At 62.4% G+C, this 57,671-nt stretch carries 54 protein-coding genes and 1 tRNA gene (1 of these 55 running past the window's edge); 34 read left to right on the top strand and 21 right to left on the bottom strand.

From position 1 onward, the window contains the following. On the top strand, window positions 1-102 hold the final stretch of the coding sequence (locus CSW57_RS00280; RefSeq protein WP_223248952.1) for an ABC transporter ATP-binding protein. 747 nt of this gene lie to the left of the window's left edge; only the last 102 of its 849 coding nucleotides appear in the window; its start codon lies beyond the left edge, outside the window; it ends in the stop codon at window positions 100-102. A gap of 186 nt (window positions 103-288) precedes the next feature. On the opposite strand, the gene CSW57_RS00275 is transcribed toward CSW57_RS00280, so the two are convergent. Beyond that, entirely contained in the window at window positions 289-1,638 is a 1,350-nt protein-coding gene (locus CSW57_RS00275; protein WP_099381011.1) for an ABC transporter substrate-binding protein, read from the bottom strand. A 243-nt stretch (window positions 1,639-1,881) separates the two neighbouring features. Next, window positions 1,882-2,511 carry an ANTAR domain-containing response regulator gene (locus tag CSW57_RS00270; RefSeq protein ID WP_099381010.1) on the bottom strand — a complete coding sequence of 210 codons (630 nt, stop codon included), beginning with the start codon at window positions 2,509-2,511 and terminating at the stop codon, window positions 1,882-1,884. Between the two features lie 118 nt (window positions 2,512-2,629). Here CSW57_RS00270 and CSW57_RS00265 point away from each other — a divergent pair. Both CSW57_RS00265 and CSW57_RS24355 read left to right on the top strand, forming a co-directional pair. Then, window positions 2,630-2,706, top strand: a tRNA-Leu gene (locus CSW57_RS00265). A gap of 158 nt (window positions 2,707-2,864) precedes the next feature. Then, window positions 2,865-3,029, top strand: coding sequence for a hypothetical protein (locus CSW57_RS24355; RefSeq protein ID WP_189339087.1), 165 nt, complete (start codon window positions 2,865-2,867; stop codon window positions 3,027-3,029). A gap of 141 nt (window positions 3,030-3,170) precedes the next feature. Here CSW57_RS24355 and CSW57_RS00260 read toward each other — a convergent pair whose 3' ends face one another. Then, the gene (locus CSW57_RS00260; protein ID WP_062799803.1) at window positions 3,171-3,518 is read right to left on the bottom strand and encodes an ArsR/SmtB family transcription factor; all 348 of its coding nucleotides are present in this window, start codon (window positions 3,516-3,518) and stop codon (window positions 3,171-3,173) included. 175 nt (window positions 3,519-3,693) lie between these two features. On the opposite strand from CSW57_RS00260, the gene CSW57_RS00255 reads away from it, so the two are divergent. Beyond that, window positions 3,694-4,647: an NmrA/HSCARG family protein gene (locus CSW57_RS00255; RefSeq protein ID WP_099381009.1), complete on the top strand. Its 954-nt coding sequence runs from the start codon at window positions 3,694-3,696 to the stop codon at window positions 4,645-4,647. Window positions 4,648-4,679: 32 nt separating this feature from the next. Here CSW57_RS00255 and CSW57_RS00250 read toward each other — a convergent pair whose 3' ends face one another. Next, window positions 4,680-5,309, bottom strand: a complete 630-nt coding sequence (locus CSW57_RS00250) for an LppP/LprE family lipoprotein (RefSeq protein WP_099380964.1) — start codon at window positions 5,307-5,309, stop codon at window positions 4,680-4,682. Window positions 5,310-5,745: 436 nt separating this feature from the next. Between CSW57_RS00250 and CSW57_RS00245 the strand changes: the two genes are divergently transcribed. The 3 genes from CSW57_RS00245 to CSW57_RS00235 are packed head-to-tail and all read left to right on the top strand — an operon-like array spanning window position 5,746 to window position 8,127. Then, window positions 5,746-6,558 carry an ABC transporter ATP-binding protein gene (locus tag CSW57_RS00245; protein ID WP_099381008.1) on the top strand — a complete coding sequence of 271 codons (813 nt, stop codon included), beginning with the start codon at window positions 5,746-5,748 and terminating at the stop codon, window positions 6,556-6,558. 3 nt (window positions 6,559-6,561) lie between these two features. Next, a complete protein-coding gene (locus tag CSW57_RS00240) occupies window positions 6,562-7,323 on the top strand; it encodes an ABC transporter permease (protein WP_099380963.1) in 762 nt (253 codons plus the stop codon). Between the two features lie 15 nt (window positions 7,324-7,338). After that, window positions 7,339-8,127 carry a helix-turn-helix domain-containing protein gene (locus CSW57_RS00235; protein WP_099380962.1) on the top strand — a complete coding sequence of 263 codons (789 nt, stop codon included), beginning with the start codon at window positions 7,339-7,341 and terminating at the stop codon, window positions 8,125-8,127. Between the two features lie 75 nt (window positions 8,128-8,202). On the opposite strand, the gene CSW57_RS00230 is transcribed toward CSW57_RS00235, so the two are convergent. Next, complete coding sequence (locus tag CSW57_RS00230) at window positions 8,203-9,078, bottom strand: helix-turn-helix domain-containing protein (protein WP_099380961.1); 876 nt, start codon at window positions 9,076-9,078, stop codon at window positions 8,203-8,205. A 135-nt stretch (window positions 9,079-9,213) separates the two neighbouring features. Between CSW57_RS00230 and CSW57_RS00225 the strand changes: the two genes are divergently transcribed. After that, entirely contained in the window at window positions 9,214-9,954 is a 741-nt protein-coding gene (locus CSW57_RS00225) for an SDR family oxidoreductase (RefSeq protein WP_099380960.1), read from the top strand. A 138-nt stretch (window positions 9,955-10,092) separates the two neighbouring features. On the opposite strand, the gene CSW57_RS00220 is transcribed toward CSW57_RS00225, so the two are convergent. The 6 genes from CSW57_RS00220 to CSW57_RS00195 all read right to left on the bottom strand — a co-directional run bounded on the left by CSW57_RS00220 (window position 10,093) and on the right by CSW57_RS00195 (window position 15,293). Beyond that, window positions 10,093-10,755 (bottom strand): helix-turn-helix domain-containing protein, encoded by a 663-nt coding sequence (locus CSW57_RS00220; RefSeq protein WP_099380959.1) that lies wholly within the window; start codon window positions 10,753-10,755, stop codon window positions 10,093-10,095. A 113-nt stretch (window positions 10,756-10,868) separates the two neighbouring features. Next, window positions 10,869-12,233 carry an ammonium transporter gene (locus CSW57_RS00215; protein WP_099380958.1) on the bottom strand — a complete coding sequence of 455 codons (1,365 nt, stop codon included), beginning with the start codon at window positions 12,231-12,233 and terminating at the stop codon, window positions 10,869-10,871. Between the two features lie 180 nt (window positions 12,234-12,413). Continuing rightward, complete coding sequence (locus CSW57_RS00210; RefSeq protein ID WP_099380957.1) at window positions 12,414-13,424, bottom strand: heme-dependent oxidative N-demethylase family protein; 1,011 nt, start codon at window positions 13,422-13,424, stop codon at window positions 12,414-12,416. Continuing rightward, on the bottom strand, window positions 13,424-14,395 hold the full coding sequence (locus tag CSW57_RS00205; protein WP_099380956.1) for a PDR/VanB family oxidoreductase: 972 nt from the start codon (window positions 14,393-14,395) through the stop codon (window positions 13,424-13,426). Before CSW57_RS00205 ends, CSW57_RS00210 begins: the two co-directional genes overlap by 1 nt. Further along, window positions 14,392-14,895 (bottom strand): dimethylamine monooxygenase subunit DmmA family protein, encoded by a 504-nt coding sequence (locus tag CSW57_RS00200; protein WP_143696435.1) that lies wholly within the window; start codon window positions 14,893-14,895, stop codon window positions 14,392-14,394. Before CSW57_RS00200 ends, CSW57_RS00205 begins: the two co-directional genes overlap by 4 nt. A gap of 14 nt (window positions 14,896-14,909) precedes the next feature. After that, on the bottom strand, window positions 14,910-15,293 hold the full coding sequence (locus CSW57_RS00195; protein ID WP_099380954.1) for a cupin domain-containing protein: 384 nt from the start codon (window positions 15,291-15,293) through the stop codon (window positions 14,910-14,912). A gap of 278 nt (window positions 15,294-15,571) precedes the next feature. On the opposite strand from CSW57_RS00195, the gene CSW57_RS00190 reads away from it, so the two are divergent. From CSW57_RS00190 to CSW57_RS00155, 8 genes are all read left to right on the top strand, one after another. Beyond that, the gene (locus tag CSW57_RS00190; RefSeq protein WP_099380953.1) at window positions 15,572-16,762 is read left to right on the top strand and encodes an NAD(P)/FAD-dependent oxidoreductase; all 1,191 of its coding nucleotides are present in this window, start codon (window positions 15,572-15,574) and stop codon (window positions 16,760-16,762) included. A 47-nt stretch (window positions 16,763-16,809) separates the two neighbouring features. Continuing rightward, complete coding sequence (gene glnT, locus CSW57_RS00185; protein WP_099381007.1) at window positions 16,810-18,183, top strand: type III glutamate--ammonia ligase; 1,374 nt, start codon at window positions 16,810-16,812, stop codon at window positions 18,181-18,183. A gap of 45 nt (window positions 18,184-18,228) precedes the next feature. Next, window positions 18,229-19,128, top strand: coding sequence for a class II glutamine amidotransferase (locus CSW57_RS00180; RefSeq protein WP_099380952.1), 900 nt, complete (start codon window positions 18,229-18,231; stop codon window positions 19,126-19,128). Next, complete coding sequence (locus CSW57_RS00175; protein ID WP_099380951.1) at window positions 19,113-19,847, top strand: protein glxC; 735 nt, start codon at window positions 19,113-19,115, stop codon at window positions 19,845-19,847. Before CSW57_RS00180 ends, CSW57_RS00175 begins: the two co-directional genes overlap by 16 nt. Before the next feature lie 27 nt (window positions 19,848-19,874). Then, a complete protein-coding gene (locus CSW57_RS00170; protein ID WP_099380950.1) occupies window positions 19,875-21,188 on the top strand; it encodes an FMN-binding glutamate synthase family protein in 1,314 nt (437 codons plus the stop codon). Further along, complete coding sequence (locus CSW57_RS00165; protein ID WP_370623864.1) at window positions 21,185-21,838, top strand: helix-turn-helix domain-containing protein; 654 nt, start codon at window positions 21,185-21,187, stop codon at window positions 21,836-21,838. The genes CSW57_RS00170 and CSW57_RS00165 overlap by 4 nt, the downstream gene beginning before the upstream one ends. 14 nt (window positions 21,839-21,852) lie before the next feature. Further along, window positions 21,853-23,115: an allantoate amidohydrolase gene (locus CSW57_RS00160; protein ID WP_099380949.1), complete on the top strand. Its 1,263-nt coding sequence runs from the start codon at window positions 21,853-21,855 to the stop codon at window positions 23,113-23,115. A 327-nt stretch (window positions 23,116-23,442) separates the two neighbouring features. Then, a complete protein-coding gene (locus CSW57_RS00155; protein WP_189339086.1) occupies window positions 23,443-24,846 on the top strand; it encodes a PucR family transcriptional regulator in 1,404 nt (467 codons plus the stop codon). On the opposite strand, the gene CSW57_RS00150 is transcribed toward CSW57_RS00155, so the two are convergent. Then, the gene (locus CSW57_RS00150) at window positions 24,829-25,932 is read right to left on the bottom strand and encodes a transporter substrate-binding protein (RefSeq protein WP_223248951.1); all 1,104 of its coding nucleotides are present in this window, start codon (window positions 25,930-25,932) and stop codon (window positions 24,829-24,831) included. The two genes, CSW57_RS00155 and CSW57_RS00150, sit on opposite strands and share 18 nt — an antisense overlap. Window positions 25,933-26,255: 323 nt before the next feature. Here CSW57_RS00150 and CSW57_RS00145 point away from each other — a divergent pair, with 323 nt between their 5' ends. From CSW57_RS00145 to CSW57_RS00135, 3 genes are all read left to right on the top strand, one after another. Beyond that, the gene (locus CSW57_RS00145; protein ID WP_099380947.1) at window positions 26,256-28,307 is read left to right on the top strand and encodes a hydantoinase/oxoprolinase family protein; all 2,052 of its coding nucleotides are present in this window, start codon (window positions 26,256-26,258) and stop codon (window positions 28,305-28,307) included. A 41-nt stretch (window positions 28,308-28,348) separates the two neighbouring features. Then, window positions 28,349-30,361 (top strand): hydantoinase B/oxoprolinase family protein, encoded by a 2,013-nt coding sequence (locus CSW57_RS00140; protein WP_099380946.1) that lies wholly within the window; start codon window positions 28,349-28,351, stop codon window positions 30,359-30,361. 106 nt (window positions 30,362-30,467) lie between these two features. Beyond that, on the top strand, window positions 30,468-32,099 hold the full coding sequence (locus CSW57_RS00135; RefSeq protein WP_099380945.1) for a purine-cytosine permease family protein: 1,632 nt from the start codon (window positions 30,468-30,470) through the stop codon (window positions 32,097-32,099). A gap of 462 nt (window positions 32,100-32,561) precedes the next feature. On the opposite strand, the gene CSW57_RS00130 is transcribed toward CSW57_RS00135, so the two are convergent. Continuing rightward, window positions 32,562-33,251 carry a TetR/AcrR family transcriptional regulator gene (locus CSW57_RS00130; protein ID WP_099380944.1) on the bottom strand — a complete coding sequence of 230 codons (690 nt, stop codon included), beginning with the start codon at window positions 33,249-33,251 and terminating at the stop codon, window positions 32,562-32,564. A 114-nt stretch (window positions 33,252-33,365) separates the two neighbouring features. Here CSW57_RS00130 and CSW57_RS00125 point away from each other — a divergent pair, with 114 nt between their 5' ends. The 12 genes from CSW57_RS00125 (at window position 33,366) to CSW57_RS00070 (ending at window position 45,624) form a co-directional block, all read left to right on the top strand. Then, on the top strand, window positions 33,366-33,560 hold the full coding sequence (locus tag CSW57_RS00125; protein WP_189339085.1) for a ferredoxin: 195 nt from the start codon (window positions 33,366-33,368) through the stop codon (window positions 33,558-33,560). Between the two features lies 1 nt (window position 33,561). Then, window positions 33,562-34,731 carry an NAD(P)/FAD-dependent oxidoreductase gene (locus CSW57_RS00120; protein ID WP_189339084.1) on the top strand — a complete coding sequence of 390 codons (1,170 nt, stop codon included), beginning with the start codon at window positions 33,562-33,564 and terminating at the stop codon, window positions 34,729-34,731. A gap of 10 nt (window positions 34,732-34,741) precedes the next feature. Continuing rightward, a complete protein-coding gene (locus CSW57_RS00115) occupies window positions 34,742-35,923 on the top strand; it encodes a cytochrome P450 (RefSeq protein ID WP_189339083.1) in 1,182 nt (393 codons plus the stop codon). 95 nt (window positions 35,924-36,018) lie between these two features. Further along, entirely contained in the window at window positions 36,019-36,876 is an 858-nt protein-coding gene (locus CSW57_RS00110) for a fumarylacetoacetate hydrolase family protein (RefSeq protein ID WP_099380941.1), read from the top strand. Continuing rightward, window positions 36,873-37,721 (top strand): SMP-30/gluconolactonase/LRE family protein, encoded by an 849-nt coding sequence (locus CSW57_RS00105; protein ID WP_099380940.1) that lies wholly within the window; start codon window positions 36,873-36,875, stop codon window positions 37,719-37,721. The genes CSW57_RS00110 and CSW57_RS00105 overlap by 4 nt, the downstream gene beginning before the upstream one ends. Window positions 37,722-37,737: 16 nt before the next feature. Beyond that, window positions 37,738-39,264 carry a bifunctional 3-(3-hydroxy-phenyl)propionate/3-hydroxycinnamic acid hydroxylase gene (locus CSW57_RS00100; RefSeq protein ID WP_099380939.1) on the top strand — a complete coding sequence of 509 codons (1,527 nt, stop codon included), beginning with the start codon at window positions 37,738-37,740 and terminating at the stop codon, window positions 39,262-39,264. Window positions 39,265-39,271: 7 nt separating this feature from the next. Then, window positions 39,272-40,201, top strand: coding sequence for a fumarylacetoacetate hydrolase family protein (locus tag CSW57_RS00095; protein WP_099381003.1), 930 nt, complete (start codon window positions 39,272-39,274; stop codon window positions 40,199-40,201). Window positions 40,202-40,227: 26 nt separating this feature from the next. Beyond that, window positions 40,228-41,697 carry a class I adenylate-forming enzyme family protein gene (locus tag CSW57_RS00090; RefSeq protein ID WP_223248950.1) on the top strand — a complete coding sequence of 490 codons (1,470 nt, stop codon included), beginning with the start codon at window positions 40,228-40,230 and terminating at the stop codon, window positions 41,695-41,697. Between the two features lie 83 nt (window positions 41,698-41,780). Continuing rightward, window positions 41,781-42,665 carry a VOC family protein gene (locus CSW57_RS00085; protein ID WP_099380937.1) on the top strand — a complete coding sequence of 295 codons (885 nt, stop codon included), beginning with the start codon at window positions 41,781-41,783 and terminating at the stop codon, window positions 42,663-42,665. 51 nt (window positions 42,666-42,716) lie between these two features. Then, on the top strand, window positions 42,717-43,952 hold the full coding sequence (fdhA, locus tag CSW57_RS00080) for a formaldehyde dehydrogenase, glutathione-independent (protein ID WP_099380936.1): 1,236 nt from the start codon (window positions 42,717-42,719) through the stop codon (window positions 43,950-43,952). Between the two features lie 162 nt (window positions 43,953-44,114). Further along, window positions 44,115-44,618: a hypothetical protein gene (locus CSW57_RS00075; protein WP_099380935.1), complete on the top strand. Its 504-nt coding sequence runs from the start codon at window positions 44,115-44,117 to the stop codon at window positions 44,616-44,618. A 340-nt stretch (window positions 44,619-44,958) separates the two neighbouring features. Next, the gene (locus CSW57_RS00070) at window positions 44,959-45,624 is read left to right on the top strand and encodes an MBL fold metallo-hydrolase (RefSeq protein WP_099380934.1); all 666 of its coding nucleotides are present in this window, start codon (window positions 44,959-44,961) and stop codon (window positions 45,622-45,624) included. An 871-nt stretch (window positions 45,625-46,495) separates the two neighbouring features. Here CSW57_RS00070 and CSW57_RS24350 read toward each other — a convergent pair. The 7 genes from CSW57_RS24350 to CSW57_RS00030 all read right to left on the bottom strand — a co-directional run bounded on the left by CSW57_RS24350 (window position 46,496) and on the right by CSW57_RS00030 (window position 51,440). Further along, window positions 46,496-46,669 carry a hypothetical protein gene (locus CSW57_RS24350; protein ID WP_189339082.1) on the bottom strand — a complete coding sequence of 58 codons (174 nt, stop codon included), beginning with the start codon at window positions 46,667-46,669 and terminating at the stop codon, window positions 46,496-46,498. Window positions 46,670-46,881: 212 nt separating this feature from the next. Next, complete coding sequence (locus tag CSW57_RS00065; protein ID WP_099380933.1) at window positions 46,882-47,238, bottom strand: histone-like nucleoid-structuring protein Lsr2; 357 nt, start codon at window positions 47,236-47,238, stop codon at window positions 46,882-46,884. Between the two features lie 330 nt (window positions 47,239-47,568). After that, the gene (locus CSW57_RS00060; RefSeq protein WP_099380932.1) at window positions 47,569-48,315 is read right to left on the bottom strand and encodes an RES domain-containing protein; all 747 of its coding nucleotides are present in this window, start codon (window positions 48,313-48,315) and stop codon (window positions 47,569-47,571) included. Further along, window positions 48,312-48,704 carry a hypothetical protein gene (locus CSW57_RS00055; RefSeq protein WP_099380931.1) on the bottom strand — a complete coding sequence of 131 codons (393 nt, stop codon included), beginning with the start codon at window positions 48,702-48,704 and terminating at the stop codon, window positions 48,312-48,314. Before CSW57_RS00055 ends, CSW57_RS00060 begins: the two co-directional genes overlap by 4 nt. A 147-nt stretch (window positions 48,705-48,851) precedes the next feature. Further along, window positions 48,852-49,895 (bottom strand): hypothetical protein, encoded by a 1,044-nt coding sequence (locus CSW57_RS24345; protein WP_189339081.1) that lies wholly within the window; start codon window positions 49,893-49,895, stop codon window positions 48,852-48,854. Window positions 49,896-49,899: 4 nt separating this feature from the next. Continuing rightward, complete coding sequence (locus tag CSW57_RS24340; RefSeq protein ID WP_189339080.1) at window positions 49,900-51,051, bottom strand: integrase; 1,152 nt, start codon at window positions 51,049-51,051, stop codon at window positions 49,900-49,902. Beyond that, window positions 51,048-51,440: a hypothetical protein gene (locus tag CSW57_RS00030; RefSeq protein ID WP_143696433.1), complete on the bottom strand. Its 393-nt coding sequence runs from the start codon at window positions 51,438-51,440 to the stop codon at window positions 51,048-51,050. Before CSW57_RS00030 ends, CSW57_RS24340 begins: the two co-directional genes overlap by 4 nt. Window positions 51,441-52,089: 649 nt before the next feature. Here CSW57_RS00030 and CSW57_RS00025 point away from each other — a divergent pair. Further along, window positions 52,090-53,259: a sugar ABC transporter substrate-binding protein gene (locus tag CSW57_RS00025; RefSeq protein ID WP_189339079.1), complete on the top strand. Its 1,170-nt coding sequence runs from the start codon at window positions 52,090-52,092 to the stop codon at window positions 53,257-53,259. A 240-nt stretch (window positions 53,260-53,499) separates the two neighbouring features. Here the strand turns inward: CSW57_RS00025 and CSW57_RS00020 are convergent, their stop codons facing one another. Beyond that, window positions 53,500-54,306, bottom strand: a complete 807-nt coding sequence (locus CSW57_RS00020; protein ID WP_223248961.1) for an LLM class flavin-dependent oxidoreductase — start codon at window positions 54,304-54,306, stop codon at window positions 53,500-53,502. Between the two features lie 933 nt (window positions 54,307-55,239). Here CSW57_RS00020 and CSW57_RS00015 point away from each other — a divergent pair. Then, window positions 55,240-56,712 (top strand): MmgE/PrpD family protein, encoded by a 1,473-nt coding sequence (locus tag CSW57_RS00015; RefSeq protein WP_099380924.1) that lies wholly within the window; start codon window positions 55,240-55,242, stop codon window positions 56,710-56,712. 130 nt (window positions 56,713-56,842) lie between these two features. Further along, complete coding sequence (locus CSW57_RS00010) at window positions 56,843-57,670, top strand: TauD/TfdA dioxygenase family protein (protein WP_189339076.1); 828 nt, start codon at window positions 56,843-56,845, stop codon at window positions 57,668-57,670. The last annotated feature ends 1 nt before the right edge of the window (window position 57,671 follow it).

Here is a 57,671-nt window from a genome sequence, read left to right as displayed (position 1 = left end):
GGACGCAACGCCTATACCGACACCGGCACCAACCTCGCCAACGATCCGAAGATCATCGAGCTGTATCTCGGGACGCTGGCAGGAAGCGCCGAAAAGAAGTAGCTCGACTCAGAGGCTTTCCGCAACGATCCGCCCCGGTTGATCCGGGGCGGATCGTTCTGGCTTTCGGCGAATTCTGTTGAGTGCAAGGCGATGCGGGCCGGGTCGGATCAATCAGCGCACGCAGAAAGGCCCGGGTCTTGCGACCCGGGCCTTTCCTAGTGTTGTGCGTTCACCTCTGCGAGGTGATCAGTTGCCCTTGACGACCTTGTAGTCGGCGACAGGCGCGATCAACTTGTTGTTGCCATCGAACTCGAGTACACCGTACGAACCGACGGACGGCTCACCGGCGGTGACGAAGGCCAATTCGCCTGTGACACCGTCATAGTCGAAATCGGTACCGGCCTTGGCCAGCGGGAGGCATTCCTGGTACGTCTTGCACTTGGTGCCACCCTCGGTCACGGCGTTGATGTTCGCTGCGATCGAACGGCCGTTGGTCGACTTCGCCACTTCGGCGGCGAGCGCGGAGATGACCACGGCGTCGTAACTCTCACCGGCGTAGTTGAAGTCGATCAGTGCCGGGTCGGCGGTCTTGAGACGGGCCTCGAACTGCGGGCCGACATTGGTCAACGGCGTGGTGCCCTTCATTCCCTCGAGAATGCCCGGACCGACCGACTCACCCAGGGCGTTGCCCATGTTGCCGTCGACACCGAAGACGAGCTTGTCCTTCGGTCCGATCTTCACCTCGTTCATGCGGGTGATGATCTTGGCGCTCTCCTCGAATCCGATGACGGCGATGCCGTCGGGATTGAAGTTCTTGACCTGATCGACCTCGGCGTTGAACGACTGCGCGTTCGGGTCGTAGATGATCGTCTTGATCTGGTCGGCCGGGATGCCCGCGGCCTCGAGATCGGAGACGGTGTTCTTGGCCAGACCGGTGCCGTACGGGTCGTTCATCGCCAGGATGGCAACACGCTGCACGCCGCCCTCGGCCATGACCTGTGCAAGCGCCTGGGCCTGCAGGGTGTCGGCAGGAGCCGTACGGAAGTACTGGCCCTTGTCTGCGTAGCACGTGAACTCGTCAGAGGTGTTGGCCGGCGAGAACATCACTGCCCCGGCATTGCTGATCTTGTCGATGACCTTCAGCGACACCGACGACGATGCAGCACCGACGATCACCTGGGTGCCGGCTGCGAGCTCGCGGTCCACCGTGGCGTTGGCGGTGTCGGTCGTGGTGTCTCCGGAGTCACCGTCGATCTGCTGAACCGGCTGGTCGAGCACGCCGCCTGCCGCATTCACATCCTGCACGGCGAGCTTGACGCCTGCGAACTCAGGCGGTCCGAGGAACGCCAGGCTTCCCGTGGCGGGGAGCAGCGTGCCGATCTTCAGGGGGGCCGTGCTGACCGGTCCTGGCGTCGCCTTGTCGGCGTTCTCACCACAGTCGGTGTTGGTTGTTGCCTCCGTGGACGAAGACGCGGATGCACCGGTAGCGCCTCCGGTCGTCGCCGTGTCGTCAGAATCGTCTGAACTACAGCCGGCAATTGCCATGACGGAAACCGCCGCGGCAATCGTTCCCCTCAAGAGATATCTGTGGGACATCAACATTCTCCTCGCGGTAAACCACCGAGCGCGGCGCGTCTTCTACGACGCATACGACCGCCACTCGCTTGGGTAAAGCTAGCGCCATCGTGTTGCCCGCGAGTAACGTTCGTGAAACTGGAGAGCACCTGCAGCCTGGCCGTGACCGATTTGAAACACGGTTGTCCGGCCGGCGCTCCGGCGCGTCTGCTCCGACCGGGCCCTGGCCCGTGCCGGCCGCGATGGAAACGCCTGGCAGAGCGCTTATTTGGCCTTGTTGCCGAGGGTATCGATGACCACTTCGGCCACCGCTTTCATCGTGGTACGGCGATCCATGGCCGCACGCTGAATCCACTTGAATGCATCGGGCTCGCTGAACGAATGCGACTCCATCAAGATGCCCTTTGCGCGTTCCACCAATTTGCGGATCTCAAGACGTTCGGTGAGGTCGGCGACGTCGCGTTCGAGAAGGTTGAGTTCGGTGTACCGGCTCACCGCGACCTCGATAGTTGGCACCAGGTCGGCTTTGGTGAATGGTTTGACCAGATACGCCATCGCACCGGCGTCCCGTGCCTTCTCGACGAAGTCTCGCTGACTGAAGGCGGTCAGCATGACGACTGCGGCCAGCCGTTTGCTCGCGATCTCCGCTGCCGCGTCGATACCGTCGCGGACGGGCATCTTCACGTCCATGATGACGAGGTCGGGCCGCAACTCCTCGGTGAGCTCTACGGCCACCTGCCCGTTGGGAGCCTCCCCCACCACGTCGTAGCCCTCTTCGCGCAACATCTCGATGAGGTCCATCCGGATCAAGGAATCGTCTTCGGCGACCAGGACACGGCGGACCGTTGCTGCCGGCTCCTTGGCCTGAGCTGCACTTGCGTCCGTCGTTGCCATCGGTCCCACCTCCACATTGAAATCGCCGTCCCGTGCGCAGTCGAACGCCCGTGATGTGGTGCAACAGTACCGGTTGGATCGGCGCCCGGCCCGTCATCTAAAGTGTGGTCTGCGACGCGCCCCCGTAGCCCAATTGGCAGAGGCAACGGATTCAAAACCCGTCCAGTGTCAGTTCGAGTCTGACCGGGGGCACCACGTAGCAAGCTTCTTGTCGGAAACTGCTGCCCGTGCTGCCATGGAGCGTTGTACGCTCCGGCCTAAGAAAGCGGTTGGCAGGTGCGAGCCGGAGTCAATCGACTCGGTGAGCCGAGAACCTCGCCGACTCCGACGGCGCCAGCGAGCTCGATGGCCAATTGGGATCAGTCGTCGACGGAGCGCTTATCGGTCTCGGTGTGTCCACCAGCTGGATTGTTCTGATTGCCTGCCTCCCCGTGGCGGCTGCGCTGGTGGTCGTTCTGGCGCTCGGCAAGGTTCAGTCGCGCTACTCCGACGGTGTCACGGGCCAGGCTGGTCAGTGACTTCCGACGACACACGCCGTCACAACCAGTGAAGACCGGCGCGGTTAAGAGTCGCGAAACGTGCTCTGAGGCAACTAATTTCCGCAATCTCCCGATGCTAGAGATGCGATCGTTATCCGCCGTCGCTCGCACACGGGCCGATCAGGACGCCCCAGCCAGCATCGCGCCAAGCCGGGACATGGCGTCCTCGTCCCGCTTGTAGTGGGTCCATTTGCCGATCCGCGTGGACTGCACGAGGCCGGCACGCTCCAGGGTCGCCATGTAGGACGAGATGGTCGACTGAGCCAGCCCCGATTTCGCTTGCAGATGACTGACGCAGACTCCGAACTCTTGCCGGTCGGCGATCGGTTCCCACTGAGCGAACTCGCCGTCGGGGTCGCCAAGCCAGTTCATGATCTGCAATCTGGCGGGGTTTGCCAGGGCCTTCAGAGCCTCGACTGCGTCATCGAGGTCGCCCGGACCGTCGGCGGTGTTGCGTTGACGTGCCACGTTCACCTCCCCTCACTCAAGACATATCACTGTATCTCGATGTGACAGGTTCAGCACCTAGTCAACACATTGACATATCGAGGTATTACGATATGTTTTGGGCGGCCAAGTGAACTGCTGCGGCTCCGTCCTCAACAGGTTGCGGAGAGTCCGGCCGAAACGAATGGAGCGTGTTGTGTCAGATACGAGTAAGCCACTGATCGTTGTCGCGGGAGCAACCAGCAAGCAAGGCAGAAGCGTCACCACTTCCCTGCTCGGCAGTGGGAAGTTCCGGGTGCGCGCCCTGACGCGAGACACCGGCTCGGCCCAGGCCCGGCACTTGGCGGCGTTGGGCGCCGAGATCAGCACCGGCGCCCTGACTCCGGATCATTGGCGTGGGTTCGAAGATGCGTTTCGCTCGGCACAAGGAGCGTTCCTCATGACGCCACCGGTCACGCCGCCGTCAACCGAGGAGTTCATCCTCGGCTGCCGGCTCGCCGAGGCAGCGGTCGAAGCCGGTGTGGAGCATCTCGTCTTCAGCACCCTCGAGAATGTCGAACAACGAACAGGCGGAACCAAATACGCTCCGCACTTCACCGACAAAGCCCGCGTCGCTGACCACATCCGCACCCTGCCCGTGGCGCACACCTTTGTCATGCTGTCGTTCTTCTACACCAACGCCCTGGAGTACTACCCACCTCGCATCGAGGGCGACACGACGTTGATGCCCTTCTATCTGCCCGAGGACTTTCGCGCCCCGTTCGTGGATCCGACCACTGCCACCGGACCAGCTGTGCTCGAGGTGTTCTCAAACCCCGACCCCTACCTGGGTGCATCCCTGCCGATCATTGGCGAGTTCATCTCCCCTGGCGAGATGGTCGACGCCTTCTCCCGCGTCACCGGCCTGAAAGCCGAGTATCGCAGTGCCTACTCACGAGACGGATTACTCACCTACTTTCCGGAGTTGGGCGAAAACTCCCTCTTGGTGGACGAAGTACTCGGTATGGCCGAGTACGCGGTGCAGTTCGGCTACTTCGGCAACGACCGCGACATGCGCTGGAGCCGAACCATTGATCCCGAAACTCTGAGCTGGGAACGATTTCTGAGCGTTACCAAGTGGCGTGGTGGTCGGGTGTCCTTCGCCGGCTGAGTGGTGCGGTTTCAGGCTCCGAGGACGGGCGTTCAGCATTCACCGTCGGTGATCTCCTCAGGGAGTTCGCCGATCATGTCGATGCCGGACCCGTTCCACCGGTAGGCGACGTTCACCTCGCCCTGCGGGGCGGCATTGGGTTCGTCGGCGACAATGTAGCGGTACCGAACGTCGATCTGATCGTCGGCCGCGCCAGTGATCATCTGGTAGCTCAGGTTGCAGGCGGTACCGGTACCGAGAAAGTCGCCGCCACGGAAGAGCAACAGCTGATTCGGCGACGAGCCCGTACCACCCTGGGTATGAAGGGCCACGAAAACCAGCAACGAACAAGTGCCGGCGTTGCTCTCGCCCCTCACCCAATTCACACCTGGCATCGGGGGCGCGATCTGCGCGATTGCATCATCGATCATCGTTGCATCGACCTGTGACCCGCAGGGCGCTTCCTCCACATCAGACTCGGTCGCCGGCACGTCCATTGCGGCCGGCGGCGGAGAGGTGAGGGCGGGATCTGCGGTGCGTGTCTCGGTCAACGTGGTCGTGACGGGAGCAGAGCTGTCCGTAGTGTCGTCTGCACATCCCGTCATGAGCGCCACAGCCGCGAAGGCGGTGAGCGCTTTACCGGCTGCTGCCTTCGAAATCCGTGAACTGACAATACTTTTCATTGAGCAGATCCTTTCGTTGTCGACCCACTCCTACCGTCGCAATCAGCGTCGAAAGAGTTAGTCACAGAAAGGTGTCGATGACGGGCGGCCGGAGTCGTTGCAGCTCAGCGAGGGCGGCGTCGGCCGGCCGAACGACAGTCAGACAGTGCTGTTGTCGAGGTCAGAACAGGGGTATACCCGGCGGAGATCGGACCTGATTCACCGCAGTGACATCGCGATCACGCGCCCAGGGCTGGAGCACGCTTGACCTTGACGCTGGGTCAACCATTCATCCTTACTTCCACGAGCTGCTGCCCGACCAGCGGACAGCTTCACTGGAGAGGTAGGAAATGACTGGAGAAGCGATGAAGAACGATCGTCGTGGGCCATTCGCGACCCGCGCCGCGGTGGTCTCGGCGCGCGATACCGTGGCGGCACTTACTTTGTGGACACACCCGTGAACCGACTACGTGATGGTGCGCCGGTCGTTCGCGTCGAGGGACTTCGAAAGTCGTTCGGTGAGCTCGAGGTGCTTCGCGGCGTAAATTTCGACGTGGCGCGAGGCAGCATTTTCGCGCTTCTCGGCTCGAACGGGGCGGGCAAGACCACCGCCGTGAAGATCTTGTCGACGTTACTGCGACCCGACGGAGGTACGGCCGTCGTCAATGGTTTCGACGTCACTACGCGACCCGGTGACGTGCGCGAGTCGATCAGCCTCACCGGACAGTTCGCTGCGGTGGATGAGATCTTGACCGCGCGGGAGAACCTGGTCCTCATTGCAAAACTCCGGCACCTACCAGACCCTGGGGCCACCGCAGATGCCCTCCTGGAGCAGTTTTCGCTGGCCGACGCGGCTTCTCGAAGAGTTTCGACGTATTCGGGTGGGATGCGCCGTCGCCTGGACATTGCCATGAGTCTGATCGGAGATCCGCCGGTGATCTTCTTGGACGAGCCGACGACCGGGCTTGACCCTGAGGCGCGCATCGAGGTGTGGCAGACCGTGAAAGAGCTCGCCGGGCGCGGTACAACCGTTTTGCTGACGACGCAGTATTTGGAGGAGGCGGAACATCTCGCGGACAGGATCGCCATACTCCATCGTGGTCGGATCATTGTGAACGGTTCACTCGATGACCTCAAACAGCTTCTTCCTCCCGCGAAGGTCGAGTACGTGGAGAAGCAGCCGACACTCGAAGACGTGTTCTTCGCGGTCGTCGGTGACAAGGCAGACATGACAAGGGCAGCAGAGCCTCGACCGATTACCAAGGATTGACTCATGGCCATTCAGTCTCTCGGGGACACCGCCGTCCTCACCGGACGCACGTTGCGTCACGTCACGCGCAGCATGGACACCATCATCACCACCACGCTCATGCCGATTGCCATGATGCTTATGTTCGTCTACGTGTTCGGTGGTGCGATCGACACCGGCGCAGTCGAATACATCGACTACATGCTGCCCGGCATTCTGCTCATCACAATCGCCTCCGGCACCTCCTACACCGCATTTCGACTCTTCCAGGACGTGCAGGGCGGCATCTTCGAGCGCTTCCGTTCGATGCCGATCGGGCGATCAGGGGTGCTGTGGGCACACGTGCTGACCTCACTGGTCTCCAACATCATCTCGTTGGTGATCGTCGTTGTGGTGGCGCTGCTCATGGGATTTCGTTCCTCCGCGGGGATGTTGGCCTGGCTCGGAGTTGTCGCGATCCTGTTGTTGTTCACGCTTGCGCTGACCTGGATCGCGGTGATCCCCGGGCTCACCGCAACATCGGTGGAAGGGGCGAGCGTGTTCGCCTACCCGCTCATTTTCCTGCCCTTCGTCAGCTCAGCATTTGTGCCCACCGAGACCATGCCCGGCCCGGTGCGATGGTTTGCCGAGAATCAGCCTGCGACGTCGATCGTCAACGCGATCCGAGAGCTTCTGACCGGTCAGGCTGCAGCCTCGGACACGTGGATCGCGGTGGCGTGGTGTGCCGGTATCTTCGTCATCGCATACGGTTTCGCGGCGATCACCTACCGGCGGAAGATCGGCTGAGGCAGTCTGAGACCCATGCTCACCATCAGTCAATTGGCCACCTACGCGGGTGTGACTGTGCGGGCCATCCGGCACTATCACAAGATCGGGCTGCTGGCCGAGCCTGCGCGTGACCACTCCGGGTATCGAAGCTATGACGCAGCGGCGGTCGTCAGGCTGATCCGAATCCGCACTCTGGCCGACGCAGGTGTGCCACTTGCCCGGGTGGAAGAGTTACTCGACGCAGAGTCGGACGAGTTCGCCGAGGGGCTGGGTGAGATCGACAGAAAGCTACGCGCCGAGATCCGCCGACTTCAAGACACTCGTAAACGGTTGACCCGTCTCGCCGCAGGGGATCACTTGGCCCTCCCGCAGAGCGTGGTCGATTATCTGGATCGGCTGCGTGGTCTCGACGTCGAGGAACGCTACATCGAGATGGAACGCGACGCATGGATCATGATCGCCGCCCAAGTACCAGACCAGATCGACGACATAATCGTGTCGAAGCACAGGCAGCTGGACGACCCGGATACCTTACGGCTCTACAGTCTGCTGAGCGATGCGTTCGACTGGGCCGTCGATGATCCGCGAGTCGATGAGGCGGCCGAGATCATCGAGCGCCAGATGATCGCAGCTGTGCAGGCAGGCGAGATCGACGTCAACGGACTCGACGACCCGTTCATCAATTTGTTGGACGCCACCACTTTTGATGCTGCGCCGGTCATGAAAGCCATTTTCGCGAACCTCGAGAAACGAGGATGGAGAGGGTGGACGCGCATCGAACGGATACCAGCCGACAGACTCGACATGACACCTTGGTCGTAGCGCTCGGGTGTTGCCGGTGCCGGGCGCGGCGTTGCTCACGAAACACGATATTCCCCTTCGTCTCTCGTCGCGGGGTCAGGCTTCGGCCCGTCCTGAATCAGGCTTGGTGGTGTTGCTCGGGTGTTCCGCGGGGCTGGGCGAGGACCTCAGTGATGCGAGGAGGTTGAGTTTGGTTGCACTGTCGCTGTGGATGTCGGGGTAGTAGAGAACGAGCACCACGTCCTCGACTGGGAGCTTTTCGCGGTGCAGGTGCAGCGGACCGACCGTGGGGTGGTTCACGGTCGTGGTGCCGCCGGCTAGACGGCGGACGTCATGTCGCTCCCAGAGTTGTCGAAATCGTGCGCTGGCGAGTGTCAGTTCGCCCACGAGCTCGACTGCGCGGGGGTCGGTGGAATCGTTCCCGATGAAGTTGCGAAACGCGGCGACCGCATCAGCGCATGCGGTGTCCCAGTCAGCGTGGAATTGCCGTTCCTCGGGATCGAGCAGCAGGGAGAGCAGCCGGTTGTGGCCTGGCGTCAGGCGCGGGGAAAACGCTGCGGCCAAATCGTTTGAGCCAAGGACGTCGAAGTAGCGGCCCTCGATGAACGCGGGGACCTCGAGTGCGGCAAGTAGATGATGCAACCGTTCGGGCACGCGCTCGGCGCGTCGTTGCCGACGCCGTCGTTTCAGATGTGGCGTACCGAGACTGAGCAGGTACTCGGTTTCGACGTCGTCGAGGTCGAGGACGCGGGCCAGTGACTGCAAAACCTGCGGCGAGGGGTTGCGGTCCCGTCCGCGTTCGAGCCGCAGGTAGTAGTCGGCGCTGATACCTGCCAGCAGGGCGAGTTCTTCGCGGCGCAGCCCCGACACTCGGCGGTTGGCGCCGGCAGCGATACCAGCCTGCTCAGGAGTGACCAGGTCGCGGCGGGCCCGCAGATACTCACCGAGACGATTTTGTTCGCCGTCGTCCATGACTGACACCGTAACTGCGATCGTCGATGCGAGAGGGGGGCCTGTCACACCCCGGATCAGCGGGGACTCCCTTGAGTATGGGAATCGAAGCAACCATCGAGGGAGTACCACTCACCGGACCGAAAGCAGACTCTCATGGACATCACCAACCGCACCGCATTGATCGTAGGAGGAACATCCGGCATCGGCCGCGGGCTCGCGCACCGATTTGCCGCCGCCGGTAGCAAGTTGATCGTCGGTGGACGTAACACCAGCAACGTCGACGACTTCGAGGCCGTCGCAATCGACGTCACCGATCCCGAGTCCGTCCTGCGAGCTCGCGACGCGGTACTCGCCACCCATCCAGACCTCGACCTCGTGGTCACCATGGCCGGGATCATGCTCACGGAAGATCTTCGCGAGCCCGCCCACATCGAACAAGCCGAGAACACGATTGCCGTCAACCTTCTCGGCACCATCCGGGTGATCGATGCGTTCACCCCGCACCTGATCAGGCGCGGCAGCGGCGACATCATCACCGTCACCTCCGGTATCGGATTCTTGCCGTTCCCGCTCATGCCGACCTACGGCGCGTCCAAAGCAGCAGTACATGCCTACACCGAATCGCTGCGAGCGCAGCTGGCCGAGACCGGTATCGAAGTCACCGAACTCATCCCGCCGGCCGTCGCCAACGCGGGGCAAGAAAAACTCAATCCCGCCGCGTTGCCACTGAACGCCTTCCTTGACGAGGTCATCGACCTCATCACCGAAAACCCGACGCCCAACGAGATCATCGTGCAAGGCGCGCAACGACTTCGGTGGGCCGAACGCGACGGCACCTATGCAGAACTCCTCGCACAGCGCTCCCGATCGCTGAGCAACCTCCCCGGACGCTAACTGTCGACGTCGTCCTACCGCCACATCCGATCACCACGGCTGACGAATATGGCGATGACCACCGACACCGACGCCAACGAGATGAGTTGCGCAACGCGATTCTCGATCAAATTGTACTTGCAATCTAGGTCGAGGACCTCAGCTTTCGTGGTTGTCCGGGTATGCCGTGACCGCCAGGAAGCGGATCGGCAAGCGGACAAGGTCGTTCGGTCCGTGGATGCCTTCGCCGTCCAGCAAGAGCGAGTCCCCGGGACGCAGCGTGTATTCAGCATCGCCGTGGCCGTAGACCATCACGCCTTCGAGCATGTAGAGCAGTTCGGTTCCTGCGTGTTGAAAGCGAGGAAACACCTCGCTGGCGTCGGTGAGGGTGACCAGCACGGGCTCGAGTCGCTTGTGCTGACCGCGCAGCGCGCCGAGGAGTTCGTAGTGGTGCCCGACTCGGGTGCCCCGCCCAACGATCACGGCGCCATGACCAGATTCGACGAATACCGCTTCACGTTCGTTGTCTGCGCCGCGGAAGAGCGAGGTGACGGGGACGTCGAGGCCTGCGGCAAGTCTGGCCAAAGTGGAGAGACTGCACGATGTTTGGGCGTTCTCGATCTTGGACAACATCGCTTTCGAGATGCCGACCTTCTCGGCCATGTCCCCCACCGAAAGTCCGGTGGCACGTCGCAGCGCGCGGACCTGTCGCGCTATCGCCTTTTCGAGGTCATTGCCGGTTGGTGGTTCGCCGAGCACTTCACGCTGCACGGGTGCGGGGTCACCGGTATCCCGGACCGTCTTGGTTGACCGCGTTGGCATGTACAGATCCTAGCCGACTGCGTCTACTGTCGTGAAACGAACTGCGCGCACGGGATACGCCTCAGCCCTCTTCCCGGCGAGGCCGGGAAAAGGGCTGAGAGCTTCGAGAGGCTTTATGTCGAGGCTGCCGGGGTCGGCTTCTCAACCGCACCGGTCGCGATGGCTTCGGCCGCCTCGACAGCGTCGGCTTCGGTGACAGGCTTGCCGGTCAACGTCGCGTTCTCCATCACGTAGGCCGATTCACCGTGCACGGCAACGTCCAGACCTTCGGTCTCGTGATCTTCATGTGCTCGCAGACCCATGGTCTTGTCGATTGCCTTGGCGATCAGCCATGTGAGGACGAAGCAGTATCCGACGACGGCGAGGACAGCCACCGTCTGACGCCACAGCAGGTCGAATCCGCCGCCATAGAACAGTCCCGCAACACCATTGGGCGCGGCCGGGTCGGCGATGAAGCCGATCAGGATGGTTCCGAGGATGCCACCGACCATGTGGATCCCGACGACGTCGAGCGAATCGTCATAGCCGAGTCGGAACTTGATCGACACCGCCAGGCAGCAGATGGCACCCGAGGCAGCACCGACGAGCAGCGCACCCATCGGCGAGACCGCACCACAGGCCGGCGTGATGCCGACTAGGGCAGCGATCAGGCCCGAGCTGGCACCGATCGACGTCGCATGTCCCTCACGGAACTTCTCGACGACAAGCCAGGCGCAGATTCCGGCACATGCTGCGGCAACGGTATTGAGGACCACCACGGCCGCGCTGTTGCCGGCGGCCAGGGCCGATCCACCATTGAAGCCGAACCAGCCGAAGAACAGGATGCCCGCGCCGAGCATGGTCAGCGGGAGGCTGTGCGGACGCGGCGCGGCCGGGAAGGTGCGTCGCTTGCCGAGGACGATGACCAGGGCCAGTGCCGCAACACCGGCATTCACGTGGACCGCGGTACCACCGGCGAAGTCGATCGCCGCCAGCTGGTTGGCAATCCAGCCGCCGGTGATCGATCCGTCTTCGGAGTCGAATGCGAACACCCAGTGCGCGACAGGGAAGTACACGAGCGTCGCCCATACTCCGGCGAACAGCATCCACGCACCGAACTTCATGCGGTCGGCGACTGCACCAGAAATGAGGGCCACGGTGATGCCGGCGAACAGCAGCTGGAATCCGGCGACGAGCGCGGGCGGCAGACCGGGGTCAGCAGGCGCTTCGAGCATCGATGAGAGTCCCATCGCCTCGAGGGGATCACCCAGAATGCCCTTTCCGCCGAGGGAATCACCGAGCACGGCCGAGTAGCCGAACAGGATCCACACGATGCCCACCACGGCGAACGCCCCGAACGTCATCATCGCCATGTTCAGGGTGTTCTTGGCGCTGACCATGCCGCCGTAGAACATGGCCAGGCCGGGAACCATCAGGCTCACCGCAGCAAATGCAGCCAGCAGCCAGGCCGTATCGGCGGCTGCGATCGCTTCGTCCATTGTCAATCCTCAAGAGTCGGGCGCAGACAGGGAGTCTGCTTAAGGGAATCGAAGTTCACCGATAGTGGACCACCCGCGTGTTGCGGATTCGAGACCGGCGGTTGCGGCCATGTAACAAAGTCCACATTGCGAGGTTCGGCTGAATCCGTTGAGTACCAGTCGCTGTCGTGAACCCGACGATCAAGGCACCACGGGGCCGTGGGTCCTCAGCCATTGCAGACCGGGGCCGCGGGTACGGGTGATGCCTTTGTAGTCGGCCATGTCAACGGGCAGGTCTTCGAGGACCCGGTAGAGCCTGTCGGCCCATTCGGGAATGGTGGCAATGGCCTTGAACGGTAAGAGGTAGGTCCGGATCAGGAACATGACGGCATTCGACTGCGGCAGCCGAATCAGGTGCTGAACCTCGGTGCGCAAGAACAGCCTGTCCCCCACGTCCTCCAATGGCCCTTCAGCGAGGGTGCGCCGATCTTTGCCCCACTCCGGGTAGGTCTCGGTGGAGGTGTCGAGTTTGCCGTCGACGGTGAGTGTCCAATTGGTGCGTCGGTAGCTCTGGGCCGGCTGAAGGCGTTTGATGAATTCGTGTGCGCGCGTGGCGATCTTCTCGCTGTGCAGTCGTGGCACCGGACCGTGGATCTGCAGAAAGCTCATGCCGACGTCGAACCCGAAGGACCAGTCGGCGGCGAACGTCACCACTCCCGCGTCGCCCCACATCTGGTCGTCGCGCTGATCGAGCAACACCACGTCTTCCTGTATCTGGCTGCAGATGTAGTTCAGCGGATCGGTCGGCAGCGTCTCGGCGACGCCGAACGTGAAGGTCTCGTCGATGTCGAGGAGCGCGTTGCGCCAACGGTACGACGCGGGTTCAGCAGCGACCCGTTCCAGGGTCATGTGCTGCGGATACCCATCGGCCAGCTCGTGCATGAGGGTGAGCATCGCGTCCCAGGCCGCGGGAATCATGTGCGGCAAGCACTGTGATCGGGTGGGATCGGCCGCCAGGATCCGCGAGCGTTCGTCGAGTTCTCGCCGATAGTGGGCGTCGATCACCACTCGGTGCTCTCCCCAGGAACCGGCCACGGTCGACGCCTTCTGCCCGGTCGGTTCGACATTGGCGCTGTAGCGGTACTGATCTTTCGGGAACGGGAAGGGGAAGTTCTCGATGTCGTTCTGTGTGAACACAGCTGCTGCGGTCATTACAGTTCCAGCTCCACTTGGTCACCGGCGGCCCGAGAGACGCATGGCATCATCGCGTCGCCCTCGGCTCGCTCGTCGTCGGACAGATAGAAGTCCCGGTGGTCGATTCGGCCGCCGCGCACAGTGACCCGGCATTCGCCGCAGACGCCCTGTCGGCACAAATTGGGCACGGCCACACCGCGTTCGAGCAAAGCCTCGAGCAGCGACACGTCGGCGCCGACCGGGACCAGCACCCCGGTACGGCGCAGGCGGGCGGCAAACGGTGCACCGCCGGTCGCCACGGCGGATGAGAACTGTTCGGAATGGATGCGCTGGGCCGGCCATCCGGCGGCGGTGGCGGCTGCGGCAACGGCGTCGATCATCATTGCCGGCCCGCAGGTGTAGAGGTGGGTGCCGAGCACCGAGTCTTCGAGGATCGGAGTCAGGTGCGACCGGAAGTCATCGACGTCATGCACGATGGTCAGTCGATCTCCGCAGAGGTTCTGCAACTCATCGGCGAGCGCGTCTTGCCCGGGCCGGTGTGAGTAAATCACTTCGAAAGATCGGTGCCACTGCACAGCTGCTCGGACATGAGACAAGATCGGCGTGACCCCGATGCCACCCGCGATGAGCACGTGATGGCGGGCAACGGATATCGGCGCAAACGCGCTGCGCGGCGGCGTAATCACCACCTGATCGCCCACACGCAGAGCGTGAATCCACGCAGAGCCACCCCTACCCGCATCGTCACGGCGCACACAGATCGCGTAGTGGTCGGGATCGGTGCAGGGACCGGTCAGCGAGTACGAGTTCTGGACACCGGTCCCCCACCGCACGCCGACGTGACTTCCGGGAGTGAACGAAGGCAGCGCCTGTGCGCCGGTGAATGTGACTTCACGGATGCCGTCGCAGAGTTCCCGGACGGTGCCGACGGTCACCAGCAAGTCGGTGCCGGTGAGACCGGCGGGTGGCGCATTGACCGTGTGGGTCATGGTAGTTCCTCCGCGTCTGGGTGAAATCCCAAGTAGGCGTGGTGCCGTCGCGAAAAGTGGTAATAGACCACCAAAGGAGACCCGCACCCGGAACAGATAAGCGACTCGTCGATTCCGGCGAAGGTGGTGGTGATGGAATGACAATGCGCGCAGTAGACATCGCGCTCCCCGGGCGAGAATCCGTCCCCGCCGCCGAGGTCGACAACAGTCACTTCTGCGTCAACGGCACCTGCCGCGATGATGGCCGCCCGAACCCGCACCGGCGCCGCCCCTCGCCCGACGACCACAAAACGCCAACCCACCCGCGCCGGCCGAAGTGCAACGGCTAGTGCCTCGTCCTCCGGACCGGCAAGGCGGACCACCGTTACGCCTGCGGGGTCACCGACATGTTCGGCAGCCTCCTCGTCCGTGGTCACAACAAGGTGGTGTGACGCCGCCTCATCGAGCGCGACGTCGGTGAATGAGGTGGCCTTCCACCGGGGGACGGTGGTGGTGGCCATCGAGACCGCCATGATTACGGTGCGAACGAGCGGTGGCCGACAAAGAACGCCAGAGCCCGGTCCTCGGTGGTGAAACGAATGGTCGAACCTTTCGGGAAGAAGATGGCGTCCTTCGGTCCGGCGGTCTCGACTTGGCCGGTCTCGAGATTCTCGAGATGGAAGACGCCTTCGAGAACCACCTTCATCTCGTCGTAGGCGTAGTAGTAGTCGAGCGGTGCGTCCGTGTGGCGCAGTTCGAAGTACCCGGCGGACATCTCGGAACCTTCCGGGTTCGCATAGACGTCATCGATGAAGCCCTCGGTGCCGGGGTATTCGGTGACCGGCATCTGCGGAAGCGTCGCCCAAAAATCTGATGTGACCCGGAAGGCGGCGGTCTTGTCGGAGTCGGTTGTGGTCATGGGCTTCTCCTTGAGGGGGCGAATAGATGATGCGGCAGAGCGCCGCGAGTAAGTCGTGCAACTAAATATAGTGGCAGGAAACTATAAGCCGCATGACATGCGCGTTAAATTCGACAAACGCCCAGCGTAGATCACCTGAATCCCTGCGATCTCGGTTGGCATGGCTCGATTCCGAGATACGCCGGACACTGGTCGGAAACTTCGCTGACACAATCGGCGTGTTTCATAACAGACAACAACGGATCACATGAAGAAACACCTGAGCGGGAAGACTGACAGTGACAGAGACAGCGAAGTACGTGATCGTCGGCGGCGGCCTGGAAGGGCTCGCCATCGCATGGTCGCTCGCCAATCGCGGGGAAACCGATGTACTGGTCCTCGAGCGCGACACCCTGTGCTCGGGGATGACCGGCAAGTCCAGTGGGGTGGTTCGCTGCCACTACGGCACCCCGTCGTTGGCGGCGATGTCCTGGTACAGCGTGGACGTCTTCCAGCGCGCCCCTGAGCTTTTCGACGACGACATGGCGTTCCGGCAGTGCGGCTACGTGGTCGGAGTCGGCGAGAACAACACTGTGCCCCTCAAGGCGAATGTGTCGATGATGCAGAGTCTGGGTATCGACGTCGACTTCATCGACCACCACACCATGGCCGAACTCTGGCCAGGCCTGCACCTCGACGACTTCGCGGCGTTCGCCTACGAGCCACGTGGTGGTCGCGGCGAGGCCTACATGGCCGGCATGGCGTTCGGTGCCGCGGGCCGCAGGCTCGGCGTGACGGTGCGCCAATCGACCCGGGTGAGCGGTCTGCTGCAGAATGCCGGCGGGACCGTCTACGGCGTCACCCTGGCCGGCGGAGACGACATTCATGCCGAGCATGTCATCGTTGCTGCCGGGCCGTGGACACCGGCGCTTACCGCTACTGTCGGCGTTCCGGTGGATGTCAGAGCCCAGCGTGCACAGCTGGTCCTGGTCGATCAGGGGGCGCCGACTCCCGAGATGCCCGTGTTGTCGGATCTGGCTGCGCTGCAATACATCTGTCGTGAACCCAACGGTGAGTTGCTGGTCGGGAACTCCGATCACCAGGCACCGCAGTACATCGACCCAGACGACTACGTGAACCGCGCGGACGATTCGGCGATCGAGAAGAACATCATGAAGCTCGGAAACCGGTTGCCGGACATGCCCGATCCGCGGATAGCGGGCTCCTACGTCGGCGCCTACGACGTCACTCCCGACTACAACCCGATCATCGGCCCCTCCCCAGCGGACGGGCTGTTCCTCGCCACCGGATTCTCCGGCCACGGGTTCAAGATCTCCCCCGCCGTCGGCGAACTCGTCGCCGACCTTCTCACCACCGGGGCGACGACGCTGCCGAACGTTGATCCACACGACTTCCGGTACAGCCGATTCGAGGAGAACGACCTGTTGCTGAGCCTGAACCCCTACGAGGGCGCCGGTGAGATGCGATGACCACCACCTCCCTTCCCCCGACCGAAACCCCCGACCAGGAGCCTGCCATGGCCATAGACACAGCCGACGCGTTCACACCCACACCCGTAGCCGCCCCAGATCCGGTGGGTGCCGAACCGACACTGACCGAGCTGGTTCGGTCCAGCGGAACCACATTCATCCTCGCCTTGTTCGTGACCATGTCGGGCAAGCCATGCGCAAAACTCGTTCCGGCACAGTCGGTCAGCATGCTCGAGGAAGACGGCGTCGGTTTCGCCGGCTATGCGGCAGGCATGATGGGCCAGGAACCCAAGGACTCCGACCTGGTCGCCATGCCCGACGCGTCGTCGTTCACCCCGATCCCGTTCATCCAGCCCGGCCTCGCCCTGGTGCACTGCGATCCGCACGTCGATGGAAAGCCCTGGCCGTTTGCTCCCCGCATCATCCTCAAGGAGACCCTGCGCCGAGCTGCAGACCTCGGGTTCAGCGTCAACGTCGGCGCTGAGATCGAGTACTTCCTGGTCAACAAGGACGAGTCCGGCGCGCTCACCACCGCGGACCCCGCCGATTCCAAACGACAGCCGTGTTACGACGCCCGCGACGTGACCCGCATGTACGACCACCTCACCGAGATCTCCACGGCGATGAACTCGTTGGGCTGGGGCAATTACGCCAACGACCATGAAGACGCGAACGGTCAGTTCGAGCAGAACTTCGACTACGCCGACGCCATGGTCACCGCCGACCGCGTGATCACCGCCCGGTACCTCCTATCGGTGATCGCCGAAAGGCGCGGGATGCAGGCAACTTTCATGCCCAAGCCGTTCACCGACCGCACCGGATCGGGCATGCACATGCACCTGTCGCTGTGGAGCGAGACCGGTGCCGTCTTCCCCGACGCCGCCGACGAGAAGGGCCTCGGACTCTCGAGCATCGCCTACGGTTTCATCGCAGGCATCCTGGAGCACGCCTGCGCCCTACAAGCTGTGATCGCCCCGACTGTCAACTCGTACAAGCGAACCGGCGCCACCACTACGAGCAGCGGCGCCACCTGGTCGCCGCGCTTCGCCACCTACGGCGGCAACGACCGCACCCACTACCTGCGCGTGCCCGACCACAACCGGGTGGAACTGCGCGGCGGCGACGGATCGGCCAACCCGTACCTGGCCGCAGCCGGCGCCATTGCTGCCGGACTCGACGGCGTAAAGCGCAATCTCGATCCCGGCGCTCCCGGTAGCGGCGACAGCCCGAGCGAGATGCTCCCGATGACTCTGCTGCACGCGATGGACGCTCTCGACAAGGACGACGTCCTCACTGCCGCACTCAATGTCGCGGGTCCGGGCGTGAGCGAGTACTTCGCCCAGCGCAAACGTGAAGAGTTCTTCGCCTGGCACAACACGGTCTCTGCGTGGGAGATCGACGAATATCTCACAGCCTTCTGACCACCACGACTTTCTGCCACCAACAACGAAGAACAGGAGTTCCACATGTGTGGAATCGTGGGTTTGCACCTACGTGACCGGGCTCTGTACCCCGAGCTGGGCGCACTGCTGACCGGCATGCTCGACCAGATGTGCGACCGCGGCCCCGACTCGGCCGGCATGTCCATCTACGGTGACCCGACGTGGTCGCCCGAGGGCCACGCCACCGTTTCCCTTCTCGAGAACCCACTCTCGGCGTCCGAACTGGCGTCGGCTCTGACCACCGCACTCGGCGTCGAGGCGACAGTCATCGACCTCGAACCAACCACCGTGCTGCATGCGGCCGTTCCGTCCGATGAGCTCGTCGCGGCAGTGCGCGGTGTCGCACCGGCGGCGCGGATCATCGGCTTCGGTAGCGAGGTCACCGTCCTCAAGGGAATGGGCAATCCGACTGAGCTCGCCCACCGCTTCGGCCTACCGAACGCCTCAGGCTGGCAGGGCGTCGCCCACACCCGGATGGCGACCGAATCGGCTGTCACCGCTGAAGGTTCGCATCCCTTCTCTGTCGGCACGGACCAGTGCCTGGTGCACAACGGATCGTTCTCCAACCACATGAGCATCAAGCACGAACTCGAACGCACCGGTGTGGTGTTCGACAGTCAGAACGACACCGAGGTCGGCGCACGGTTCATCGCCAGGCAACTCGCCGAGGGCGTCGATCTCGAGAAGTCACTGCTGATGCTCAACGAGACCTTCGACGGTTTCTACACACTGCTGGTGTCGAACAAGGACTCGTTCGCCGTGGTCCGCGACCCCATCTCATGCAAGCCCGCCGTCATCGCAGAAACCGACCGTTGGGTCGCGATGGCCTCTGAATACCGCGCGCTGGCAGGACTGCCCGGCGTCGACACCGCCCGCATTTTCGAACCCGAACCAGAAGAGGTGTACGTATGGCACCGTCAGTGACCGAGACGCCGAACGCCGTCGCCACAGCGGACGGCACCGATGAGATCACGACGTTCGATCTGCTGTCCACCACCGTCCGTTCAATCAACGAGACCCTGCAGTCCCTGCAGGCGCCGAACCAGTCGGTCATCACCGCGCCACAAGGTGCCCACGCCCTGGCCTGTGGACTCGACAAGGACATCGACGTCACCATCGAAGGACACGTCGGCTACTACTGCGCCGGGATGAACCAGCAGGCCACCGTCACGATCAAAGGGAACGCCGGTGTCGGACTCGCCGAGAACATGATGTCCGGGATCGTACGGGTCACCGGCGACGCCTCGCAGTCGGCCGGAGCCACCGCCCACGGTGGCCTGCTTGTCATCGAGGGCAATGCCGCAGCGCGGTGCGGGATCTCGATGAAGGGCGCCGACATCGTGATCGGCGGCAACATCGGCCACATGAGCGCCTTCATGGGCCAGGCCGGACGACTTGTCGTCTGCGGCGACGCCGGTGAAGCCCTTGGTGATTCGCTGTACGAGGCCCGTATCTACGTCCGCGGCACGGTCGCCTCGCTGGGTGCCGACTGCATCAAGAAAGAGATGCGCGATGAGCACCTCGCCGAACTGGGTGACCTGCTCGCCGCCGCGGGCATCGACGCCGATCCCGCCGACTTCACCCGCTATGGCTCCGCCCGGCAGCTCTACAACTTCCACGTCGACAACGCCGCGGCGTACTGACATTCCGGCGTACAAGGAGCGATGCAAATGACCTACAACCCGACCTTGCGTGAATCGGCCACCTTCGACAGAGGCGTCATCGCCGAAATCCAACGGGCCGCCGACACCGGCATCTACGATATCCGCGGCTGGGGAGCGAAACGCAAACTCCCCCACTTCGACGACCTGCTGTTCCTGGGCGCGTCGATGTCGCGATACCCGCTCGAGGGTTACCGCGAACGCTGCGACACCGACGTGGTGCTTGGCGACCGCAATGCGAAGTTCCCGCTGCACCTGGACATTCCGATCACCATCGCAGGCATGAGTTTTGGTGCACTGTCGGGACAAGCCAAGGAGGCCCTGGGCCGCGGTGCCAGTGAAGTGGGCACCTCGACCACCACGGGTGACGGCGGCATGACCCCCGAAGAGCGCGGTCAGTCGAAGAACCTGGTGTACCAGTACCTTCCGTCGCGGTACGGCATGAACCCCGACGACCTGCGCAAGGCCGACGCGATCGAAATCGTGCTCGGCCAGGGCGCCAAGCCCGGCGGCGGCGGGATGCTCCTGGGACAGAAGATCACCGAACGTGTCGCCGGAATGCGGACGCTGCCCATGGGAGTCGACCAACGATCGGCGTGCCGGCATCCGGACTGGACCGGACCGGACGACCTCGCGATCAAGATCATCGAGCTGCGTGAGATCACCAACTGGGAAAAGCCCATCTACGTCAAGGTCGGTGCCACCCGCACCTACTACGACGTGAAACTGGCCGTCAAAGCCGGCGCCGACGTCGTGGTCGTCGACGGCATGCAGGGTGGAACCGCCGCCACCCAGGACGTGTTCATCGAGCACGTCGGCATCCCGACGCTCGCAGCGATTCCACAGGCAGTCCAAGCGCTGCAAGAGATGGGTCAGCACCGGAAGGTCCAGCTCATCGTGTCCGGCGGTATCCGCTCGGGCGCCGACGTCGCCAAGGCCATGGCTCTCGGTGCCGACGCCGTCGCGATCGGTACCGCTGCGCTCATTGCGTTGGGTGACAACAACCCTCGGTATGCGAAGGAGTATCAAGAGCTCGGTAGCGATGCCGGATTCTACGACGACTTCCAGGCCGGCCGCGATCCTGCCGGGATCACCACGCAGGATCCGGAACTGTCCAAGAACCTTGATCCCGCCGAGGGCGGACGTCGACTCGCCAACTACCTAGGGGTGTTGACCATGGAGGCCCAAACCCTGGCACGCGCCTGCGGCAAGTCGCATCTGCGCAACCTCGAACCCGAGGACCTGGTGGCACTGACAGTCGAATCGTCGGCGATGGCTCGCGTGCCGCTGGCGGGCACCACTTGGATCCCTGGGAAGATGTGACCCTGCCCGAACCCGCCTTCTCAGCGGGGGTTGTCGAGGACACGACCCCTCGCGAAGTGTGCGACGACGGCGCCTTTCCGCTCGAATTGCTGATCGGGTCACAGACCCGGCGGCTGCGGACCAGCGCCGGCCTCTCGGTCAGCGAGATGGCGGCCGCCACCGGGATCTCGAAGTCGATGCTGTCGAAGATCGAGAACGCCCAGACCTCCTGCAGTCTGGCGACATTGTCGAAACTGGCCGCAGCACTCGACGTACCGGTCACCTCGCTCTTCCGTGGCGAGAAGACCCAACGCGAGTCGGTGTTCACCCGGGCCGGAACCGGAGCCGAGATCGTCGGACGCGGCACACGGGCAGGCCATCACTACGAGCTGCTCGGAGCGTTGCGTGGTCAGCATCGGCGGCTCGAAGCTGTCGTCGTGACGCTGCGCGAGCAGACGACATCCGCCCCGCGCTTTCAGCATCCGGGAACCGAGCTGCTCCACATGCTCGAGGGCGAGATGGTGTACGGCCACGACAACTCCGAGTACACCCTGCACGCCGGCGACTCCTTGCTGCTTGACGGCGAAGGTGTGCATGGCCCAACCGAACTCACGCAACTGCCGATCCGATTCCTCGCCGTCACCGCGTATCCCGACAACTACTCAGAATGACAGAAGGACCTGACATGACCGCGTTCGATTCCATGTGGGCATCAATACTCGATGTCGGTCGCGCCACGACCGGCGGCTACCGTCGCTTCGCATGGAACGACGCCGATTTGACGTTGCGCGAGTGGTTCACCGGCGCCGCCACCGACCGCGGCATGTCCGTTGATGAAGACCGGAACGGGAACCTCTGGGCGTGGTGGATACCGGCCGGATGGGAGGGCGATCCAACCGACGCCTTCGTCACCGGGTCGCACCTCGATTCGGTGCCCGACGGCGGCGCGTACGACGGACCACTCGGAGTCGTGTCGTCGTTCATCGCCATCGACATCCTGCGGGAGCGCGGGATCGTCCCCACCAAACCGATTGCTGTCACGGCATTCTCGGACGAAGAGGGCGCACGGTTCGGCGTGGCGTGCGTGGGGTCGCAGCTGACCACCGGCGCGCTGACCCCCGAACGCGCACGGGGACTGCGCGATGCCGACGGGATCACGCTCGCCGAGGCGCTCACGAAGTCCGGCCGCGACCCGTCGCACATCGGCGCCGATCCCACACTGACCGACCGCGTCGGGGTCTACGTCGAACTGCACGTTGAGCAGGGCCGGGGTCTCGACCTGGTCGATCAGCCGATCGCTGTCGCGTCGTCGATCTGGCCGCATGGGCGGTGGTTGTTCAGCTTCACCGGTGAGGCCAACCATGCCGGCGCCACCCGATTGGTCGACCGCCGCGATCCGATGCTCGCGTTCGCGTCGTCGGTCCACACCGCCCGCAGCGCGGCAACCCTGCATGACGCCGTCGCGACATTCGGCAAAGTCCGGGTACTGCCCAACGGCGCCAACGCGATCCCGTCCGAAGTGCTCGCCTGGCTTGACGCCCGTGCCGCCGACGAGCCGACGTTGAACGCGATGGTCGAGCAGATCTCAGCCGAGGCCCGAGAGTTCGCCGACGCTGACGGCATCGGCCTGGCCGTCGAAGCCGAATCCATCACCCCGATCGTCGAATTCCCCGCCGACACACGGCAACGCCTGCAAACTGCGCTCAGTCACCTCGGTGACATTCCGGTGCTCCCCACCGCCGCCGGGCACGACGCCGGCATTCTCTCGGCAAGAGTACCCACCGCGATGCTCTTCGTCCGGAATCCGACTGGGGTGTCGCACTCGCCGCTCGAATTCGCAGAAGCCGAGGACTGCCATCGTGGTGCCGAGGCACTGGCAGATGTGATGGCGGAGTGGGTTCAAGAGTCGAGCGCTGATCGCCACTCCAACGACTTCTTCACCAGCTAGATCACGGGCTCGATCTGTGTCTCGGCCACGGCTCTGGACTTCGGCTCCGAACTGCGTTGCCACCCAGTCGCTGACGTACCGCCATGACGTTTGAACTCGGGTGCGCACGGGCGAGTCCCGCTACCCTGTACAGGCGAGACGTACTGTGCGTCACTGCTGGGCGTCTCACCTGAATCGTGCTGCACGAGCAGGCCCCGGTGATCGCCCAAGGCTGTAAGGAGTCACATGGCCACGGTTGGTGACTTAGTCACCCGTGTCGGCCTCGGGTCATTGGTTCCAGGTTGCGCCGACCGGGTCCTGGACCGTACGGTCGCGGCGGTTGTCGAGATGACGACGCAGGGTCCGTTGGATCTCGACGACGGATCCGTGGTCTACGTGCCGTCGACCTCGTGGTCATTTCTGACAACACCGGAAACGCTTCCTTCGCAACTGAAGTCAGCAGGGGCGTTGGCGGTGGTGGTCAACAACGACGATCTGAAACTCCCACCCGAGTTCGTCGAAGCCTGCGTGCACGCGTCAATTCCGGTCCTGCTCCTGCCAAAGTCCAGGACGTTGGATCAGCTGACAGCTGCTCTGGCGGAGGAGACCACTCGCTTCGACACCCGCGGACTGCACATCTCCTACCTCGATGCGATCCGCAGAGCGCTGAACGGTTTCACCGCGGTCACCGGGACCGAAGCGTTTGTCGTCATGGAAGGCGCCGTGGTGTCCAGTGCACCGGTGGACATCGCACACCTGATCAAGATCCTCGCGCGCAAACCAGTAGCGTTACAGCAAAGCATGTGTGCGATGGCCACTCTCAATGTTCCGCTACCTGCATCTGGTCACACACTGGCGATCCACAATCCGAGTCGTGTCGCACTGGACCTCACCGGAATCGAGAGTCTCGTCCGCGAGATCGATACCTACGCCCAGGCCATCGAGGTGAAGCGGTCAGCTCGACGACAGATCGAAACCGCGCTGGTCCGAGAACTCATCGAGGCCAACGTCGCTTCTGCCACCCTTGATCCGTGGGTCGGATCATTCGATCTCGCGCCAGGGAGCCGGGTCCGGGCAATCGCAGCCGTCCTACCCGAATCCATGAAGTCCGAGAGCGAGGTCGTGGGCAATGCCCTGCGTGACCTGGGTTTACTGGATGGCGGCATCTGCGTCACCGGGGCACACGGTGGCTGCGCGTACGCGCTGATCACACTGCCCGACGGCGAATTCGGGCGATCGGACGAGATCACCGGATTCGAGCATCAATTGAAGCTTCTGGCGGACCTCTTCGAGTTCCGCCACCAGCAGGCCTTGTCTCTGGGCGTGAGTTCCTGCGTCCTCCGAGGCAGTGACGATCTGGTACGCGGCCTGATCAACGCACGACAGCTTGCTGATCGTCAGGCGCGATCGACAGTCGCCGAGATGGACGAGATCCCACTGGCAGTGCCGCTGTCGGCAACGTTGCTCGCCGCCGAACCCGAACTCGCGGCGGTTCTGGGCCGAGCGCTGCTGCAGCCGGTCATCGACTACGACCGGGAGAAAGGCACCAGTTATCTGGAGTCGCTTCGAACGTTCCTGGCGTTGGACTGTCAATGGGCCACCACCGCCACGGAATTGGGTATTCACATCAACACGCTCCGATACCGGCTCAAACGTATCGAAAGACTGACCGGACGGGGGCTCCACACGACGGCCGACCGTTCGGACTACTACCTGGCCCTGTGTTTGCGAGAATCACCCGGGAGCGGTTAGCGACCGTTTTCCTGACCACCACGGCTCTGGAAGTCGTGGTGAAAACTCCTCGAGGACATCGTATTTGCCATTGGACGCCCGTGCGACGTACGACGGATGGGCGCTGTAGTGATTGTTCAGGAAATAGAACGGCAATCCCTCGGGGTTGCGCTCGAATCGAACCCCGAGCAGGGCCGCCGACAAGTGGGCGGGATCAAAAGAGTCCGCGTGTTCGGCGGCAATCCGAATCGCATGAACCGCGTTGTAAGCACCGACCTGGGCTGGATGCGACCATCGCTGCCCCCGGATCTTCCACAGAGACTCACGGTACGAGCTGTTCACATCTGAATCGACGCCGGAGAAATAGGTTCCGGTCATGAAGTGACCGTTGGTCAACTCGGGCGACATGTGGGCCAAGTCGACCTCGGTGGTGACAGTGGCCGCGATCGGCAGAGTCGCCGCGCTGAATCCCGCGTCGTAAAACTGTTGGTAGAAAGCCGAGGTTGAGTCCATACCGACCAGGTTGCAGATGATCACCGACGGATTCTTACGGCGGATGTCGTCCAGAACGGTCTCAAAGTTCGTCTCGCCGAGCGGGGCGTACCAGCTTCCAACGGTCTCGACATCGAGATGAACGCCATGCCGTGCGATGGCCTCCGCCAGCACACGGGGGTACACGTAGTCCGATCCGATGATGTAGACCCGCCGGCCGAGATTGTCGGCGACCCAGCTCAGGTAGTCGGCGAGGTACTGGTTGGGGGCGGCTCCGCAATAAAAGACTCGAGGATCGGCTTCTTCGCCCTCAAAATAGGTCGGATACATCAACAGTGCGCGGTTGGCGTGTATCGCCGGAAGCATCGCCACCCGGCTCGCCGACGTGTAGCCGCCAACGATCACGTTGACGTGCTCCGTCCCACACAGATGGTTGATTCCGCGCGCGCTCGACAACACCTCCGAGTGATCGTCGTAGATCGCCGGACGCAAATCTTGACCGCGTACTCCGCCATCGTTGTTGATCTCATCGACCGCCAGCAGGGCACCGTCGAGAATCGACTGTTCCATCTGAGCCAGCGGACCCGTCAGCGAGAAGAGCATGCCGATCTTCACTCACACGCTCCCGTCGGTGGATGTCATCAGCGGACAAGCCCACTGTAGCCGCATCTTTGGGAACAACGCGAGGGCGTGGCCAGGTAGCGAAAAGCACGTTCGGCGACGTTTCGATCCGATGAACAAACGTAACGCACGCATATCGGTCACGCGGTTGTTACGTACAGCTCAGACGTATGTGCGCAGGTCAGCGCCCGATCGTTGGGGCGGGGTGTGTCAACGTCCAGTCGGTGCGGCATTTGAGTTGGGTGATGCGCCAATTGTTGAAGCGGCCGCCAGGCGGTTTCGTATGGACCGTCCGAGTTATCGCCGAGGAGGCACCCATGACCGAAGCCATCAGCAGGCCACGGAAGATCCGCACAGCCGTCGACATCGGTGGAACATTCACCGACATCTTTGTTCAGCACGGTGACGGCCTGATCACCACCGCCAAGTACCCGACACAATCGGATCCGATCGAAGGCGTGCTCGCCGGCATGGACCGCGCGGGGGTCGCGTGGAAGGACGTCGAATTCTTCTCTCACGGAACAACAATTGCGACCAACGCCCTCATCACACGGACATTCCCGAAGATCGCTCTCGTGACCACGGAGGGATTCCGCGACGTCATCGAGATCCGTCGTGGTGACCGGGAATCGTGGGATCCGTACGAGGAGGTCGGCAAGCCTTTTGTTCCCCGCCGCCACCGCCTCACCGTGTCCGAGCGCATCGGCTACGACGGTGAGATCATCGAACCCCTCGATGAGGCCAGCGCACGGGATATCGCGCGAATCCTCAAGAGACGTGAAATCGAGACCATCGCAGTGTGTTTCATCAACTCATTCACCAACCCGGTACACGAGAACCGGATGGCAGAGATCCTCGCGGAGGAACTGCCGGGTGTCGCGGTCACGACGTCGAGCGACGTTCTCCCGGAAATCTTTGAGTACGAACGGTTCTCGACGACCGTCGCGAACGCGGCATTGGTACCGATCATCGGACCCTACGCCCGTACCCTGGAGGCACGTCTCGAGGAGAGTGGTTACACGAACGATGTACTGCTGCTGCACTCGGGTGGAGGCGTCATGACCCCGAAGATGGCAGAGAAGTACGGTGCTCGTCTGGCCGCCTCGGGCATCGCTGCAGGCGCCATTGCCAGCCGCCACATCGCGCGCCAGTGCGGCTACGAGAACTCGATCGGGTTCGACATGGGCGGCACGTCCACCGACGTGTCTCTGACGGACAACGGCGTTCTCGGAACCACCAACATGTGGAGCGTTGAGTTCGGATACCCGATCTGCTTCCCGAGCATCGAGGTGTTGACTATCGGCGCCGGCGGAGGATCCATCGCCTGGCTCGACGATGCGGGGTCGCTACGCAACGGACCACAATCGGCGGGATCTGACCCCGGGCCCGCCTGCTATGGCGCCGCCGGTGAACTCGCGACCAACACCGACGCCAATCTGATCCTGGGAACGATCGGCAAGAAATTGGCCGGCGGTGTCAAAGAACTCGACGTGGCGTCCGCGTATGCGGCAGTCGAGAAGGTTGCCACACCATTGGGTCTCGAAGTGGAGACCGCCGCGCAGTCGATCATCAAGGTGGCCAACGCCAACATGGCGGACGCTGTGCGTCTGATCTCGATCCGCAAAGGCCACGATCCTCGCGACTTCGCGCTGGTCGGGTTCGGTGGTGCTGGCCCACTGCACGTCGCCTACCTCGCCAAAGAGCTCGGGATCCCGACCGTCATCGTCCCGCCACATCCGGGGGTGACATCCGCGATGGGCTGCATGCTCGTGGACGTCCAGCACGACATCACCAGGATGTATCTCACCGACGCAGCGAACGCCGACCTCGACCACCTCGCACAAACCTTCGAGGACCTCCGAGACGAGGGTCGGCAGCGACTGACGGCCGAGCACGTCAACGACGCCGACATGGTCTTCGAGTACTACCTTGACATGCGCTACAACGGCCAGTGGCGAGCAATAGCCGTGCCGGTGACAATGCCATTCGGTGGCCTCGACGAGGTGGTCGCAACGTTCCACGCCACCCACCTCAAAGAACACAACTACGCGAGTGACGAAGCAGGCGTGGAGATCTACCGGATCTCGGTGCGTGCCATCGGGTTGACACCCCGTGTGGACGCCAAGCCCGCCAAACTGATCGACCCGGCCGACTTCACACCAGTGCCGACGGAGATTCGTCAGGTTCTGTTCCCTGACGAGACGGCCCGACAAGAAACCCCGGTCTACGACCGCACCGACCTTCCGGCCGGCGCTGTGCTCTCCGGTCCGTGCATCGTCGATCAGCTCGATTCCACGACCGTGGTCCCGCCGCAGACAACAGCCCGCGTCGACGCCTGGGGCAACCTGATCCTCAGCCAGGACGTCTGATTCGTTTCCGCCACAACACCACTCACCGTTAGAGGTATGACATGCCCACATCACTCGATCCAGTGACATTCGAAGTACTCAAGAACGCCTTCATCAACACCGTCGACCAGATGGCCGAGCAGATCCTCCGGACCTGCTACTCGTTTGTCATCTACTCGCGCGACTTTTCTTCGGCACTCTGTGACCCCAACGGAGACACTGTCATGCAGGGCACCGGCGACATCGCCGCACACGTCGGCACCCTGCACTACACGGCCAAAGCCGTGATCCGGCAGTTCGAAGGCGATATCCACCCCGGCGACGTATTCGTCATCAATGACGTCTATGAAGGTGGCAGCCACTTCAACGACACCCGAATCATCCGGCCGATTTACTACGACGGTGAACTACTCGGCTACGCACAGGCGAACGGACACTGGGCCGACGTGGGCGGTGCAACTCCGGGCTCGTTCAACGTCAAGGCACTCGATCACATGGGTGAGGGCTTGCGCATTCCGCCGACTCGCCTATGGAGCAAGGACGAGTTCCTCGAGGACGTCGCGTATCTCATCGCGAAGAACACTCGCAATCCGCGCGACATCATCGGCGACATGCAGGCGCAGGCCGAAGCCACCCGCGTAGCCGAGCGCGAAATCCAGCGTCTCTGTGACAAATACGGTGTCGAGACGATCAAAACTGCCATGGCCGAAGTCCAGGACTACGTCGAGGATCTGACGCGCGCCAAGATCAGCGCCCTGCCCGACGGCGTCTGGTACACCGAGGATTACATCGACCAGGACCCCGGCGAGGAGGAAGGCCTGATCCCGGTCACCATGAAGATGACCATCTCTGGCGATACCTGCCACTACGACCTCAGTGGCTCGCACGCGTCGATCGCCTCGATGCTCAACGCCGGGTTCGGCGGGTCGTTCGCCGGCATTGTTGCCGGTACCAAGATGCAGTTCCCGGACATCCCCTTGAACTCGGGCTTCTACCGGGTGGTCACGGCCGATCTCGGTCCGGTTGGCTCGGTTGTCAACGCCGACTGGCCGTCACCCTGTGCTGGATTCTGTTCTGGCCCTTTCGAAAAGATCATGAGCTCCGTCTTCGAGATCTGGTCCGACATCCAGCCGCATCGGGCCATGGCCTGCACCTTCAATCTCGAGTACTTGTTGGTCGGTGGCCGTGACAAACGCAAAGACGGCAACGAGAGCTTCATGTGGTACGACTGGATGATGGGCGGCTGGGGCGCCCGCAACGGTGGCGATGGACACAACGCGTCAGCCGCAGTCTTCGGAGTCCAGTACGGAACACAGCCTTTCGAAGGCCAAGAGCGTCTGGCTCCAGTGCTCACCACCCGTCACGAGTTGGTTCCCGATTCAGGTGGCCCCGGAAAGTTCCGCGGCGGTGTGGGCGCGGAGAAGGGCGGGTATCTGACCGCCAGCAGCAAGACCGTGATGTCTTATTGCTGTGACCGCGAGCGTTCGGTCACCTGGGGGCTCTGGGGTGGGTTGCCCTCCATCCCGCACGGCGTGTGGTTGAACAAGGGCACCGACCGCGAGGAGTATCTCGGTTCGATCTTCGCCGCGGTGCCGATCAAGGCAGGCGACGTTTTCACCCGGCCGTCCGCCGGCGGCGGCGGTCTCGGAGACGCCCTGCAACGTGACGTCGACTCCATCCTCGAAGACGTCATCGACGGGTACGTCACCATCGCGCGGGCCGAGAAGGACTATGGCGTCGTCATCAAGGAGATCGACCCGGAGGTCTTCGACTACGAGGTCGACATCGAGGCCACACTCGCTGCCCGCGAATACATTCGGAACAACCGACACGCCTGGATGACGCGAGATCCGCTGGAAGTGTCCGCCGAATACAAGTCAGGCCTCATCAACGAGATGGACTGCCTGCGCCAGTACGGCGTGATCCTGGACTGGGGCAGCGGCGAGGTCCTCACGACGACCACCGAACAGTTCCGCGCCATGCTTCAACGTCGCACCATCGTCCACTGGACTGACGACGCAAACGTTCCGTACGTCAAGGGAACGTTGACTGTCCACGACTACGCAACCGTTTAGTACAGCTCGATTCTCGCTGTCTGGGTGCCCCCTCAGGGCCGCGGAGGCACCCGGACGCCCCTTCAATCCACTTCTGTTTCGCTTCACAACTCACCTAGGAACGGTCATGACCACAGAAGCACGCAGACCTGCGGCCAGTGAAATACCCCCACTCACAGTCACATTCACCGACGATCCCCATGTGCTCGCCAAGGCGGCCAGCGAAGACTACTCGATGCACATCGTTCCCCGCTCCTGGCGGACATCCCGCACATCGGTGTCGATGGCGTGGTTCGGACTGATGAGCGCGATGTTCTTCGTCGTCATCGGTGCCACCGTCGCCCTGGCGGTCGGCACCATCAACTCGATCATCGGCATCGGGCTATCGGTGGTGGCCTACGGTGTCATCAACTCGATCGCAGCCAAGGTTGCGAACGAAACCGGCACCAGCGTCTCTTTGTTCTCCAGAGTCTTGTTCGGCCGCGCCGGATCAGCCTTCGCAGCAGCACTCTTCGGGATCACCATCGCCTACTACGTGGTGGCAGAGGGATCCATCGTCGCATCGGCGCTCCACGCGTACTTCGGGGCGTTGCCGATCGCCTTCTGGTCACTGGTCGTTGTCCTCTACCAGGCGCCACTGGCGTGGCGCGGAGTCACCACGTGGCTCGACAAGCTCAACGGGGTCCTGTTGCCGCTCTACGTGATCGGCCTCGTCGGATCGGTCGTCTGGACCATCATCGAGTACGGCTACAGCAACGAATGGCTGACATACACACCTGAATCCGCCGCAGACCTCGGCGTTCCCGGTTGGTGGTATGCCTTCGTGATCTACATGGGTGTCTGGGTTGTGACGATGATGGCGTGGGACTACGCCCGCTTCGGCCGGCCCGAGGACGCGAAGTTCAACGCCCGGTTCAGCTTCGGCACTCCCTTCTACATCGTGACCTTGCTGGTCAATGCCATGGTCGGGATCTTCCTGGCACAGACGATCACCATCGCCGGCCCGCTGTCCGAGGAATCGGCAATCCTCGGAATCATCGGCATGATGGGCATTTGGGGCCTGCTATGGGTGGTCGTCAGCCAGACCCGGGTCAACAGTGGCAACTTCTACCTGGCGTCGACGAACTTCCAGAACTTCTTCGCCCGCACCCTGAAGTTCTCGATGCCGCGCACCTTCTGGGTGCTCGTGGTGGCAGTCCTCGTATACCTGATGATGCTCACCAACGTGCTGTCCTGGATAGTCCAGGCGTTGCAGTACCAGGGCGTGGTGATCGTCGGCTGGGTGGCAATTGCCTTGACCCACATCGCATGGATGCGACTGCGGTCGATCCCTGCTGATTCTCTCGAGTTCCGGCCGGGTCGGGTGCCTGCGGTGAACCCGGCAGGTGTTGCCGCCTGGGGAGTGTCCTCCGCGGTGGGAATCTTGATGGTCGCTACCGGCGGACCTGAAGGTGCCGTGTGGGCGCCACCGGTGTCATTTGTCCTGGCCGCCGCTATCTATGGGGTGGCCCTCGGATTCAGCCGAGACGGCTGGTTCACGATGCGACGACCCCATGATCCCCGTGACGAAGTCGACGACATGTGGGAAGCCCGAGTCCAGTGCCACCGCTGCGAAGACAGCTACATCGCATACGAGATGGATCGGGATCCTGCGGCAGACCACGCGCCGATCTGCTTGGCCTGCGCATCCGATGACCTCGAGTTCCAGCGGGCGGCGGCCAAAGAAGCAACGCAGTTTCGCGCGAACAGCAACCTGTAAGAAGTACCGAAGATCCTCCAAGACCCGGGCACGCCATTGGCGGTCCGGGTCATGGTGGCGTCCGGATCATCTGCACAGCAACACGATTCGTAACTACCGACGGGCTCGCATAGCGATCGCTTCCCCGATTCGCGGGCGCGTTCAGCAGTGATGACACAACCGAAGAAATGCGAACGACTGGGTGACGACTGATTCACCGGGCCGTCAGGCCGGCCTCACCAATGCAGTCAGGAATGTCTACTCGTGAAGCACCGAGTGCGTCACCTGCACACTCGAAACGCGTTCCATCAGCGCCATAACGGCGACCGTGGTCTGCACCGACTTGACCACCTCGTCCCCAGTGCCTCTTCGCCCCGGGAACGCTTCACGTCCGACTATCCGCGGATCACGAGCTCAACCGAGTCGGCGTCGACTACATAGTTTTCGCGAGACCGGGGTTCAGGTGTCCGGCAGAGGGCGTGGTCACTGGCGTTCGGTCTCTGCCGCCCGTTTCGGCGGCTCTGAGAGTAGGTATCTGATTGCGGTGTCGCAGAGTTCGTCTTTGAACTGGTCATCCGCGGTGTCGAGTTCGGAGGCGAAATCGGGACCGTATGCAACGTACATCGCCACAGATGACCAAAGGGTGCGGTAGCACGCGCTCAGAGCCGCGGGTACATCGTCGTGGGTGTAGTCGTCCTCACGACTCTGAAGCAACGTCGCGAAGGTGCGCCCCATGGTTGTCATCCATTCCGATCCACGCCGTCGGACCTCCTCGTGCGATGCGGAAAGCCAGATTATGGACCGGATCAGACCTCTTCGCGTCAGGAAGATATCTGCCACGGTTGTCACGGCGAATGAGATCAGATCTTCGGTGGGCGCATCCTCGTAGGATTCTTCGTCTTTTTCGAGGACACGTCGTTCAGTGGTCATTTGATCGAGCACGTTCTCGTACACGGCGAGAAACAGTGCATCTTTGTTCTGCACGCGCGAGTAGATCGCCGCTACCGACACCTCGGCTCGCTCACAGACCGCGCTGATCGTGAACGCATCCAGACCGTCCGTTTCGAGGATCGCGGCCCCGGCGTCGAGGACACGCCCCCAAGCAGCACGTGATCGCGCCTGCTTTGGCGGGCTCACCGAGGTCTGCGCGAGTTGCTGTTGGGTCTGTGGCACCCAACCATCTTAGGTCTACGTAAATAGAACCAGAATTCTTCTTCTGCTTGACATTGACGGGGGTGCTTGTGACACTGGGCACAGTTGATGTGTCGATGTGACGAGGAGCCCGTAGTGAAAGTTGCCGTCGATCGAAACCGTTGCGAGGGTTACGGTTTCTGCGAAGAGAGGGCGCCGGAGATGTTCCGGCTCGACGAGGACGGCGAACTCGAAGTCCTGTCGGAATCGGCCCCCGAGGATAAAAAAGACGCAGTTCGCCGCGCCGTACGTAGCTGTCCGGTGGCGGCCTTGCTGCTGGATGAGTCCTGAGATGGTCGGTCTGGACGACACGGTCGTCGTGGTCGGCGCGTCGATTGCAGGCGTCACCGCAGTCGAAGAACTTCTTGGACTGGGCCACCGGGGCCGGATCGTTCTCATCGATTCTGACAATGCTGAGCCTTACGCTCGACCCCCGTTGTCGAAGGGGGTCCTCACCGGGGCTGACAAGCCGGACTCGGCGCAGTTGCCACCGCTCGACCGCTCGCGAGTCGAGATCGTGCTCGGTGACCGAGTCATGGCTCTGGATCGAGACGGTCAGGCCGTCCGACTGGCGAGCGGTCGAGCTGTCGCATACGGCGGGCTCGTCATCGCCTCGGGCGCCAGAGCGCGCACGCTGTCCAACCTCGGCAAAAACGCCGCCAGGGTCGACGAGTACGTGGTTCGTTCCCTCCGCGACGCCGTCCGTCTACGCGATGCGATCAAAGGCGCATCGTCCATCGCTATCGTCGGCGGCGGTGCGCTGGGAATGGAAATCGCTTCGGCCTGCGTGGGATTGGGTCTGTCCACAACGGTAGTCACAAATGAGGCCCCGATGCTGCGTCAGTGTGGGACCTGGATCTCCGATCTGGTCACACGGCAGGCCATTGCCAGCGGTGTGGACATCCGCATCAATCCGGACGGCGCGTCGCTGGTCCGGTGCGATGATGGTCAACCGGCGGTCCAACTCGCGGACACGATGCTCCACGCAGATGTGATAGTCAGCGCGGTAGGTGACGTTCCGAACGTCGAGTGGCTTGAAAACACTGGCATCCACTGCTCTCCCGGCGTCGTCGTGGATTCACGCTGCCGCGTCACTGACAACATCGTCGCTGCCGGCGATGTCGCTGCGATGGGTGACCCGTTTTGCCGTAACCCGCATTGGTCGAACGCAATCGATCAAGCCCGCGTGGCTGCTGCAGCATTGATACTCGGCGACGCCGCCGATGAACTTATCCACCGTCCGTACTTCTGGACCGACCAGTTCGCACTCTCATTGAAGATGGGCGGGCCCGCACCTTTCGTCGGCCAACCCGAGATCGTCGACGGCTCCGTCGACGATCTTGCCGCGATCCTCCAGTGGAACGAGAGCGGGCGGGCTAAGGGCGCTCTCGCACTGAACAAGCGTATTCCCATTTCCCGGCTACACCGAGTCGCCGGGAACCCAACTCCAACGCCCCGATAGGAGTGTTCCGATGACCACATCCACAAGTATCTCGGATGTCGATCTTTTTTCCGACAACACCTTGAACGATCCCTACCCAGCGTTCCGCGCACTCCGGGACACTGCCCCGGCCGTGTGGCTCAACCAGCTCAATTGTTGGGCAGTGCCCCGCTACACCGAGGTGCGTACAGTGCTCGGTGATTGGGAAAGATTCAGTGCTGCACAAGGAGTCGGGCTCAATGACGACGTGAACGCCATGTCGGTCGACACCGTGCTCGCCTCCGATCCGCCACTGCACGACACCCTTCGAGCGGTTCTCGCCGAAAGTCTGAGCCCGCGGGCAATTCGATCGCTCACCGACCACATCCGGTCCCAGGCGGACTCACTCGTCGAGTCGCTCGTCGCACGCGGCACTTTCGACGCAGTCACCGAGCTGGCCCAGGTCTTTCCCCCGTCCATCGTTGCCGACCTCCTCGGTATTCCCCACGAAGTTCGACCCCGTCTACTCCCCTGGGGCGACGCAATGTTCAACTCACTCGGACCCGCCAACGACCGCATGGTCGCCTCCCTACCCGATCTCGGTGAGATGTTCCAGTGGGCGCACACCGTCGCGCCTACCGAACTCGCCGAAGGCAGTATGGGTCGAGCAGTGTATGAAGCCGCTGATGCAGGAAAGATCGAACGTGAGCACGCGCCACAGTTGCTGGCTGCGTACACCGCCGCCGCGATGGATACAACGGTGAACTCCATTGGGTCGGCCATCTGGCTGTTCAGTCAGCATCCCGAGCAGTGGGCCGCCGTGCGCGAAGACCGATCACTCATCCCCTCCGCGTTCAACGAGGCACTCCGTTTCGAGAGTCCCGTCCACTACTTCACCCGTGTAGCGCCAACCGCCACCGTCATCGACAACATCGACATCAACGCCGGTGACCGCGTCCTGGTGATGTACGGCTCGGCCAATCGTGACGAACGGCATTACGGCGACAACGCTGACACGTTCGACATCACCCGTGACGCAAGTGACCACCTCGCCTTCGGTTACGGCCTTCACGGATGCGCGGGACAGGCTTTCGCCCGCATGGAAGCACACGCTCTGTTCGCCGCACTTGCCGACCGAGTAGAGACGTTCACGGCGGCGGGACCGCCCGTCCGACACATCAACAACACCGTCCGCGGCCTCGGATCGCTGCCGGTGTCAGTGATCAGAGCATAAAAAGGCACGACCGGCAGTTTCCGCGAGCGCACTCGCGGTGACCGGGCCGACTCCTCCGACAATCCCTTTGTCCCAACTGAATTGAGAATATTTCTATGTTTGTTGCATCGGTACGTGGCCGCCTCACGGTGTTTGTCGACGGCACATCGGTAGATGTCGCGGACGCGAATCAGGGCCGCTTCTCTGCGAACATCGCTGATATCTATCCCGTGTGGGATGAGTTTCGCGAGTGGGGTAACGAGGTCGGCGCGAGCGGTTCCGGCGATGTTCCGGCGGAACGACTCGGGCCGCCGTCCCCGCATCCCTCGCAAGTGTTCGCTATCTCGTTGAACTACTCCGACCACGCCGAAGAAGCGAACCTCGCCATACCCGACTTCCCATCGGTATTCACCAAGTTCCCGTCGTGCATCGGCGGGCCGGCTGACCACGTCATTCTCGCCCGGCCGACAACCGACTGGGAACTCGAGCTCGTGGTCGTCATCGGACGAAGCGCCCACAACATCAGCCCGGCACAGGGATGGGACTACGTCGCGGGTCTCACGATCGGACAAGACATTTCCGACCGCACCCTACAGCTGGCCGGGATGCCCTATCCCCAGTTCAGTCTGGGAAAGTCCTTCCCCGGATACGGTCCGACCGGTCCATGGCTGGTCACCCCCGACGAACTGCCCAACCGAGACGACATCGGACTTCGCTGCACGCTCGATGACGAAGTCGTGCAAGACTTCCGCACGTCAAAGCTCATCTTCCCCATCCCTGACCTTATCGCCCATCTGTCGACCGTCGTTGAGCTGCGGCCCGGTGACCTCATCTTCACGGGCACGTCATCCGGCGTCGGGTTCGCCCGCGATCCCAAACGTTTCCTCTCACCCGGGCAGCTGCTCACCAGCGAGATCGAGGGAATCGGCACCTTGCACACCAAGTTGGTCGACGGCAGCGGAGCCACCAAATGACCCCGGTCGTCATCCGCGACGACCTCCTGTGGGGAGAATCCCCGCGCGTTCATCAGGGCGCGCTCTGGTTCTCCGATACCCAGTCGAAGCAATTGGTGTCAGTCAGCGGCACGGAGGTTCTTCGCCGCTACCTGGACAGTCCTACCAACGGTCTGTGGTTTTTGCCCGACGGGCATCTGGCCGCGGCGCGCTGGTGGGATAAACGCATCGATGTACTCGTCGGCGACGATTTTCAGCCCTTTGCGGACCTTTCCGAGGTCGTACGAGATCGGCTCGGAGACATGGTCGGCACCGATGACGGGCGGCTCTACGTCGATGAGATGGGCCCGGATCCCCACAGCGGTGAACCAGTCGGCCGACTAGTGACTGTTGCCCCAGACGGCACCGTCGCGGTTGCAGCGGATCAACTCCGATTCCCGAACGGCCTCGCCGTCATTGACTCGACCCTCATCGTGGCCGAAACCCACGGAAACCGGCTCACCGCCTTCGATATCGAACACGACGGCAGCCTGACCCATCGTCGTGTGTGGACCGACCTGGCCGCCCTGTTCGATGCCCGGCATCGACCCGACGGCATCTGCGCCGTCGGCGATGGTTCGGTGTGGGTCGCCACAACGACCGGCGAGCGGTTCGTGCGGGTTCGCGAAAACAACGTGCTCGACGTCATCGAGACGCCTGGCGAGTTCGCGGTGGCGTGCTGCCTCGATGGCGACGACCTCTACTACTCAACCTCTCGCAGTACCGATCCCTCGCTTGATCTGCTCACCGAAGCACTGCCCAAGAAGCTGATCCGCGGCACCATCACGCGCTCAAACATCGCACACCGGACGACCAGAACTCCCTGACTCTGAGAGTGACATCATGAACAACAACAACACGCAGGTCATTGTGCTGGGAGCCGGCCCAACCGGCCTCACCGCCGCGACATTGCTGGCCAACAGCGGCGTCGAGGTTGCCATAGTCGACCCGTTCCGCCTACCCGCCCACCATCCTCGGGCCACCCACATCGACGACGAGACGATGCGGTCATTCCAGTCGCTCGGGGCATCTCATCTTGAGCCGACGTGGCATCGGCAGGCAGACGGCAACTACCAGTTCTTCAACGCTTACGGCCAACTGATCCAGAGCTTTCCGTGGCGAACCACTCCCACCGATCAAGGATGGTACGGCGACTACCAATTCTTCCAGCCCGACTTCGAAAGCCACCTTCGCGGCCAGTTACATCAATCCGACTCGGCGACAACGTGGTTCGGCTGGCGAGCGCAGTCGATCGGACAGAGTTCCGGCGGTGTGGAAGTCGCCGTGCGCAACGAACGCACCGGACAAGCCCGCGTACTGACCGCCGAGTACCTCATCGGTGCCGACGGCGCGCGTTCGCTTGTCCGCGAATCAGTCACCGCCGAGGTCGAGGATCTGCACGCCACTCATCGATCCCTCATCCTCGACATCGTCCCCATCGCAGGCGAACCGAACCCGTCGGTGTTCACCTACACCCGCGCCGAGCTCCCCAACCCCATCACCGTCGTTCCGGGAGCAGGCGGAATGATTCGATTCGAGTTCCTGCTCATGGACGGTGACGCGACCGAAGACTTCGAGCAGCCCAGCAAATGGTATGACCTGTTGCACCCCTACTACGCTGCCGGCTCCTACCGGATCATGCGCGCGGATGTGTATCGCTGGCAGTCACTCTTGCCTAGTGCATGGCGACGAGATCGATTCTTCATCGCCGGCGACGCCGCGCACCAGATGACCCCCCACCTCGGGCAAGGCATGTGCTCTGGTATCCGGGACGCGATGAACCTGTCGTGGAAGGTCGCAGCCCGACTGCGCGGGGCCCCCGACCAGCTGCTCGACACCTACGAGTCCGAACGCAAACACCATGTTCGCGTCTACATGGAGGCCGCAGCCGGGGCGGCCAATGCAGTCGAGCATTTAGCCGCCAGCCCCGGGCCCCTCGACGATATTCCGTCGCTGATGGAGATCCCCTTCCCCATCCCCGAACTCGGACACGGACTTCATGGTGAAACCAACGGCCCGGCGGGTGCGCTCAGCATCCAGCCGCGGCTGCGCAACGGCACCCTGCTCGACGACATAGTCGGCTACAACTTCGCCGTCGTCGGCGACCCGAGTGTCATCGGCGACGTTGACTCGTCGACCCCGGCCATCTGGGCGCGGATGGGTGCCGTGGTAGTCACGGACCTGGACGCGACAACTCGACAGTGGCTCAACGATTTCGGCGTGCACGCCGTTGTCATCCGCCCGGACCGGTACGTGTTCGACGGTGCGAAAGACGCAGCCCAGCTCGACACCCTGTCCGCTCGGCTGGAGGCCGCCGTGGGTGCGTCCGATCCAGAGGTGGCACAGCTCGCCGGCGCTGAGCGGAGGTGACCGTTCGATGCGGTTTGTGACTTACATATCCAGCGTCGGCGATGACCGCGTCGGCATTGTCGACGGCTCCGAGGTGATCGGTCTGGCGCCCGGCCTCGACATGATCTCCCTACTCGAGAACGGTGACCTAACCGAACAGGGTCACCACCTTGCCCAGAACCCCCACGAGACGGTCCCTCTCGCCGATGTCGTGCTGCGCGCCCCGTTGCAACCCCGCTCGATCCGCGACTGCGCCGGGTTCCTTCAACATCTGCGCAACCTCTCTGAGGCCGTCGACCTCCCCGTCGACGACAGACACACCCAGTTTCCCCCGTTCTACTTCACCAATCCGGACACCCATATAGGGCCGCACGACCCCGTACCCATCGCGCCGAACAGTGAGCGCTTCGACTTCGAACTCGAAATCGCCGCAGTCATCGGCCGATCCGGGTCAAACATCGCCTACTCCGAGGCCGAGTCACACATCGCCGGCTACATGCTCTTCTGCGACTGGAGTGCACGCGACTTGCAGGTCCAGGAAATGCCGTTGCGTCTGGGGCCGGCCAAGGGAAAGGACACTGCGAACACCATCGGCCCGCATCTCGTCACGCCCGACGAGATCCAACCGTACCGCGCACAGAAGGCCTTCGACCTTCGCATGACCGCACACGTCAACGGAAACCTCGTCACCGACGGTCGGTGGAACACAATCGACTGGGGATTCCCTGACATGATCGCCTACGCCTCTCGAGGCACCCGGCTCCGCGCCGGGGACCTCATCGGCTCGGGCACAGTCGAGACCGGCTGTCTGTTCGAGCACTTCGCCGCCGACTCAAGCCGATTCCAGGGGTGGCTGACGCCCGGTGACCTCGTTGAACTCAGCGTCGAACACCTGGGCACCCTCACCCACCGGATAGCCGAGGCCGACGTCGTACAACCACTGAGCAGCGGATACTGACCATGGACATCACCCTGAGATCGCTCATGACTACGGCGGTCGACCGGTTCGGCGATCAGATCGCGATCATCAGCGCGACCGACACTTTGTCCTATGGGCAACTCATCGAGCGAGCGAATCAACTCGCCCACCGACTCATCCAAATGGGTGTTCGCAGTGGACAACCCGTCGCGCTGATGATGAAGAACAGCGCGGAATGGGCGATCGCCGACCAGGCCATCATCCGTGCCGGTGGAGCGAAGGTCCCGATCAACGACATGTTGACCGCTGCCGAGATCGACTACATTTTCCGTGATTCCGGCGCCCGGGTCGCCATCATCGACGACCATTTCGTCTCCATCGCCGAAGCTGCTGACCTCGACCACGTCGTCAACCTCTCGGCGGCACCCAGCGGTGGCCGGCCGAGCAACCCATGTGGTCTGCCCGAAGTCACCGTCGCCGCCGACGACACCGCACTGATCCTTTACACCGGAGGAACCACCGGACAGCAGAAGGGAGTTGTCCACTCACATCGGAGCCTGGCCGCCAACCTGCTCGCCCACCAAATCGAGATCGGTCTACTCGACGATGAGCAGATGCTGCTGACGGCCCCCCTCGCTCATTCGGCTGGATTTCTCCTCCAAGCCGGGCTCTGCCGCGGGGCAACGATCACCATCGAGCAGAAGTTTGACGTCGACGAGGTCCTTCGGCAGATCGACGATGGTTCGGTCACCTTTCTGTTCATGGTCCCTACGATGATCTACCGCTTGCTCGACGCAGCGGAAAAGGACGGCAAACAACGGCAGCAATCGTCCCTACGCACGATTCTCTACGGCGCGGCACCGATCACCGCAGAACGGCTTCGTCGAGGACTCGACATGTTCGGGCCGGTGTTCATGCAGCTGTACGGGCAATCCGAAGCCCCCAACTTCTTGACGCGCCTCACCCGCCAGGACCACCAATCAGCAGACCCGCGCCGGTTGACCAGCTGCGGCAGACCAGCAGCAATGGTACGCATCGCGGTCCTCGACCCCAACGGCAATCAGGTTGCCACCGGCCAGATCGGGGAGATCTGCGCGCAGGCGCCCTACCTGATGGACGGATACCTCGGTCTGGATACCAAGACCCGAGAAACCCTCCAGCACGGTTGGTTACACACCGGAGACATCGGAAGCGTCGACGCCGACGGCTACGTCTACCTTCTCGACCGGAAGAACGACATGGTGATCAGCGGCGGCATGAACGTCTACACCTCCGAAGTCGAACAGGTGATCAGTGCCTGCCCAGGCGTCTCAGCTGTTGCGGTCGTCGGCGTCCCGCACCCCGACTGGGGTGAGGCCGTGGTCGCCTTCATCGATCCCTCATCGCACTACGACGAAAGACTCGTTCGGGAAGCCTGTCGCGAGAGGCTTGCTACGTACAAGCGACCGAAAGCCGTTGCCACACAGTCACCTTTGCCTACAACCGCCGTAGGAAAGATCGACAAGAAGGCGCTGCGTACCCAACCCATCGAGTGACTCGCCCGATCCCTCGACCAGACTCCGAACTCAACCACAGGTCACAACTTCAATTCCGTGACTCGACACAGAAGGAATTTACGATGACGCCAACCGGATCGATCACTGCGATGGGATACATCGCTCTGCGCACCACAGACCTGGCTGCCTCGACGAAACTTGCGGCCGACGTCTTCGGTCTCAAGACCGTCGACAACTCCAGTACAAAATCCTATCTGGCAGCATCAAACACACACCACGAGTTGGTCTACATGTCGTCCGACGCCAACGGCGTCGACCACATCGGGCTCGTCGCGGCAAGCGTTGACGACCTGATGGCGATCCAAGAAAAGGTGCGGCGCGGCGGATGGAAGATCGTTGCCGAACAACCGATCGAGGATCACATCGACCAGGGCTTCGCGTTCGTGGGCCCGGCGGGCTTCACCTGGCACATCTACACGGGTATGGCGATCCTCGACCAACGAGACGGTGGCATCGGGCCCGACCGCTACGGCCACATCAACCTCAAGGTCAAAGACTCGATCGCGATGACGAAGTTCCTCATCGAGGTGTTCGACTTCCGAGTCTCCGATCGGATCGGAGACGACTTCGCCTTCTTCCTGCGATGCAACCCAGAACATCACGGTATCGCTGTCGTCAAAGCGCCCGAGGAAGAGCCATCCATGCATCACCACGCCTGGCAGGCGCAAAGCATCGTTGACCTCGGCCACCTCGCCGATCGGTTGAACAACGCGGGGTCACGCCTGTTCTGGGGTCCCGTTCGACACGGCGCCGGCCACAACATCGCCGCCTACTTCGTCGAACCGGGCGCCGGGCTCGTCGAGCTCTACACCGACATGGAAATGATCTACGACAAAGAGCGCGACGCAATCATCTGGGATTTCGACGACCCCGGCTGGCTGAGTCAATGGGACGGACTATCGCCGGAAACGATGCTGTCGTACGGTATTCCGCCCGTCCAACGGTGACCCTTCGCCGCCGAGAACACTCCAAACACGTGAGAAGGATCTGAGCAACCTATGGCAACAAATCGAGCAGTTACATACGCCGCGCCGGGGGTAGTCGAAGTCCGCGATATCGACTATCCGACCTTCGCGATCAAGGACGGCCCCGGAGTTGATCCGGCCAACATCGGACGACGGTGTCCGCATGGAGTGATCCTGCGTGTGGTGTCGACGAACATCTGCGGCAGCGACCAGCACATGGTGCGCGGGCGCACGACGGCACCCGAAGGACTCGTACTCGGACACGAAATCACCGGTGAGGTGGTCGAAGTGGGTCCGGACGTCGAATTCATCAGAGTAGGAGACCTGTGTTCGGTTCCGTTCAACATTGCCTGCGGTCGATGCAACAATTGCAAGCAGCAGAAGACCGGGATCTGCTTGAACGTCAATCCCGCGCGCCCCGGCGCAGCCTTCGGTTACGTCGACATGGGCGGCTGGGTCGGCGGACAGGCCCAGTACGTCATGGCGCCCTATGCCGACTGGAACCTGCTCAAGTTCCCGGATCGCGACGAGGCACTCGAGAAGATCCTCGATCTCACGATGTTGTCCGACATCTTCCCCACCGGCTACCACGGGTGCATCACCGCCGGTGTTGGCCCGGGTAGCAGCGTCTACATCGCCGGCGCCGGCCCCGTCGGTCTCGCCGCAGCCGCAAGCGCACACCTACTCGGCGCGGCCGTCGTCATCGTCGGAGATTTGAACAAGGACCGCCTCGCCCAGGCTCGCCAATTCGGTTGCGAAACAATCAATGTTGCCGACGGGGAACCACAGGATCAGATAGCCGACCTCCTCGGTGTGCCGGAGGTCGATTGCGGGGTCGACGCTGTCGGGTTCGAGGCGAAAGGTCACGGTCACGCGTCATCAGAGGAGGCGCCGGCCACAGTGCTGAACTCCCTGATGGAACTCACCCAAGCCGGTGGCGCGATTGGCATCCCGGGACTTTACGTCACCGGGGATCCCGGCGGAGTCGATGACCTGGCCAAGCGTGGCAGCCTCTCCCTCAGCCTCGGGACCGGTTGGGCGAAGTCGCTATCGTTCAGCACCGGACAGTGTCCGGTAATGCGCTACCACCGACCGCTGATGAAAGCGATCCTCGCCGACAAGGTCCACATCGCAGACGCCGTGAACGCGACAGTCATCGATCTCGAGGACGCGCCTACCGCCTACAGCGAGTTCGACTCCGGTGCTGCGACCAAGTTCGTCCTCGATCCCAACAACGTTATACGAGAAACCCGAGGTTCGGACAAGTAAAGAACGCGAAAATCTCAATGGCACTGAGGTTTCTATCGACAGCGCCCTTTGTCACCTAGATAACACGCCAGCAGCGAACCGCAGGCACCTGAACTCGTGACCCGATGCGAGGTGCCGACAAAACTCGTCACCCCCACCCACACACATTTCCCAGGAGCAACCGTGACCACGCAAACCCCCACCCAGACCCGATCCATCAACATCTTGGCGCTCGCCGCCGCCCTAGGTGCAGCAGTCTTGTTCGCGGTCTCCCTCTGGGGACCGGCGTGGTTGTTCATACCCGCAAACCCCGCCCCGCCGATCCCGGCAATGGCGCTCGACTTCAGTGGTCTCGACACCGCCGTGCACTCAGGCATGGCCCCCACCAACGGATTTCAGCAGAGCTACTTCGGATGGCTAGCCTGGACCACTGCAATCATCTGCACAATACTTACGTTCGCATCGTCAATTCTGGCCCGCAAGGCAATCGCCACCGCGACCATCATCGTAGGTATTGTGGGGCTTGTCTTCCTCGTCTTTGGCACCAAGGGGCCGTTGGGTTGGTCGGCCTACATCGACCAGATCCCCAATCTGCGGGCAGGGAGCTACCTGTCCATCGTTGCCCTACTGCTCGTCGTCGCAAGTGGCCTTGTCAGCAGCTCCCCGCAAGTAACGGCCAGGAACTAGCCCCAAAACCCCTGCAGCGCCTCTGATTTCCACCGGGCCCAGACAATGATGGCACCCGATCTGTCCCCTCCCCGGGGTTCGGGTCTCACCCCGCTCTCACATCGAGCGGTTGTCATAGTGTCTTTGATCTGCGTAATCATTGCTGGCCGAGTACTTTTCGTAGCCAGCGCCATACGCACTCTCTAGTCACGCAGCAAAGCCGGCCATGCGTTCGCCCTCGGCCAGGCCTCTCTACCTTGACTTAAAGTCAACTACAAGTTTTATTGTACGAGAAGCCAGCGGCCCCAAACGCATCCGCGAAGTCGCGTGCGATCTGCCGTGAAATCGAGAAAGATGATGCATGACGTCGTTCGGAAGCGAACTCTTGGAATCGCCCGTACAGGGCCTATTTGCCACCCCGGCCGCGCGGTTGCCCTACCAACACAACGTGCTCCTACGCTCCTATGTGCTGGAGCGTCCTCAAGGCAATGTGATCGTCTACAACTCGCCCGGCGTCAGCAGCTCAGCAAATGCGATACGCGCGCTGGGTGCGCCCACGCGACTCCTCATCAACCACGGCCATGAGGCTATGTATGGGCAACCCGAACTGGACGTGCCTATCTGGGGACACGAAAAGGATCACTTGGAGCTTGCGAGGTCGCTCAAGGTAACGGGCAACTTCAGGGAACGGACAATGATCGACCATGATCTCGAAGTCATCCCAACACCCGGGCACACGGCCGGAACAACGTCGTTCCTCTGGAATAACGGCACACATCGGTTTCTCTTCACCGGTGACTTCATCTGGATCGAAGACGGGCAATGGAAGGCCGTTGTCCTCGACCCCGCCCTCCGCGGGGACTACCTGGCGAGCCTCACGCTCGCTCGCGACCTCGACTTCGATGTACTTGTTCCCTGGGGTACAACAGAGGGCGGCCCATCAATCGGCGTGGTCGTAGATCCGTCGGAAAAGCAAGCCCGTATCGACGCGATCATCGGTCGTGTCGAAGCCGGGGGCAACCGCTGACAATAACAATTCGGCACAAGCACACTCTGGGTTTCAGATCCGGCCGCCTCAAGCATTCGCGGACACTCAGACAACACAGCCTGGTCAAGATGCCATTGCCACGCTCGGCGGTGCCGTTAAGGCCTAGAATCGCGCCGCCTTCGCACCCCCGACGAGGCCAGGGTCGTGTTAGAAGTAGACAGTCCGGGTGGGGTGGGTTTGTGCAACCGAGCATTTCGCCTTGTAATCGGTACGACTGGCCGAAACCTCCGATATCACCCCGCCGGCGGGGACACCGACTGAGCATGCTGATGGCGACCATATCGGCGACGGTGAAGCGGTCGGCATCATGCGGTGCGTCTCCCCCGATCGTCGAATCGTTCAAACATCGAATCAATGCGGTTCAGATGCCCCTCGGGGCCGACCCCAAGTAGCAGCAGAGCTACTGCACCTGCGGTTCGGTGTCGGCGTCGGGAACTTCTTTGAGATACTTCATCGATGAAGCGCAGCGAACAGTCTGGCGGCATGGGGCGAGAAGTGCAGGTAGGTCAGCGGGTGGCGGTCACCTCATCGGCCGGCGGCGGAGCGGGATGGGTGGCCGAGGATTTCGGACCACCGCCACATGAGGGCGTAGTGCATTTGGATGCGACCACCACGATTCGTCCGCGGAGGTATGCCATCGCCCTGGACGACGGAACTGTGCTGTTCTCGATCGCGACGACTTCGATATTGACGGCTAGACGCCTGGTGTGTGCAGACAGCTGGGGTCCCGCTCGGCGAGTAGACGTCGGCCCGGCTGCCACTTTGGCAGATGGTGTGGATCGACGATAGACCGCGCCGAGGCAGGGAACCGATGACGTCGGCCCACTAGCGGAGTCACGCGCACGACGAATCACAGTGCTTGAGCCAGAGGCACATTGATGTGCCGCGCCGGGGACAACACCCACCTGATGAACGCCGCCCACGGCATCACTGCCGGCGAGGACCGCGGGGTGTCTGTGTCGCCGAGAACAGACGTGTCGGAGTTCACCCAACGGCGTGCGCCGCCCGACTCGATGAACTCCACCAGCTAGATCCGAGCAGGGCAGTCACCGCACACGTTTCCTGTAGCGGGGGCGTTGCTCACAGTGCGATCGGCTGGAGCGACTGGGGCTCGCAGGAACTCGGATGGGCCTCAACGGCTGGGGCTGCTGACAGATCCCGTGGCTGGAATCTCGCAACCACTACCTGCGGGTCAAACGAGCAACTGCGGCAGTGCTGCCATGCGCTGCTGTGGTGTTAATGCGCGGAATTGAACTCATCCACGATGGCGGCAGGGATCCGGCCGCGATCAGACACCTCATATCCGTTGTCGCGGGCCCACTGCCGGATAGCTGCCAGATGTTCTTTGTTGGTGCGTACCACAGGAGTAGCCGCTACTCGTTTGCTGGCGGAGCGTTTGTGCCGGCCACCAATTCTAGTGGCCTTGTCGGTCCATCTGCGCATGTCTTTGTCGAACTTCTCGGCCGACTTCGCCCCGAGATCGAGTGAGTAGTCGACACCGTTGATCGTGAACGTTTCCACGATCACCTCCGACGGATCGAGTTCGGAACCGTCAAAGTCATCGGTAATCTGTTCAATCGTTGCGCGCGCCATAGCGTGTAGCCCTTCGTGATGGTGGAAAGGCGATGCGAACACACTAGTGATGCCCTCGCCCCTTTAGTGGCTGAACATACCTGTCATCGCCGCTGTACATCGAACCGTCGATAGCGGCGACCACGCCAGCTATGCTCGTTCCCGGCTGCCTGGCCTGCCGCACACTCGTCTTTCTGGCGCACGACCTCGAAGCGTTGTCTCCCCTGTAACGAATGAAACCTGTTGTCAGAGTCGGGAACCGAGCCCGCGGTCAATGCTGGACGGGGCTAGGTGATACCGACATCCCATTCTCTTATCCGGGGCGACGTAGGGCCCGAAGAAGGTCAGCCGCTAGTCACTCCAATTGATGTTGAGCAAGTCCATAGCGTGGGTGAGGTCTGCGTTGTCCGGTGTCAGCATGGTGTGCCCGAGGTCGACGATATGCGGACTGACCGTGGGGTCGCCGCCGCGTTCGTAGACCGCCCACAGGGTGAGGCCGTCGCCGTGGCGGGAGTCGAACTCTATACCTGAGACCGGCTCCATGCTCGGGCTCAGGGTGCTGACCCAGCGGGAGATCGCTTGGGTCAGGGCGCGCGGGCGGCCGTCGCGGATCGCGGCACCATCGAGATCGTCCAGCCCGTATTTGATTGCGGTTCTGCGGAACAGGGTGCGTAGGGCGGCGAGAGTGACCGGATGGCCGGGTAGGACGTAGGTTCCAGTGATCGTGCCGTAGGCCAGCACCCGCGGATGACACCACGCCGGCGGCAACTGCCCCGGCGGCGTGGACGGATAGTGTTCGGCGTCCTCGTCGTCGACCACGATGTCGTCGAGTTCAGCGAGGACCTGCGGGCTGGGCCGGGCGAACGCCAAGACCTCCAGCAGGCACGCCAGCGGGGTAGCCCCGCAGTACAGGGTGCGCCAGACCCCGTCGGGGTCGTCCCACCGGCCGGTGAACCGGCCGTCGGTCGCGTATTCCCACGGCGTCCACGCCCACGGCTGCGGCACATACCCCACCCGGTGCACCGCAGCGCTGTCTCGGCGGGCCGCGGCCACCCCTCCGGCCGGTGTCGCGAACTCGATGACTGCTGGTGGGGTCATCCGATGGCAGCGAACTGCCGTGCCGCAGCCAACACTAGTGGGCCGGTCTCGGCGAGGTCACCGTCGCGCAGCAGCACCGCGGGGGCCCGGTCATCGAGGATGGGGTTGAGGCCCTGGAACCAGGCCTGGGCCACTGCGGGGGTGTCGCGGCTGGTGATCAACCGGGCCGCTCGGTACGCGATCCGTAGACGCTCCACATCGGTGTCGTTGCCGATTGTGCGGACACCGTCGGCCCACTGCCGCACCGCGCGAGTCTCTTTGACCCGCCCCAGATAGGCAACCAGCTTCGCGCCCAACAGATCCCGCAACGCGGTCACCAGCTCGGCCTGCGACATCCGCGCCGCCTCGTTATAAGCCGCTAGATCCGGCCTAGGATGAGCAGCAGTCATATCCAACACCTCCAATCACAGTGTAAAACACAACCGATATCCCGGCCACTCCCGGCGCGGGCCCGGCACGTGCGGCGGTCCCGACCGGCTCGGTACGCCAACCCTGTCTCGCCTCCTCTTGGCGTTCCACGCCCCGACCGTGTGGTCTTACTCGATCTGTGCGAGGAGGTGTTCGGTGCGCTGCAGCAGTGCAGCGGTCTGCTGGTCCAGAGCGGTGAAGATGTCGTCGAGGTCGCCCAGGTCGGTGTTGGCACGCCGGCGGGCGAACACCCCATCGTCATAGGTGTCCGGGAGATCGACGACAGGGGTGGGGACGCTGGCGGGTTCGGTGGGTGGGGTGTGGCGATCGGTAAGGGCCTGTGCCCACAGTGCCCGGTCGGTGACGGGCCTGCCGGTCGCGCGTAGGTGGGTTGCCAGGATCGCCGACACCGCCCGCGGCGACAGGCCAGTGGTGGTGTCGCCGATGGGTGCGGTTGGGTTGCCCCACCGGTCAAACGCCGGCAAAAGGACGGCGTCGGGATCAGCGGGCTCATAGGTGACCACCGTGATATGTGGTGGCCGTACCGGTGCTTGATGGAGAACCGGTGCCCACGACAGCGGTGAAGGCCGGCGCAGGGTGAGGTCCCGCAGCCGGGCCCAGCGCAGCCAGACCGCGTACGGCCCGTATCGCTCATCCAGCTCCGGCGCGGCAGTGAGGAGGTGGTGTCCGCCGATGTGCACAGTGCCGTCGACCGGGTCGGCGGTGATGTCCCCGCACCGCAAGTCCCCTACCTCACCGACTGGGATCCCGAGTCGGCAGACCAAGGTCAGGATGAGGGCGTCGCGGCGGCCGAACAACCCGGCCGGCCACCCAAACGTCGGCAACCGCGGTATCGCCTGGACTGCCGTGTGCTGGTGGCGTTCTCGGGCCGAGAGCAGGGTGCGGACCGCGGTGATCGTGCCCGGCGGAGTCCGTCCGGTCAGGCGGTGTGCAGTATTGATGGCCGAAACCCGGCGGCGCAGCGTGGCCCGCGACCGATCAGGCTCAAAATGCAGGTACCGGGCCGTCGTAAGCGCCGACGACCCCAGCGCGTCGACATCGAACGCGGTGCACCAATCGGTGTACAACTGCCAGTCCCCGCGGTAGGACCGCGGCAACCGAGACAACAGATCGTTGTCTGAACCTGCGGCTGGTGGCTGGTAGCTGGCCATGGGGTCACATGCCGATGGTGGTGGCGGCGTTCTGAACGTGAATGTTGTTGTCCCGGGCATAATTCAGCAACGACTCGACAGATTTGTGGCCGGTCTGTTTCATGATGGTGGTCGGTTCGTGGCCGGTGCGAAAAGCTTCGGTCACGAACCCGGCGCGCAGGCTGTGCGCCCCGTAGCGGGTGATGTCCAGATCGGGGCGGGCCGCCGCCAACCGTTTGCGGACCAGGGTGTGGATGAGTTGACCGGCGGGGGCGGTGGCGGCGAGGTCACTGGCCGCGGTCACCGACCGAAACACATCCGATCCGGCCGGCACCTCCGGCAGCGGGCCGGCGCAGACATGCTGCTCGTGCGGGCGGTCAGCCGCTAACAGCCGAATCAACCCCGCCCGCCCCAACCTGTCGAAGGCGGCGTGGCAGTGCAGCCACCGCACATACGCACACGGCCCGCACGTTTCGAGATGTTCCCCGGTCGGGAGGGCTTTGCGTTGACCCGTCCCGTCCTGATCGGTCTTCGACTTGCGGACGGTGATGATCCAGCCATCGCGGGTCCGCCGCACATCCCCCACCGCCAAACCCACAATCTCCGAGCGGCGCATCGCACCGGCCCACCCCAGCACCAACGCGGCGGTGTCGCGGCGCTCCCGCAGCTTGGTACGCCACGTCGTCGCCGACGTGCGGGCGGTGTGCACCATCGCCCGCAAATCCACCAAATCCAACGGTTCTTCGGGTTGGCGGGGCCGGCGCCCGCTGGCTGCGCCGCGGCGGCGGATCGCCGACAACGTCCCCGCCACTACCGGGCTCAACCACAACGGCGTCTCATCCCGCGTTGTGTGCTGGCTAGGTGAGTGGGCTTTGTGGACGAACTTGATCGCCGCCGCCGCACCCTCGATCGCCGACATCGAATACGCCGCATGACCGCGCACATCAACGGTGTTCTCCAGCGCCAGAAGGTAATCAGCCACCACATGCGGATGCGCCGGCAACGCCTGATGACCGTGCCGGCGGCAGTACTCTTCGAACACCGACCACGCCCGCGTGTAATTCCGCCGCGTCGACGGTGCCCGGGTATCAAGCAGCGAGGTTTCGACCCGCTGCAACACGTCCGCCGATACTGTCAGCGAGGCAACAGTCCCAGACGTGGACAGTAACTCCGTCACGCCACAACACCTGTCGGCGCCATGGCGTCGGTTGCTGGGGGGCGGGAGAACAGTACGACCGAGCCCAATGCCATCGCAGTGGCAGTAGGGGCTGTCGTCGACACCAGGAAGTGCTCGGCGGCAGTCGAATACGTGCACACCAGCCACCAGCCAGCACGAACCTCAGGCAGCAAGCTCAGCGTGTGATCGACAGCGCCGGCAACAACCGCAAGGTGCTCGGTAATCCAGTCCCATTCGTCCTCAGACGCCAGCACCGTCGGCGCATCCACAATCGGCCACATAACGGTGTCATCGGGATACATGCCGACGAACGCGGCCTTCAACCACGCAGGGCAGTCACCCACCACCGCATCGCGCAACTCAGCGCGCATGCTGACCGCCACCGTCACGTCATCATCCTCCGCTGACCGAACCCCACTGTGCACCCTAGGCGACAGCGGCGAACGATCTGGGCGTGACGCACCTACCACGGGCTGAACCTACCAACAGCCACCGACAATCAAACCGGCCTTTCGCGCGGCATCAAGACCACGGCCTCGGCAGGTCGAAGCTCATGGTTGACGTGAACCGAAAGTACTGGCGCGGAATCCTTCCGGGCAGCGCGGCGACTTTCCGCTTTTCGATGGACGCGATCTCGGTTTGCGCCGGTCAAGCCTTCATAGTCGACTCGGCCACGTGTTTCAAGGCATGGCCCCATCCTGGCCATTGATGTGGTGCCCGAACCCAACACCCGTTGTGGTTGACAACCGGCGGCATTCTAGAGCCAGACCAGTTGCTTCGAACGGATCTTTCCAGTCCTGTACGCGGTCGGCCCGCAAACCGCAGATAGACAGGGCTCATCGGGCGACACTTGTGATAGGCACAACATTTAGTGGTTGAGGTGAGCACTCTCACACGTTACTATTATGCGCATGGTAGTAATAGTTCGTCCTTACAATGTGCCCATCGCGCGCTGGGCAACCGTCCGGTAAACGCTGGCCCGCGGAAGTCTCCAGCCCGCAGTACCACCACCTGCCACAACACGAAGGAGGCACTTCTATGAAACTGGGTTCACGCGTGCAGAACGGCCGTGACTTTCGAAAACGGGTTGCAACCGCCGCTTCGCTGGCCGTAGTCCTGGCCCTTGGCCTTACGGCGTGTACTGACGACCCGACCACTGATTCGACAGCTGGCGCTGGTTCACAGGAATGCATCGCGGCGGCAGACAAGTTCCTCGAGCCATGGAATGAGTTGCCGACGTCGCTTCCTGCGTCTCCACCGGCTCGATACACTCCACTGACCAAACCTGTTCCAGCAGGCGGGTCGGCGATCGCGCTGACTACTCCCATCCCGTCCGCGCAGGAGAGCTCCAACGCGTTCGTCGAGGCCGCCAAGGCGGCTGGCTGGTCCGCTAAGAATCTGAACTTCGACGGGTCGGTGCCAGACTTGCTTGCAAAGTTCGACCAAGCCATCAGTGCGAAGCCCACTGCCATTTGGGTCCAAGCCTTTCCAGCGGCCGCTATGCAGGAGCAGTTGGACGCCGCAAAAGCCGCCGGCATCGTTGTTGGCATGGCCAGTGTGGTCGATCAACCAGAGTCATACCCAGGCTTTGCCGCGGTCAGCAACGGTGGTGTCACGATCGAAGAGATTGGTCGACTGCACGCGAATTGGTTTATGCGAGACTCAAGATGCGCCGGTAACGTCGCCATCTTCACCCTGCCGTTTCCCATCGTCGAGAAGGGCGACCAGGTATTCACTGACACTGTCAAAGCGAACTGCCCGAAGTGCAAAGTGTCGTCGAGCCTAATTCAGCCCCAGGACTTGGGCACGCCAAAAACAGCCAGCACAATCGTATCTAAGTTGCAGTCTGATCCCACAACAAAGTACGCCTTCACGGTGATCGGGAACCTCGCCAACGGAGTCGCACCGGCACTAAAACAGGCCGGGATCAACGACATACGGATCTTCGGTTCCTCGCCAGATGCTGAGTCGATGGCCGCGTTGCGTAACGGCTCAAATGCGTGGTGGGTCAACCAGAACTCCGTGATGCAGGGTTGGGCGTCGTTTGATTCGATACTGCGAGCCGTCACCTCCGAACAGATACAGCCGGACCCCGGAAACTACCCCTTGTCCGTGCTGACGTCGAACAACGTTTCTGACGGCACTGAAGTACCGGTGATACCGACGAACTATCAAAGCGACTTCAAAGCGCTATGGGGAGTCGACTAACACAGCTTCGGTCAGTGGGGGGGGCTTGTGCAATGCAGAATCTTGCAGGTTGCCTGCCCCCCACTGGCTCGTTTCGTCGGCGTTCCTCGGCGATCGCTCCAGCTAGATCTGTACATCTGCGATCGGGAGTCACACTCCGACACTGCCACTCTCACGGCTGCCATCGACAAATCAACGGAGCGGGAGCATGGGGTCGCGTTGCGTGTTCCGTGATGCATCCTTGAGGTGCCCGGTTCGCCGCTAGCGAGATCGGCAATCTAGCGTTGGCATAACCTCGGCCGCAAACAGCGTCAGACTTGCCCAGCCCAACTTCGGGTCCAACCCGCCGACTAGTGGGTGGAACTCAAGTAGGCCGTCTTCACCCAGTTCTTCTGCCCGCGCCAGACATTCATCGGGTGTCAAGATCAAGTACTCCCCACTCGCTCGCAGGTCCCCCTCGTCCAGGGGTTTGTTGTTCGGCGACTCGGCCGATAGCCACCGGTGATACTCGTTTGCGTCGTAGAGCAGATGCGGTAACAGCTGCTGCCAGCTCGCCTCTGGATTAGTCGATATATGGAGAAACTTCGATGTCATCATCGGCCGCGCCCGTTGACCGGGTGTCACGCCCAACCGCGAGCACTCCTCGACGTAGGCCTGGAAGAGGTGCGCTTTCGTGGGCTCAAATCCCAGCTGGAGACGGGCGGCGCGACGTGCCGCAGGAGCCGACGAACCGCCAAGCGACAGAGGCGGATGGGGATACTGCACTGGCTTCAGTCCGACGCGCGCTGGCCGGCCCCGATACACGAACGGCAACCCGGTCCACGCGCTTCTCAGTGCGCCAATACCCTCTTCCACCAAGGAAGGCCGGTCGGCGAGGCTCTTACCGAACATCGCGAACTCGGTCTGCAGATATCCGCCACCAATTACCAATTCGACACGGCCATCGCTAATTTGATCCACCATGGCGACGTCTTCGGCGACTCTAACGGGGTCGTGCAACGGCAATATGAAGGCGCGGGCCCGAATCCGCACCCTGCTTGTACGTGCCGCAACGGGGCGGCTGCCGATGATCAGCGGTGACGGGCATTAGCCATCCTCGCTCCCGTGGTGCTCCATGAAGCGGACCGTACCGAATCCATTCTTGTCGGCCCACTCACACATACCGATTGCTTGCTCGTATAACACCGGGGTCGGCGTTCCGAACTCCGGGGCTCGAAGGTCGAACTTGAGTCCCAACTGCAACGACCCAATCTCCTCCCTTAGCTAAGAACTGCTCGTCGTTTACGTTGCATCGCGCACCTGTTACGGATGTGCGGCTGACGCGGCGCCCCCGGTCTGTGCCGGTCTAGACATCCGCAGTGTCGGGCTCTGATACCAGAACCTTGCAGTCGACTTACGGCCCGTCATGTGCGCCCTCACTGTCTGTTGCGCCAGTTGCAGACCGCGGCTCGAAACGCGCACAGGTTGCGGCACAACTGAATTCATCACTGGTACATTCGAGATCCTCGAGGAGTTCCATCATTTTTCCAGTCGCGGCTGTTCCACGCATAGCCTCCCGCAGCCTCCTTGCGAACTCCGTGGCAGAAATTCCGAACGTCACGAATATTTCGTCCGTCGGCGCATACCCAAACGGCGCCCACAGAGCCGCAAAGCCGATCATGCGCTGTTCTTCTGACGACACAGGCCGAGGTGCCTTCATCAGGACTCCATGTGCTCTGTCGGTATCTTGCGATAAGCAAGCCCACACGAAGCGCTCCAATGCGCGCCGTCATCGGTATCCCGGTCGACATGGCTGCTCATCGCGGCACCTCTTCCTTGACGACATCGGGTGAGTCGTTCTACGTTGTGAGGAACATTGCAGGAATATTATACGCCTATTTAAGGGAGGTGCAGCGCCCCTTCATACAAGCTCCCCAACGGGCGTGGTTGGTTCGGCCCCAGCGATCAGTCTGACAGCGGTGCGCACACCCCAGTAGAACTGAGTCCCCTTCTCAAAGCACTGTGTCGAGGCCGTTTGCTCTTCAACGGTTTCTACCAAACTTATTACAGCACATCGCTTTTCAGCTCACATCAAACTCTACCGTCTTATTCCAGGAGAACATCGTGGTCGATTCTGCGTCTAAAACTGTGTCCGTGCGTCTAGCTGAGTGGGCGACCACCTGCCGAGTCGCAGACTTGCCGTCTGACGTCACGGTCTATGCGAAGAGGTTAATACTCGATTCACTCGGGCTTCAGATTCGCGGTTCCACCTTGCGCCACGTTCAGCCGCAGCGGCGCCTTGTGGAAAGATCCTGTTCCTTGCCCGAAGCTACTATTACCGGTACTGGCGTTCGGACAACGACGTCGAGCGCCGCCTATGTAAATGGGACATTTGCCGCCAGCATGGAGTTTGACGACTGCCACATGTTGCCGTGGCATGCCGGCTCGATCATGGTTCCAACGTCTCTTGCAGTTGTCGAGGCCAACGGCGGGCCCGGGGAAGACGTCCTGCTCGGTACTGTCGTTGGGCATCAGGTCGTGTCGTTACTCGGAACCGTGGTCAGTCGGCCCCTGCTCGCCCGGGGATGGCATGCACCGCGAGCCATGGGGCCCTTTGGGGCAGCCGCTGCCACCGCAGCAATACTCAGAGCGACCCCTACCACACTTGCAAACGCATTCGGAATCGCCGCCGGTGATGCGTCAGGCCCCATGGAGTACGACCGGACAGGCGGCGAGGTTAAGCGTCAGTACACAGGCTCCGCGGCTCGAGCAGGCATCGAGGCGGTCCAGCTCGCTTCAGATGGGGTGACCGGTCCGTTGACAATCTTCGAAGGGCCTAGCGGACTGTTTCGCCTGATGGCCGATGTTAGCGACGTCGCGGCCATGGACGCCGAGTGGGACAAGTGGCATATTGTCGACACATTCTTTCGGCTCAATCCTGGTGTTGGGACCGTACTTCCAGCCCTCCAGGTCGTTTCCGACATCATGGCCGAGCACCCGATCGACTGGCGTCGGATCACGGCAATTAATGTGGGCCTCCCGCCCTTCGCGGTAGGGCACGGTGGGCATATCACGCAGCCCACCGACAGTCTGGGAGCTCATTTCAGCTTGACGTTTGCCCTCGCCCTCCGCCTCATAACCGGGGGATCGGCGCCTGCGAACTACCTCGACCCTCAATTGTGGGTCGACCCCGACGTACGTGCCGTCGGAAGCAAGGTTCGCCCTTATGCAATGGAGTTCGCGTCCGACGCCCCGTTGCTCAGTGCCGACGTACGGATCATCATGGACAACGGGCGCTCATACGGAGGCCTGCAGTACGGCTTTCGCGGTCACACTTCACAGCCGGCGACCGACGAGGACATCGAGGCCAAATTCCGTGCAAATGCCGATGGGGTCATTCCTGAAGCTTCCATCGACGAAGTCATTTGCCTCGTGCGCGACATCGAGAACCTCTCCGACATCAGAACGTTGACCAAGTTGCTTGGTCCGGTGTGAGTGGGTGGGTGTTGCACATCACCCCAAAGATGCTTACTGTGATCATCATCATCGATCAGTAGTGCTGAACGTCTCCCGGCGGATGCCCCTCCCCGCGGGACCGATACCCCTCCCTTGGAAGGAAAACACCATGAAAGCCATTCCCCTCGACGCACCTGTGGGCGTCGAACTCCACGACCTCGACATGAGCGTGCCGTTTACCGAGGAGGAGATCTCGGTCCTTCGTGAGGCCTTCGACACCGGTGGATTCGTGCTGGTGCGTGGGCAAGAACTCGCCGACGAAGACCAGGACCGGTTCGTCACGTCGCTGGGCGAGCTGCACACGTTCCGCTGGGGCACCACAGTGGAATACCTGTCCAACGTCATCGAAAACAACCCATCGCTGGCGGGAAGTCGCCGGCTGCTGTTCCACAACGACGGTGCGTACCGCCAAGACATCGCCGCAGGCACCTGCCTCTACGCCCAGGACGTTTCACCGACCTCACCGCCCACTGCATTCGCCAATACTGTGCGCGCCTACGAAAACCTGCCCGAGGACATCAAAGACAAGATCGAGAACCTGCACGCCTACAACATGTTCGACACCAACGACACCGACGCCGAACAAAAACGCATGCGCCTGTCGAACTACCCCGAGGACGCGGATCTATCGACCGTCCAAGCCACCGAACACCCCATCGTCATCACCGTGCCGCACAGCGGCAAAAAGGCACTCTTCGTCAACGAGTTCAACACCAGCCACATCGTGGAGTACGGCCCACGATCCGAGGAAGGCGAAGAACTCCTACAAACCCTCTTCGCGGCCATCTACGACGACGCCAACACCTACATGCACCACTACACAAACAACGACCTTGTCCTCTTCAACAACCTCGCCGTCCAACACGCCCGCGTCGGCCAAATCGACAACAACCCCCGCACCCTGCGCCGCCTCGTCCTCAAAACACTCAACTGGTGAG

Origin of the sequence: Williamsia muralis (assembly GCF_002735905.1) — a bacterium.
Lineage (GTDB): Bacteria > Actinomycetota > Actinomycetes > Mycobacteriales > Mycobacteriaceae > Williamsia > Williamsia muralis_A.
This window is presented reverse-complemented; position numbering and strand designations above follow the sequence as displayed.

Excerpts from the sequence above, each read along its gene's own strand:
- CSW57_RS00275 (WP_099381011.1), bottom strand. The coding sequence starts at position 1,638 with ATGTCCCACAGATATCTCTTGAGGGGAACGATTGCCGCGGCGGTTTCC.
- CSW57_RS00270 (WP_099381010.1), bottom strand. The coding sequence starts at position 2,511 with ATGGCAACGACGGACGCAAGTGCAGCTCAGGCCAAGGAGCCGGCAGCA.
- CSW57_RS00250 (WP_099380964.1), bottom strand. The coding sequence starts at position 5,309 with ATGAAAAGTATTGTCAGTTCACGGATTTCGAAGGCAGCAGCCGGTAAA.
- CSW57_RS00240 (WP_099380963.1), top strand. The coding sequence starts at position 6,562 with ATGGCCATTCAGTCTCTCGGGGACACCGCCGTCCTCACCGGACGCACG.
- CSW57_RS00235 (WP_099380962.1), top strand. The coding sequence starts at position 7,339 with ATGCTCACCATCAGTCAATTGGCCACCTACGCGGGTGTGACTGTGCGG.
- CSW57_RS00230 (WP_099380961.1), bottom strand. The coding sequence starts at position 9,078 with ATGGACGACGGCGAACAAAATCGTCTCGGTGAGTATCTGCGGGCCCGC.
- CSW57_RS00225 (WP_099380960.1), top strand. The coding sequence starts at position 9,214 with ATGGACATCACCAACCGCACCGCATTGATCGTAGGAGGAACATCCGGC.
- CSW57_RS00220 (WP_099380959.1), bottom strand. The coding sequence starts at position 10,755 with ATGCCAACGCGGTCAACCAAGACGGTCCGGGATACCGGTGACCCCGCA.
- CSW57_RS00215 (WP_099380958.1), bottom strand. The coding sequence starts at position 12,233 with ATGGACGAAGCGATCGCAGCCGCCGATACGGCCTGGCTGCTGGCTGCA.
- CSW57_RS00210 (WP_099380957.1), bottom strand. The coding sequence starts at position 13,424 with ATGACCGCAGCAGCTGTGTTCACACAGAACGACATCGAGAACTTCCCC.
- CSW57_RS00205 (WP_099380956.1), bottom strand. The coding sequence starts at position 14,395 with ATGACCCACACGGTCAATGCGCCACCCGCCGGTCTCACCGGCACCGAC.
- CSW57_RS00200 (WP_143696435.1), bottom strand. The coding sequence starts at position 14,895 with ATGGCCACCACCACCGTCCCCCGGTGGAAGGCCACCTCATTCACCGAC.
- CSW57_RS00195 (WP_099380954.1), bottom strand. The coding sequence starts at position 15,293 with ATGACCACAACCGACTCCGACAAGACCGCCGCCTTCCGGGTCACATCA.
- glnT (WP_099381007.1), top strand. The coding sequence starts at position 16,810 with ATGGCCATAGACACAGCCGACGCGTTCACACCCACACCCGTAGCCGCC.
- CSW57_RS00180 (WP_099380952.1), top strand. The coding sequence starts at position 18,229 with ATGTGTGGAATCGTGGGTTTGCACCTACGTGACCGGGCTCTGTACCCC.
- CSW57_RS00175 (WP_099380951.1), top strand. The coding sequence starts at position 19,113 with ATGGCACCGTCAGTGACCGAGACGCCGAACGCCGTCGCCACAGCGGAC.
- CSW57_RS00170 (WP_099380950.1), top strand. The coding sequence starts at position 19,875 with ATGACCTACAACCCGACCTTGCGTGAATCGGCCACCTTCGACAGAGGC.
- CSW57_RS00160 (WP_099380949.1), top strand. The coding sequence starts at position 21,853 with ATGACCGCGTTCGATTCCATGTGGGCATCAATACTCGATGTCGGTCGC.
- CSW57_RS00155 (WP_189339086.1), top strand. The coding sequence starts at position 23,443 with ATGACGACGCAGGGTCCGTTGGATCTCGACGACGGATCCGTGGTCTAC.
- CSW57_RS00145 (WP_099380947.1), top strand. The coding sequence starts at position 26,256 with ATGACCGAAGCCATCAGCAGGCCACGGAAGATCCGCACAGCCGTCGAC.
- CSW57_RS00140 (WP_099380946.1), top strand. The coding sequence starts at position 28,349 with ATGCCCACATCACTCGATCCAGTGACATTCGAAGTACTCAAGAACGCC.
- CSW57_RS00135 (WP_099380945.1), top strand. The coding sequence starts at position 30,468 with ATGACCACAGAAGCACGCAGACCTGCGGCCAGTGAAATACCCCCACTC.
- CSW57_RS00120 (WP_189339084.1), top strand. The coding sequence starts at position 33,562 with ATGGTCGGTCTGGACGACACGGTCGTCGTGGTCGGCGCGTCGATTGCA.
- CSW57_RS00115 (WP_189339083.1), top strand. The coding sequence starts at position 34,742 with ATGACCACATCCACAAGTATCTCGGATGTCGATCTTTTTTCCGACAAC.
- CSW57_RS00110 (WP_099380941.1), top strand. The coding sequence starts at position 36,019 with ATGTTTGTTGCATCGGTACGTGGCCGCCTCACGGTGTTTGTCGACGGC.
- CSW57_RS00105 (WP_099380940.1), top strand. The coding sequence starts at position 36,873 with ATGACCCCGGTCGTCATCCGCGACGACCTCCTGTGGGGAGAATCCCCG.
- CSW57_RS00100 (WP_099380939.1), top strand. The coding sequence starts at position 37,738 with ATGAACAACAACAACACGCAGGTCATTGTGCTGGGAGCCGGCCCAACC.
- CSW57_RS00095 (WP_099381003.1), top strand. The coding sequence starts at position 39,272 with ATGCGGTTTGTGACTTACATATCCAGCGTCGGCGATGACCGCGTCGGC.
- CSW57_RS00090 (WP_223248950.1), top strand. The coding sequence starts at position 40,228 with ATGACTACGGCGGTCGACCGGTTCGGCGATCAGATCGCGATCATCAGC.
- CSW57_RS00085 (WP_099380937.1), top strand. The coding sequence starts at position 41,781 with ATGACGCCAACCGGATCGATCACTGCGATGGGATACATCGCTCTGCGC.
- fdhA (WP_099380936.1), top strand. The coding sequence starts at position 42,717 with ATGGCAACAAATCGAGCAGTTACATACGCCGCGCCGGGGGTAGTCGAA.
- CSW57_RS00070 (WP_099380934.1), top strand. The coding sequence starts at position 44,959 with ATGACGTCGTTCGGAAGCGAACTCTTGGAATCGCCCGTACAGGGCCTA.
- CSW57_RS00065 (WP_099380933.1), bottom strand. The coding sequence starts at position 47,238 with ATGGCGCGCGCAACGATTGAACAGATTACCGATGACTTTGACGGTTCC.
- CSW57_RS00060 (WP_099380932.1), bottom strand. The coding sequence starts at position 48,315 with ATGACCCCACCAGCAGTCATCGAGTTCGCGACACCGGCCGGAGGGGTG.
- CSW57_RS00055 (WP_099380931.1), bottom strand. The coding sequence starts at position 48,704 with ATGACTGCTGCTCATCCTAGGCCGGATCTAGCGGCTTATAACGAGGCG.
- CSW57_RS24345 (WP_189339081.1), bottom strand. The coding sequence starts at position 49,895 with ATGGCCAGCTACCAGCCACCAGCCGCAGGTTCAGACAACGATCTGTTG.
- CSW57_RS00025 (WP_189339079.1), top strand. The coding sequence starts at position 52,090 with ATGAAACTGGGTTCACGCGTGCAGAACGGCCGTGACTTTCGAAAACGG.
- CSW57_RS00010 (WP_189339076.1), top strand. The coding sequence starts at position 56,843 with ATGAAAGCCATTCCCCTCGACGCACCTGTGGGCGTCGAACTCCACGAC.